The organism is Acinetobacter pragensis (assembly GCF_001605895.1).
Lineage (GTDB): Bacteria > Pseudomonadota > Gammaproteobacteria > Pseudomonadales > Moraxellaceae > Acinetobacter > Acinetobacter pragensis.
This window is the reverse complement of sequence record NZ_LUAW01000034.1, coordinates 57,672-103,348: the sequence shown is the minus strand read 5'-3', so window position 1 is coordinate 103,348 and position 45,677 is coordinate 57,672. Positions and strand designations below refer to the sequence as shown.

Here is a 45,677-nt window from a genome sequence, read left to right as displayed (position 1 = left end):
AAAGCTTTGCGATTAGTGCGCAGAATCAGCAGCCGCTTTGTTGATCTGATTCATATTGTTTACAGGCTTCTTTAGCAGTACAGAGACTGCCTGAAAAGAGAGGAATACTCACATCACAGCCGTACCAATAACTGCTTTACTCAAATCATGGCGCCGCGCGCATGTCATAGACGAGGCTGTATTGACCACGCATCAATTGCTTTTCAGCCACGAAATGCCGCTTCAATGACCGCAACATCAATTTTCTTCATGCTCATCATGGCGTCAAATGCCCGCTTGGCCGCGGCACGGTCAGCACTGGTGAATGCCTTGGTTAAAGCAACCGGAGTAATTTGCCATGAAATTCCCCACTTATCCTTACACCAGCCGCATTCGCTTTCCTGACCACCATGACCAACAATCGCATTCCAGTAGCGGTCTGTCTCGGCTTGGTCTTCAGTCGCCACCTGAAACGAAAAGGCTTCGCTATGCTTAAATTCAGGGCCGCCGTTCAGTCCGATGCATGCAACGCCCAGTACAGTAAATTCAACAGTCAATACATCTCCTTCTTTACCTGTCGGATAATCTCCAGGCGCACGGTGAACCGCACTGACGAAAGAATCTGGAAATGTCTCTGCGTAAAATTTTGCAGCATTTTCCGCATCGTCATCGTACCAAAGGCAGACTGTATTTTTTGCAATATCCTTCATTTCAACATCTCCTATTGAGACTAGGACTTTAACTATTCTGCGTCAGTTTAAAGACTGTGCATATCCATCTAACCAAATTAATACGGCATATTGCCTATACAGCACTAAAAACTGAATTGACTTTTTAAATCCCGCTATTTTGTTTAATTTCAGGGTATCAATCTGTGCTCAATTTTGGCATTGCACCACTTAAAAGCAGGCTGAGACTTGGCTGCAGACTTGTGCGTTTATACATCAGCTTAAACCCACCGCATGCTGCACACAGCCTTCTGGAACATATGACTGTCTCATCACTAAAAACTGCACCTTATCTGAGTACCAAACACGGGCATGCCAGTTCAAATATCAATCATCTGCTTTTCCATAAAAAGATTTTTTCTGCTAATTTATGGATTGATGATCAATCATCATTTTAAAAATAATCTTCAATAATCATTATATTAACTTTAAAAGTGAGTAAAGCTATGTCTCAGAATCAAACTTCGAATGAGTCGTTTAATCCTGCAACTTTTGATGATTATCCGGTTCTGTATGATGAAGCATTATCTTGGCCCTATCGCAAGGAATTAGAACTTCCAACTTTGAAAAAATTGCTGGGAGATCTTTCTGGACTGAATGTACTGGATTTTGGATGCGGCCCTGGTGTAATTACCCGATGGCTGCATGCTCAAGGCGCCAAAACAGTTATCGGTTATGATATTTCTGAGGGCATGCTGGCCTATGCGCGGCAATGTGAGGACAAAACTCAGCTGGGAATCCGTTACCTTTCGCACCTGGATGAAAAATATAATGGCTATTTTGATATCATTCTTGCCGTGTATGTGATGCCCTATGTCATGCATGAACACGACCTGCTGTCGATGTGTCAGGATATGTTTAAAATGCTGAAACCCGGCGGAAAATTGATTACTTTGCCGCTGCATCCCGATTTCAATGCTGACCCAGATTATTACAGCCCGTTCGGTTTTCAATTAATTGAAAATGAACCGCGCAGTGATGGCGGAAAACTTCAGCTAAAGCTGCGCATGCCGCCCCATAGCATTGATCTTGAAGCTTATTACTGGTCAAAGCCGACACTTGAGCGAACACTCACTCAGGCTGGATTCCAGCAGGTCACGTGGCAATCTTTAGATGCTCCAGAAAACCTGACACCGGAGCTTCGCCCTTATCTTAACTGCCCTCATGTCGCTATTATTGAGGCGCTTAAAAAGTAAATTTAAATATTTTATTTAATTTCAAAATCATTTTTATGTGAAAATTTTTATGTAAAAAATATCGGGGGCTGATCTGCATTCATCACTTAACACGACGCTTACAGCCGCCTAAAGTTTCTTCTTGATCTTCATCTGCGGATTTTGATTGCTGTATTCCGCAGATGATTCAAATTGCTAAACCATGTAAAAACAGCAGTCGAAATCCCACTTTGCCTACGTAGATAGCGATGAATTGATTTACGATTGATTTCGATGATCAATTAAAAGATCATTTATAAAAAATAGAACTTACACCAAATAATTTACAAGCTCAAAGCCTTCATAAAGAAGGCTTTTGAGCTTGTGCAATAGAATCAACAGCGTTCACAGCCCGATTTCCATCATGCTGAAAGCTATTTGTGCAGGCAATGGCCTTGGTTAATTCAGCTGTGGGACAGCAAGGATGCGCAGACGCTGATTTCTTATATTCAAATTCGCAGTTCTATGGTCATGAATTTATCCCTTTATTTCTTTGACTAAAAGATAAAGGGATAAACGCACCTGCGAATCAAGCAATATCATCAAGCAGATTCAGTTCATGGCGCATAAACTCCTGCAATTTAAATTTTTGCGCTTTGCCTGAAGCCGTCATTGGAAATTCACTAAAGAAGCGTACATAACGCGGCACTTTATTATGCGAAATGTGCTCCGCACAGTACTGACGGATTGTCTCTTCCGTGCATTGATGATGTTCATGCAAAATAATACATGCACATAATTCTTCTCCATAACGCGGATCAGGCAAGCCAATCACCTGCACATCACTGACATCCGGGTGAGTATATAAAAAGTCTTCAATTTCTTTAGGGAAAAGATTTTCGCCGCCGCGAATGACCACATCTTTAATTCGGCCTTTAATACGGACAAAGCCCTCATCATCCATTTCAGCGATATCACCGGTATGCATCCAGCGCGCTGTATCAATCACTTCTCTGGATTTTTCTTCATCTTCCCAATAACCCAGCATGACCGAATACCCGCGTACGCATAATTCACCCAGTTTGCCGCGCGGTACCACCTTGCCCTGCTCATCCACAATTTTAATTTCAAGATGCGGATGTACGCGCCCAACCGTACCTACACGGCGTTCAATTGAATCTGCAGTCGAACTTTGCGCACTCACCGGTGCAGTTTCCGTCATGCCATAACAGATGGTGATTTCAGACATATACATCCGGTCAATCACCCGCTGCATAATTTCTTTTGGACATGGACTGCCTGCCATGATCCCGGTGCGCAAACTGGATAGATCAAACTCATCAAACCGTTCAAGCTCCAACATGGCAATAAACATGGTCGGAACGCCATAAGCCGCAGTACATTTTTCCTGTTCAATGGCCTTGAGAGAATCTAATGGATTAAATACCGCAGAAGGATAAACCATAGTTGAACCATGGGTAATACAGGCTAAATTCCCCATCACCATGCCAAAACAATGGAACAATGGGACGGAAATACATACCCGATCTTGCGGACTTAAATGGATTGCTTCACCCACAAAATAGCCATTATTTAAAATATTATTATGGGTCAGCATGGTTCCTTTCGGATTACCCGTCGTGCCTGATGTGAACTGAATATTAATGGTTTCATCAAACTGAAGTTCAGCGGCTGTGGCTTGAAGTTGCGCCAACTGCTTGGCGCTTGGCTGGGGCAGTAAATCACTAAAACGGTGAATGCCGTTTTGTTCCTGTTCATCCATTTTAATAATGTGCTTCAAATGCGGTAAGCGAGCTGCATTTAAAATTTTATTTGCTGAATGGCATATTTCAGGTGCGATTTTGGTCAAAATGTCCTGATAACTGGTGGTTTTGAACTGTGAAGCAATGATTAAACCTTTGCAGGAAACTTTGTTCAGTACATATTCCAGTTCATTGCTTTTATAAGCTGGATTCAGATTGACCAAAACAATGCCGGCTTTGAACGCAGCAAATTGCGTAATTGTCCATTCCACACAATTAGGCGACCAGATTGCCAGCCGGTCACCCTTTTCCAGTCCTAATTTTTGCAAGCTGCAAGCAAAAGCATTCACCTTTTCCTGCAATTCTTGATAAGTGAACCGTATATTTTGATGCAGACTGACTACAGCATCCTGTGCGGCATACTGCTGACAGGCCTGATCAAATTTTTCACCAATGGTCATGCCTAAGAGCGGCTGATTACTTGGTCCATAAGCATAACTTAACCGTACTTGTGTCATTGAATCGTTCTCCTTGATTCTTTGTAATTCTGCTTTTCAAATCTTATTTTTTATGACTGCAACTACTTCGGTGAACTGCCTGGTTCTGTCTTGCTATTTGCTACTTTCCCTCCTGATACTGCACTGCGTTGACACAAAACTCGGCAACCTGCTTCACAAAGTAGTCTTTATAATTCTGATCAAACATCACATTACGAGATGGATTTAAAGGCTCAATCACCACAAATGTCATGGCGCCGACCACGCACAAGGCTGCGGTATCGAGGTCTTCAAAACTAAATTCGCCGCTAATTTTCCCTTCGGCAAGAACTCCTTTAATGCTCTGCTTAATCAGCTGCTTACTGCGGAAACGCTCATGCTCAAGCTCAGCATCTACCGGCTCAAACATCAATGAATAGGCCAATTGGGGGCTATTCATCGCACGCTTAACAAACGCTGTAACAGCCTTTTGCAATTTAACTGTTGGCGACGCATTTTCTTCAGCAATATGATTCAAAATCCTAATTTCATGCTGAATGGCATCAGACAATACTTCAATAAGCACTTGGCTTTTGTTCGCAAAATAGCGATAAACCAATCCGCTCGACACACCTGCACGTTCCGCAATGGCCTGTATCTGCGCATCTTTAAAGCCTCCTTGAGAAATCAATTCACGGGCAGCTTGCAGAATCATAAGCCGATTCTGCTCCATCCGCTCTTGCATCAAAGATGATCTTTTATAACTCATAATCTTATTCTCAACCAGATAAAATGAATTGTAAATCAATTTGTGAATTTAAGTTCACTTTTTAAAAAATTCAATGTATGGTAAAACCAAGCACAATAACAATGCTGTTTTTGGAATAACAAATACAATCATAGGATGAATGGCTCGATGAACTTACAAAGCTTAAATTTCGGTTTGGACGAAACTCTGGTCGCACTGCGTGATTCTGTGAAAGCTTTTTGTGCAAAAGAAATTGCACCGATTGCCCAACAGGTCGACCGCGACAACCTATTCCCTGCGCATCTCTGGAAAAAACTAGGAGAAATGGGCTTATTGGGCATGACTGTCAGCGAAGAATACGGCGGTACGAACTTAGGTTATTTAGCGCATATCATTGTTATGCAGGAAATTTCCCGTGCATCAGCATCCATCGGTCTATCCTACGGCGCACATTCTAACCTATGTGTAAACCAAATTAACCGAAATGGTACGGAAGAACAGAAACAGCGTTATTTACCAAAACTGATTTCTGGAGAATATGTCGGTGCTTTAGCCATGTCAGAACCCAATGCAGGCTCCGATGTGGTCAGCATGAAACTCAAAGCAGAAGACCAAGGCGATCATTACTTGCTGAATGGCTCAAAAATGTGGATCACCAATGGCGGCGATGCCGATGTTTTAGTGGTCTATGCCAAGACTGATTTGCAGGCCGGTGCGAAAGGCATGACCGCGTTCTTAATTGAAAAAACGATGCAAGGCTTTAGCCATGGGACACATCTAGATAAATTAGGCATGCGCGGCTCCAATACCTATCCGCTGTTTTTTGACAATGTCAAAGTACCGAAAGAAAACGTCATGGGCGGTGTCGGCAACGGTACAAAAGTCTTGATGAGCGGTCTGGACTATGAACGTGCAGTGCTCAGTGCCGGCCCGCTGGGCATTATGGATGCCTGCATGGATGCCGTCATTCCGTATATTCATGACCGTAAACAATTTGGTCAGGCGCTGGGTGAATTCCAGCTGATGCAGGGCAAAATTGCCGATATGTATTCTACTTGGCTGGCGTGTAAAGCCTTGGTTTATGCCGTAGGCGCCGAATGTGATAAAGCCGATCATAGCCGCGGTCTGCGTAAAGATGCAGCCAGCGCCATTTTATATGCCGCTGAAAAAGCCACTTGGATGGCTGGCGAGGCAATCCAAACTTTAGGCGGAAATGGCTATATCAACGAATTCGCAGTCGGCCGTTTATGGCGTGATGCAAAACTTTATGAAATTGGTGCAGGAACCTCAGAAATTCGACGCATGCTGATTGGCCGTGAACTGTTTAACGAAACAGCCTAGTTAAACTGGCCTAATCGCCTTACATCAGAAGAAGAACAGGAATGGATGCCATGAATCAATTACAAAGCAAAATTAATGTCCGCAGCGAAGAGTTTAAAACCAATCAAGCGGCCATGCAGTTATTGGTCGACGACTTAAGACAAAAAGCGCAGCAGATTGCACTGGGCGGCGGTGAAAGCGCTCGTCAAAAACATTTGGCCCGCGGCAAATTACTGGCACGTGACCGTATTGATCAGCTGGTGGATACTGGAACGGCTTTTTTGGAAATAGGTCAACTGGCTGCGCAAGGTGTATATCCCGATGATATTCCTGCGGCCGGTGTAGTGGCAGGCATTGGTCAGGTCAATGGCGTGAGCTGCATGATTGTGGCCAATGATGCCACGGTAAAAGGCGGTACATACTATCCGCTGACCGTCAAAAAGCATTTACGCGCTCAGGAAATTGCTGAACAAAACCATCTTCCATGTATTTACTTGGTTGATTCAGGCGGCGCTTACTTGCCTATGCAGGATGAAGTATTCCCTGACCGCGACCATTTTGGCCGAATTTTTTACAATCAAGCGCGCATGTCGAGTATGGGCATTGCGCAAATTGCAGTGGTAATGGGCAGCTGTACCGCAGGTGGTGCATACGTTCCGGCCATGTCTGATGAAACCATTATTGTCCGCAATCAAGGGACAATTTTCCTCGGTGGCCCGCCTTTGGTTAAAGCAGCCACAGGGGAAGTAGTGACAGCGGAAGATTTGGGCGGCGGTGATGTGCATACCCGTCTTTCTGGGGTTGCAGATCACCTTGCTGAAAATGATGAACATGCGATTGCAATTGCACGCAATATTGTCGCTAACCTAAACAAGGCAGCCAATCAAACTGCAGATAATATTGAAGCCCCATTATTTGATGCACAAGAACTGTATGGCGTTGTACCCAGCGACGCGCGCAAGCCTTTTGATATTCGTGAAGTGATTGCCCGCATCGTAGATGGTTCACGTTTGGATGAATTTAAGGCCCGTTTTGGTACAACTTTAATCACCGGTTTTGCCAAACTGTATGGCATGCCTGTCGGTATTATTGCCAACAACGGCATTCTGTTTTCAGAGTCGGCACAAAAAGGCGCGCATTTTATTGAGCTATGTACGCAGCGCAATATTCCCCTGCTTTTTCTGCAAAACATCACTGGCTTCATGGTAGGCCGCCAATATGAAAATGAAGGTATCGCCAAAAATGGCGCCAAATTGGTGATGGCCGTGGCAACGGCCAATGTCCCTAAACTCACGCTGGTGATTGGCGGCTCTTTCGGTGCAGGAAATTATGGTATGTGCGGCCGGGCCTATTCTCCACGCTTCTTATGGACTTGGCCAAACTCACGTATTTCAGTGATGGGCGGTGAACAAGCTGCCAGCGTACTCTCCACCTTAAAACGCGATCAGATTGAAGCCAAAGGCGAGTCTTGGTCAGCCGAGCAAGAAGATCAATTCAAGCAGCCGATTCGCCAACAGTATGACCGCCAAGGTCACCCTTATTATGCTTCTGCCCGTTTGTGGGATGACGGTGTGATTGATCCAGCCCAGTCTCGTCAAGTATTGGGATTGAGCCTTGCGGCAGCAATGAATGCACCTGTGAAAGAAACCAAATTCGGCGTGTTCCGTATGTAAGGAGTGATCAGTATGACCTATCAATTTTTACAAATCGAACAGGATGCACAAGTCGCAACGGTGTGGATTAATCGTGCGGAATTGCACAATGCCTTCAATACCCAAGTAATTGAAGAGCTGCATACCTGCTTTCAGGCAATCAATGCGCAGGATGATATTCGCGTGGTGATCCTCGCGGGCCGCGGCAAAAGTTTTTCAGCGGGCGCAGACCTCAACTGGATGAAAGCACAAGGTGAAGCCTCAGCAGAAGAAAACCAAGCTGATGCCTTGAAACTGGCCAAAATGCTGCAAAGTCTGGCGACACTGAAACAGCCAACGATTGCCCGTGTGCATGGCATTGCCTTTGGTGGCGGTATGGGCTTAGCTTCGGCATGCGACATTTGTGTTGCCAGTACCGATGCCAAATTTGCGACCTCAGAAGTTCGGCTGGGTTTAGCACCATCAACCATTAGCCCATATGTCATCCGCGCAATCAGTGCACGTCAGGCATCACGCTATTTTCTGACCGCAGAGCGGATTTCAGCCGAACAAGCTTTAACCCTTGGCCTTGTACATGAAGTGACTGCACCAGATCAGCTAGATGCCAAAATTGATGACATTGTTCAAGCTATTTTATTGGGTGGCCCAAATGCTCAAGCATCATCCAAGCAACTGATCCAACTGGTCGATCAACACGTGCTCAACGAAGAATTGCTGATTCAAACCGCACAGCACATTGCCCATATACGCCAAGGAATTGAGGCGAAAAGCGGCCTGACCGCCTTCTTAAACAAACAAAGCCCCTCTTGGATTAAGACCACGGCATAACAACAATAAGGACAATACTATGTTTGAAAAGATTCTGATTGCAAACCGCGGCGAAATTGCCTGCCGTGTAATTCGTACAGCCCAAAAACTGGGTATTGCCACTGTAGCCGTTTATTCAGATGCAGATGCACAATCGCAGCATGTCAAACAAGCAGATGAAGCCATTTATATTGGCGAATCCCCTGCTGCACAAAGTTACCTGCAAATTGACCGAATTATTCAGGCTGCCTTAGATACAGGCGCGCAAGCCATTCATCCAGGCTATGGCTTTCTTTCTGAAAATGACCAATTTGCATTGGCTTGCCAAAAAAACAATATTACCTTTATTGGTCCACCGGTTGATGCCATTTTGGCGATGGGCTTAAAGGCAACCTCTAAAGCATTGATGGAAAAGGCCGGCGTTCCGTTAACACCGGGCTATCATGGAACAAATCAGGATCCTGACTTTTTAAAACAGCAAGCCGATGGTATTGGCTATCCTGTGCTGATTAAAGCCAGTGCAGGTGGCGGCGGTAAAGGCATGCGGCTGGTCGAACGCAGTGAAGATTTTTTAAGTTCACTGTCCTCCTGTAAAAGTGAAGCCAAATCCAGTTTCGGTAATGATGATGTGCTGGTTGAACGTTATGTCTTACAGCCACGCCATATTGAAGTGCAAGTTTTTGGCGATACCCACGGCAATTATGTGCATTTATTTGAACGTGATTGCTCGGTACAGCGCCGCCATCAAAAAGTGCTGGAAGAAGCGCCTGCACCGAAAATGCCGGAGGTCAAACTTGAGGCGATGCGCCAAGCTGCAATTGATGCTGCCCGCGCAGTTGACTATGTCGGTGCGGGTACGGTCGAGTTCATTGTGGAACAAGATGGTACTGCCTACTTCATGGAAATGAACACCCGCCTGCAGGTTGAACACCCAGTGACAGAAATGATCACCGGTGAAGATTTAGTTGAATGGCAATTGCGAGTCGCCTTTGGTGAAGCATTACCCAAACAGCAGCACCAGCTCAGTATTCATGGTCATGCCATTGAAGCCCGGGTCTATGCCGAAGAGCCTGAAAAAGGCTTTTTACCAGCCATTGGTAAAATTAACTACTTGCATTACCCAGCACAAAACCAATTTGTCCGTGTAGACAGCGGTATTGTTGAAGGCGATGAAATCACCACCTACTATGACCCGATGATTGCAAAACTCATTGTGTGGGGCAAAAACCGCGAGGCGGCTTTGGTACAAATGCATCATGCGCTTGGTCAATTCCATGTAGAAGGGCTAGGGAACAATATTGCTTTCCTTGACCGAATTATTTTGTGTGAATCATTTAAAACCGCCAATCTCGATACCAGTCTGATTCAACGTGAAGAAAACGTGCTGCTCACGGTAAAAGAGCAAGCTCATCCAGAACTTATTGTTGCAGCTGCATTTACAGATTTACTCAGCCGTTTTTCCGTCAATAAAACAGCCAATAATCCTGTATGGCAATCTGATGCCTTATGGCGTTTAAACATCAGCCAAACGTATCCCGTGAAATTACTGCTGGATGATCAGCTAAAAACAGTGAAATTCACTGCGCAAGGGACAGGATACCGCGCAGAATATCTAGGGCAGACTTATCAGATTTCTGGGAAATTGGCGGATAAAAATACCCTCCATATCAATATGAATGGTCAGCAGGACAAAATTGCATTTAGCAAAAATGATGAAGGCCTAACCCTATTTAAGAATGGGCAAAGTTTTAAATTTGATCCAGTAAAAATACGTTTTAATCAAGATGACGGTGCAGATACTGAAGCGAACCTCAAAGCACCGATGCCGGGAGTCATTACTCAGGTCTTTGTCACAGCCAATGACCAAGTGAAAAAAGACGATGTGCTGCTGACCCTTGAAGCTATGAAAATTGAATATTCAATACGCGCACCGCATGACGGCATTGTGGCAAGTGCTTACTTCCAGCCCGGTGATCTGGTTAAAGCCGGTGATGAGCTGGTTGAATTTCAGGCATTAACGGAGGACGTTGCATGAATGAATTCGTCAAAATCGTTGAGGTCGGCCCGCGTGATGGACTTCAAAATGAAAAGATACTCTTAACCCTCAACGACCGTAAAAATCTGGTTTTAGACCTAATGAAAACGGGATTGCAACACATTGAAGTCGGTTCCTGCGTTTCGGCAAAATGGGTGCCGCAAATGGCAAATAGCGATGAGTTGTTTGCTCAACTGCCGCAATCCCCTGACATTCAATTTAGCCTGCTCACACCCAATATCAAAGGCTTTGAATCCGCTTTGGCTGTCGGCTGCAAGGAGGTTGCGGTATTTACCGCAGCTTCTGAAAGTTTCACCCGAAAAAATATCAATTGTTCGATCGATGAAAGTTTTGAAAAATTTGCTGATGTCATGGCAGCAGCAAAAGCCAATGATGTGAAAGTCCGCGGCTATGTTTCCTGCATTGTAGACTGTCCTTATGAAGGTGCAATTGACTCGCAGCAAGTCGCCTACGTGACTAAGCGCTTATTTGACATGGGTTGCTATGAAGTTTCCTTGGGGGAAACCATTGGTACAGCTACGCCTGACCGTGTTAAAAAAGTTTGGGATGCCTGTCTTGCAGAACTAGACCCGCAAATTTTAGCTGGCCATTTCCATAATACGTACGGCATGGCCATTGCCAATATCTATCAATCCTTACAACAAGGCATCAGAGTTTTCGATGCCTCTATAGCCGGACTGGGTGGCTGCCCTTATGCCAAAGGCGCTTCTGGCAATGTATCAACTGAAGACTTGTACTATTTACTGTCTAGAATGGGCTTTGAAACCGGTTTGCATCTGGATGCCTTGATGCAGGCCAGCCGCAATATCAGTCAGGTACTCAACCGTCAGAACCCATCGAATTATGCCAATGCGTATTGGCAAAGCCGCTGCGCTTAATGAGCTGGCTAGTTTGATGAATGCGCTAGTAATGAAAACCAAAAACGTTATTGCTAGGTTTTACACTGGCCTCTAAAGCACAGACGCAAAAGATTTATATCTAACAACTCGTCCACTGCATACACGTTTCCCCTAGACCTCTAGGGGGAAAACTCATTTCATAAAAATTCAATCTTCCCTCCAAGCAAAAATTTTCCACGTACCAAGCGCCACCATATGTGATTCATATGGTGAAATATCTTTGCCACTTCATACGTGGAAAGCAGACTGCTTGAAAATAATGAAAGGAGAAAAAGTAGGCGTTATGTAGAGCGAATTTCGCATCACCCATCGGACGATCAAACTAATGGACCATAAAAAAATAGGCCGCAAATTCCAATGGCCTAAAAATAGCAGTCATTAAAAAAACCTCATAACTCAAAGAGTTATGAGGTTGAATTTGGTGGGCCCACACAGACTTGAACTGTGGACCAACGGATTATGAGTCCGCTGCTCTAACCAACTGAGCTATAGGCCCTATATAGTGCTGAAATTGTTATATATCAACAAGTTTAAGCGAAAAGAATACTATCGGAGATTATTTCAAAACACAAGCACTTTTAAGACTGCTTGCACATTAACGCAACAATTCAAAAACAGGCATCAATGAATATTCAGTAACTGATGAGTATACTTGTTTAAAATGAATACAATTATGATGAAAAACACAGCAAATAATAAAAATATTAGCCCTAAACTCAGTGTCGCAATGGCGATAGATCAACTTTTTTAATACTTTTCACATATCATTCAGCATATAAATAAAAGTTTAAAAATCAATAATTATGAGGAATAAATAATGAGGTCTTAAACTTAATGGATTGAAATGCTTACTTATAGATCAAACTGTTCTTGCTTTTTGGACTCTGCATAAAGCTCAGCCAATGACCATAGAACCACTAAAGCAAAGATTATTGATGCAAATAAAAATGCAGTAATATAAATCATTCGTTACGGCCTCAGCAGAATATCCATTGCACAAAAACACACAGCTTAATTTTTAAGCCTACGACAAAAGTCTAATAAGATTTATGCTGTCTGAATAGCCATTAAATTGGTTTTTTTAATACTCTTTTTCTATTTATTGATATTAATTTTATATCAATAAAAGCTGAGTTATCGTTTTAAAGTCTTAGTCAACTTCAGCGCTTCTGCCCTATAAAGTCAATAAAAGCGCAAATGTATTTTATTTGTCTGCATTAGCAAATTGCCTATTGACTGTCCCCCTAAACAAGCAGAAATTAGCGAAGATTATTTTTGCAGAAACTATAATTTTGTATGTTGAAAAAATTCCTTGGTGAAACCTCATTTAAATTAGCTGGCTGGACTTATGAAGTTAAGCCGGATGTGCTTGAAAATAAACAAGTCATTGTCGGCTTTGAACATACATCGATGATGGATGCAGTACTCTCACTTGCCCTCTTCCAAATTTATGACCTTAAAATTCATACGCTCATTAAAAAAGAACTGTTTAAAGGGCCTTTAAAGCCAATTTTAAACGCCATCGGCGGTATTCCAGTTGACCGAAAATCAAGTAAAGATATCGTGTCTCAAATGGTTGAACACTTCGAGAACAATGAGAAGTTCAATCTGGTCATTGCGCCTGAGGCTACACGTGCAGAACGCGGAGAAGCGCGTAGACCGATTCGAACCGGATTTTGGCATATTGCGAAAGCGGCCGGTGTTCCTATAGTTTTAATGTACGCCAACTCAAAAACCAAGCAAGGCGGCATCTTTGGAAAAATTTATCCAACGTATCTCGATCACGACTTGGCATTGATGAAAAAGATGTATAAAGAAAACGTCGGACTGGATATTGTGATTCCAGAACCTAAAAATCAGCAATGATTGTCTAAAAACTCAAAAGCTAGCTCTTTATCAAAAAAAAGGGCTTATGGTAGAATTGTGACAATTTGATATGGCATACAGCCTATCTACAAGGAGCATATTTCGCATGGCGGGTCATTCCAAGTGGGCAAACACAAAGCATCGTAAAGCAAAACAAGATGCGAGCCGCGCTAAAGTATTCACAAAATTCATTCGTGAAATTGTTACAGCTGCCCGTTTAGGCGGCGGTGACGTTGCATCTAACCCGCGTTTACGTGCTGTGGTCGAGAAAGCGTTAGTTGCAAATATGACACGTGACACCATTAACCGTGCAATTCAGCGCGGTGTCGGCGGTGAAGAAAATGCTGATTTAAAAGAAGTGACTTACGAAGGTTATGGCGTTGGCGGTGTTGCAGTTATTATCGAAACAATGACTGATAACTTAAACCGTACTGTACCTGATGTCCGTCATTGTTTCTCGAAAACCGACGGCAATCTGGGCACTGCGGGTTCCGTGGCTTACATGTTTACTAAACGCGGTGAAATTACTTTTGAAGATGTTTCTTTAGAAGATAAAATCATGGACATCGCTTTAGAAGCCGGTGCTGAAGACATTGAAGTCGATGAAGAAGAAATTTTAGTCATCACCACACCAGAAAGCTTTGGTGATGTTCAGGATGCACTGACAGCTGCAGGTTTAAAATCTGATAATGCTGAAGTTGTGATGAACCCTTCAACGAAAGCTTTAATTTCAGATGTTGAACAAGCGAAGAAAATCGTGAAAATGATTGATATGTTTGAAGATCTGGACGATGTTCAAAACGTCTATACAAACGTAGAATTCACAGAAGAAGTGTTGGCTCAATTAGATGAGTAAATTGCTCTCTAAATAAAAAACGCGCCCAACGGCGCGTTTTTTATGCTTTAATTTTCATGCAAATTATATTTGCTTTACATCCTGTTAAAGCTCTGCCCTGAAAAAATTGAGCAGTTATCTATTTATTAAACTTTGCTCAGCAGCCCTCTGCAATTGAAAACCTGGTTATATTCCTTAATGACGAAGCTTGAATGCAGCGCAACGACATGTTCAATTTTACCAATGCGTTTGAGTAGAATTTCACTGTAATTTTCCATATCGCGGGCAACCACCTCCACTAAAAAGTCAGCAGATTGCCCCGTCACAAGGAACGCGTTAATAACTTCGGGTATATTTTCCAGCTCTTCTAAAAATTTAGCGAAGGTATCTGTATCATGTTTACTGAGGGATACCTGTAAAATAACATGCAGGCTAAAACCGAGTTTTTGATAATTTATATCGCGTTTCAAGCCCGTGATAATAGCGTGGTCAATTAAGTGTTTAATTCGTCTATGCACAGAACTGACTGAAAGATTAATTCGCTCTGACAGCTCATTCAGATTCAAATCTTCATGAGTCAAAATCTCCAATATTTGCTTATCAAAACGGTCCAGTTCCATTTTCACTTCATCTCCTGCTTTGAGCTGTTATTTTACTGATTCAGCATGATTTTATGACGTGCAGTATCATCCGGTGCTGTACATTTTGCGCTTTCATTCAACATTGTACAGTTCGACTCAGCCTGCGAAATTTAAAAAATATTTTTCACATATTCATCATATATAAAAAATATATGCAATATTTGCAATCATTTTTGAAATATTTTTTCTTTTACCCTGCCTTAAACAGTGTACAGGCTGCGCCCTCAATCTAATTCATTGTCAAAAGGATTTATGCTCAAACACCGCGCCAATCCACCCGTGAATTGCGCTCTGTTTGGTAAATCCGCAGCACATATTGCCCTAAGGGCAGCTCCATCAAATACGCTTTATAGGCTTTAAAATCCTCTGATAAATTTTCTGAATGTTCTTTTTCCCATGGCGTTCCTGCAATTTCCAAAATAGGCGCCAGCATAGAACACACAGCAATATCGGCCAATCCTAAACGGTCACCGACAAAATAACGGCAGCCGTGCTGAATTAACCGTCTATTCAATTCTTCGATAATTTCCTGCATGGCTATTTTAGATTGCTCTACTTTTTCTGACTCTAATTGATAGCCCTTTGAAACCAGCGCCTTGATGATCGGCTTTGAATATTTCTCGAATTGGCGCAAATAGCCTTTTTCACCAATCAAAATATCTAAGAATTCTTCACTTTCTGCCAGCACATGCGAAAGCGCCCAGCGTCTGACATGACGTCCGAGTTCTACCGACAGCTGATCTATTTCCAGCGCCTGCTGGCGAAGGTCTGCGTCTGCGCGCAGCAGCGAATGCTCTGGATATTGATCATCTAAATACAAAGCGATTTGCGTAGAATCTGCAATCCATTGTTCTTGATCGCGCAGTATCGGCAATTTATTCTGCCCAGTTTTCAATTGCGCAAATGCTCGATGCACGCCAGGCATCAAATTATGAGCGGTATATTCCAGTTCTTTGTGATCCAGCATCCAGCGAGCCTTTTCACAAAAATGTGATAACGGAAACTGGTATAACGTACGCATAAATGCTCCGAATTTATTGTTTTACTCAACTCGGCAATGCCAAGTATTTTAGTTGGATACTTTAGACACACCGATCTATAAAAACAATGAACTTTTTACCCAAAATTAAATCTTTGCACATCTTTATCCAATGCACATTTATATATATTTCACGCATTCATATCTTATTTATAGATATATGGGCAGTTGATCCATTCGTAAAATTTCAAAAAAATAATGCTGATTCATAGTGTTAACTTATAAAAATACAAGACATATAAATCAGTAATTGTTTAAAAGATAATTTTGCATATTGAAATCTGAATCTGTCATTTAATTTTTTCACGCTCAGCGGTTAGCGTTTTGATATCAAGTACAGGTGTCATTATGTCTCGTTTAACTGCTGAAAATATTCATATTATCGAAAGCGACCAAGATGCTGTCACTGCAGCGTACCATGTTGCAGATTTTGCATTGGAAGGCCGCAATCAGCGTGATCAACACCGCCAGCTGCCTTTTGCTGAAATTGAACTGTTCAGCGCCAAGGGCTTAGGCGGTATGCGTATTCCAAAAAAATTTGGCGGCGCGTTTATTTCAAATAAAACCCTTGCACACGTATTCCGCATTTTAAATAAAGCTGATTCCAGTGTAGGTCAAATTCCGCAAAACCAAATTGCCCTGCTTAATATGATTAACATCATGGGTACGCATGAACAAAAAACGTTTATTTTTAATGAGATTTTAAACGGGAAACGCCTTGCTAATGGCGGGCCTGAACGCAATACCAAAGATACAAAAACGCTTTCGACTACACTAAAAGTAGAAAATGGCCGTTATTTCATTGATGGTGAAAAATTCTATTCAACCGGCAGCAGCTTTGCGCATTGGCTGGCTATCAAAGCGGTTCATCCGGAAGGCCATGTCGTTTTAGCTGTGATTGACAGCCAAACGCAAGGCATTGAAATCATCGATAACTGGGACGGCTTTGGCCAGCGCACAACATCCAGCGGCACAGTAAAGTTAAATCACGTAGAAATTGATCCATTTCTAATTTTTGATGAACGCATATTAACCGCACAGCCCAGCTACCGTGGCGCTTACTCTCAATTGCTGCAGGTTGCAATTGATGTCGGCATTGCCGAAGCCGCTTTTGCCGACACCCTCACAGCTGTCCAAAAAGCCCGTCCAATTGCAGATGCTCAGGTAGAAAAAGCCAGCGAAGAACCATATACCCTGCAGGAAGTCGGAAAATCTGCTGTGCTGCTGGATGCTGCCATCTTACTTCTTGATGAGGCGGCCGAATATTTAGATGAATTAGATCAGCTGGATACAGTGACAGAACAGCAAGCGGCTCAAGCGTCTATTTTAGTGGCCGAAGCCAAAGTCTATGCCAATGATGCCGCCCTGCATATTTCTGAAAAACTGCTGGAACTGGGCGGCAGCCGCTCCAGTTTAAGCGTGCACAATTTTGACCAGCATTGGCGCAATGCCCGCGTACATACGCTGCATGACCCAATCCGCTGGAAACTGCATGCTCTTGGCGACTATTACCTCAACAATACCCTGCCTGCCCGCCACGCTTGGATTTAAGGAGAACATCATGACATCTTATCAAAATATTGCGCCTTTTAAATCCGATGCGCATCTGGCGCATGCGCATATCATCCAGTCCGATGCTGAAGCTTTAGAAATTGCCCTGAATTTAGCAGAACAATTCAAGCAGACGGCTGTTGCCCGTGATGCGCAGCGTGTATTGCCGTTTGAAGAAATTGAAGCCTACAGCCAGTCTGGGCTATGGGCTATTACCGTGCCCAAAGAATATGGCGGAGCGGATGTTTCCAGCTATACCGTGGCTCAAATCATTGCCCTCATGAGCGGTGCAGACGGTTCGATTGGTCAAATTCCGCAAAACCATTTTTATGCGCTGGAAGTCTTGCGCAATACAGGTACACAGCAGCAAAAACAAAAGCTTTATACAGAAGTGCTGCAAGGCGCGCGTTTTGGCAATGCTTTGGCTGAATTCAAAACCAAAAGCGCATCTCTGAAACAAACCGCTATTGCGCCAAAAGCAGATGGCTTTGAAGTGAATGGCGAAAAATTTTATTGCACAGGCAGCTTATTTGCACACCGCATTCCAACCTTGGTGAAGGATGCTGAGGGCCATGAATTCTTAGCTTTCATCCCGCGCAGCAGCCAAGGTTTGGAACTGACAGATGACTGGTCTGGTTTTGGTCAGCGCACTACAGGCAGCGGCACGGTGAAATTTAAAAATGTTGCTGTTTCAACTGAAGATGTCATTCCATTTGATGCCGCTTTTTCACAACCGACTTTGGTTGGGCCATTTGCGCAAATTATGCATGCTGCGATTGAAACCGGTATCGCGAGAGCCGCTTTTGAAGAAACGCTAGTCCGTGTCCGTCAAGCGCGCCCATGGATTGACTCAGGTGCAGAACGCGCAAGCGATGACCCGCTGACCAAATTTGAATTGGGGCGCATCATTGCCGATGTCCGCGCCAGTGAAGTTCTGCTGAAACAGGCAGCACGCTCTATTGATGCGGCGCGTCCGCTGCCGACAGCAGCGAACATTGCCAAAGCGTCTTTAGATGTTGCCAAAGTCCGCGCGCACAGCACAGAAACCGCACTCAAAGCATCATCCAAACTGATTGAATTGGCTGGCAGCCGCGGCAGCCAGCGCGCAGACGGCCTAGACCGCTTTTGGCGCAATGCCCGCGTGCATACCCTGCACGATGCTTCACGCTGGAAATACTATTTCATTGCCAATTACCTGCTGAATGGTGTTCTGCCTCCACGCCGAGGGACATTGTAATGACAAATATAAAAACAGACACGCAGAACCCGCCTAAACAAATTATTCTGAATGCTTTTGACATGAACTGTGCGGGCCATATCAACCATGGCCTATGGACACATCCGCGAGATCAGTCGCACCGTTTCAATGAACTCAGCTACTGGACAGATTTAGCCAAAACTTTAGAACAAGGCTTGTTTGACGGTTTATTCATTGCCGACATTACCGGCGTATATGACGTTTATCAGGGCAATATTGACTTAACGTTAAAAGAATCCATTCAGCTGCCCAGCCATGATCCAAGCACCCTGGTTTCTGCAATGGCGGCAGTTACAGAACATTTGGGCTTTGGCATAACTGTAAATTTGAGCTATGAACCGCCTTATCAGTTTGCCCGGCGCTTTGCCAGCTTAGATCACTTAACCCAAGGCCGCATAGGCTGGAATATTGTCACGGGCTACTTAGACAGCGCTGAGCGGCTGATTGGACAAACTGGCTTAAAAGATCATGACTTGCGTTACAGTCAGGCCGAAGAATTTTTAGAACTTTGCTATAAATTCTGGGAAGGGTCTTGGGAAGATGATGCTGTACTGAAAGATAAAGCCAACCGCATTTTTTCAGATCCTGCAAAAGTGCATGCCATCCATCATCAAGGTCAGTTTTACCAAAGCCAAGGCGTTTTCCAAGTCTCGCCATCTATTCAGCGCACGCCTGTGCTGTATCAGGCAGGAGCATCCAAACGCGGCCTCACTTTTGCCACGCAGCATGCTGAAGGCATGTTTATTGGCGCGGACAAGCCTGAAAAAATTAAGCAGCAGGTAGATAAAATCCGCGCTCAAGCGCGGGAACAAGGCCGTGACCCGCATGCCATCAAACTGTTTGTCGGCATCAGTGTAGTCACGGCAGAAACTGACGAGCTGGCACAAGAAAAATTAGCGGAATATGCCCGCTATGCCAGCCCTGAAGCCGGTTTGGCGCATTTCTCCAGTTCAGTAGGCATGGATCTCAGCAAATTTGCCGATGATGAAGCCATCCCTTATCAAAAAACCAACAGCATCGCCTCCGTCAATAGCAAGTTCAAAGAACAGCAAATCACACCTAATGATTTAAAAGCGCAGCTGCAGCTGGGCGGACGCTATCCGCTGATCATCGGCAGCGGCGCGTCTGTCGCTGAACAGCTTATTTCGCTATTAGATGAAACCGGTGTAGACGGCTTTAATTTAACCCGCACAGTTGCGCCAGAATCTCATCAGGATTTTATCCGCTTGGTCATTCCTGAGCTGCAGCAGCGCGGGCGCTATAAAACAGCGTACACAGCAGGGAGCCTACGCAACAAGCTGTTCCAGACTGGAGACCGCTTGACGGCACAGCACCCCGCCGCTCAATACCGTTTGGACCATACCGAGCCCCATTCAGGCCAGCAGCAGCAATCGGCTTAAATTGCGCAGACTGTCCGCTATTCAATCCATCAAAATGATTTAAATTTTAAAGAGAAATATATGGCGCTTAGCTCAAAATCAAAATTAACCCTGATCGGTGCAATCGCCGCAGTTTTTATTATTGGACTGGTCCTTTGGAATCAGCAGAAAAAAACAGCGGGCGATGAACTGGTCATTGGCATCAGCCCATCCTTTGCCAAACCTTTACAAGTGGCAGCAGAAGAAGCCAAGGCGCAAGGCGTTAATGTAAAGCTGGTGGAATTCTCTGACTGGAACACTCCAAACATTACCTTAAATCATGGCGATATAGATGCGAATTTTTTCCAGCATCAGCCATTTTTAGACAATGCCAAAAAACAGACGGATTTCAAAATTAAAGCCTTTGATGTCGGTGCAGCCACACATGTCGGCCTGTATTCTAAAAAAATCAAAAGTTTTGATGAATTAAAAGACCATGCCAAAGTGGTGGTTCCAAATGATCCGGTCAACCAAGGCCGCGCCTTGCAGCTGCTGCAGCAAGCCAAACTGATTACCTTAAAACAGCCGGATAATTTTTTATCCGCGCTCAATGATATTGCTGAAAACCCGAAAAAATTGCAGTTTATTGAAGTTGAGGGCCCTCAAACTGCCCGCGCCATCGACGATGCCGACCTAGCTTTTGGCTATCCGCATTATTTACGTTTGGCCAAAACAGCTGACCCAGAAAGCGCTTTGCTGTTTGACTCGAATACCGACAAGCGTTTCGCGATTTTATTTGCCGTCCGTGACGACTACCAAGACCCCAATGGCAAGCTCAGAAAATTTGTAGAGATCTACCAGAACTCACCAAAAGTAAAACAGGCTTTAGACACAGATTTTGGCGCGAAGCTTTGGTTCCCAGGCTGGAAATAAGGAATCATCATGCCAAACAGCTTTAGCAAAAACCGTAAAATTTGGATCATCGCCCTCACGGCGGCGGTCCTTGTGATTAGCTTGAGCGTATACCGCTGGTCAACTCAAAACACAGCACATCAAACCCTGAAAATCGGCATCAGCCCGCCTTATGCTGAACTGCTGCAAAGCGTGGCGGATGATTTGAAACAGCAAGGCATTCATGTCCAGCTTGTGGAGTTTTCGGACTGGCAAGCGCCGAATGTTGCTGTGCAAAATGGAGATATTGATGCCAACTTTTTCCAGCAAAGTGTCTTTTTAGCCAATGCAGTGAAACAGACCGATTATGACCTGCATGCTTTTGCAGCCGGCAGCGGAAGCCATGTTGGCCTGTATTCTAAGCAATACAAATCACTGAATGACTTACCGCAAAAAGCGCGTGCGGTCATTCCCAGCGATCCTGTCAATTCTGCCCGGGCATTGATTCTAATGCAGCGCGCAGGGCTGATTCAGCTTAAAGACATCAACAATGAACTGTCTACGCTTGCAGATATTGTCTCAAACCCGAAACAGCTGCAGTTCATTGAAGTCGAAGGCCCGCAGACTGCTTTGGCATATGACGATGCCGATCTGATTTTCGGCTTTCCGCACTACCTGAACATGGCAAAAAAAGCAGATCCGCACAGCGCGCTGTTTTTAGACCCGATTGATAAAAAATACGCCATCCTTTTTGTCACCCGTAAAGACTATGCAGATGAAAATCAAAAACTGGCTGCATTCGTCAGCACCTTCCAAAACTCAGCAAAAGTAAAAGAGATTTTGGACCGTGACTTCGGCAAAGGCATGTGGTTTGAAGGCTGGAAATAAGGAGCATTATGATGGTCAGTTTTGGTTCCAGCATCGATTTTTCTGTGCCGCACATCAAAATCCGTGAGCTGAATAAATATTATGAAGTGCAAGGCACACAGGTGCATGCGCTGAAAAATATCAATTTGGATATTCCCCAAGGCAAAATTTTCGGCATTATCGGCAAAAGCGGCGCAGGCAAATCCTCCCTAATCCGCACATTAAATGGTCTGGAAAGTGTCAGTGACGGCAGTATTCACATTTATCAGCAGAATTTAGCCAAACTGAATCATGCTGAATTAATTCAGCTGCGTCAAAAAACCGGCATGATCTTTCAGCACTTCAATTTAATGTCCGCAAAAACAGTCTATGAAAATGTCGCGCTGCCGTTAAAAGTTGCCTCCTACCCGAAGGATCAAATTGATGCGCGGGTAACAGAAGTCTTGCAGCTGGTTGGCCTAAGCAATAAAGCCGAGAACTACCCTTCTCAGCTGTCCGGCGGTCAGAAACAGCGTGTCGGCATTGCCCGTGCGCTGGTGCATCACCCCGAAGTTCTGCTCTGTGATGAAGCCACTTCTGCGCTTGATCCAGAGAGTACCTCAGTGGTGCTGTCTCTGCTCAAAGAGATCAACCAAAAGCTCGGAATCACCATTGTTTTAATTACGCATGAAATGCAGGTGATCCGCGAAATCTGCGATCAAGTCGTAGTCATTGACCGCGGGGAAATTGTAGAATCCGGTCAAGTCTGGTCTGTTTTTTCTTCACCGCAGCAAAAAATCACGCAGGAACTGCTGAATCTGGAACAGCTTGAGCTGCCTATACAGTATACGGCGCAACCGCAAACGGACAGTGCATACAGCATTATCAAACTGCGTTATGAATCTGCACTGAACCATGCGCCGGATCTGAAAGCCGTTTTTGATCAGTTTGATGCGCCGGCCTATCTGCTGCAAAGTCATGTCGATACCATTCAGCATCATCTCATCGGTTCATTCATCATTGCCTTTGCGAAAACAGAATTCGACTGCACACAATTATCTTCAAAACTTAAACCCTATATCGCGCAGCTGGAGGTGCTAGGCTATGCAAAATCAGCTCATTGACTTGCTCCTGACCGGAACCATAGATACCTTACTGATGGTGGGTTCCTCTGCCCTGCTGGCTTTTTTAATCGGCTTGCCCATGGCGGTCATACTCGTCAGCACATCCGCGCAAGGCATTTACCCAGCGAAAAGTATTCATCAAACTCTAGGCTGGGCGGTGAATGTGACCCGCTCTGTGCCGTTTTTAATTTTAATGGTCGCGCTGATTCCGCTCACGCGCTGGATTGTCGGCACCAGTTATGGTGTTTGGGCAGCTGTGGTGCCGCTGACTTTAGCAGCCACTCCATTTTTCGCTCGTATTGCGGAAGTGAGCCTGCGTGAAGTTGATCATGGCCTGATAGAAGCGGCGCAAGCCATTGGATGCAACCGCAAGCAGATTATTTGGCACGTACTGCTGCCGGAAGCGCTGCCCGGTATTGTCGCAGGATTTACCGTCACTCTGGTCACCATGATCAACTCATCCGCAATTGCAGGCGCAATTGGCGCAGGCGGTTTGGGCGATATTGCTTACCGTTACGGCTACCAGCGCTTTGATATGCAGATCATGCTGGCAGTCATTGCAGTCTTAGTTGTTTTAGTGATGCTGATACAGGCCGCAGGCGACACAATTTCTGCACACTTCGATAAACGCAAAATTTAGCTCCGCTTAAACCATCGGCTTTTTGCCACAGCACATCCAAGCCATGACTTTGTCATGGCTTTCATGTAAAATCATCGGCAATTTTCATATATAACACTGTGTGAGTCATTTCATGGGTTTTAATTGCGGTATTGTCGGCTTGCCGAACGTTGGTAAATCTACACTTTTCAATGCTTTAACTAAAGCTGCTATTGCTGCTGAAAACTTCCCGTTCTGTACGATTGAACCAAACACAGGCATTGTTCCTGTGCCGGATCAGCGTTTAGACAAACTCACTGAAATTGTTAAACCGCAACGCGTGATTCCAACCGCCATGGAATTCGTAGACATCGCAGGCCTTGTCGCTGGCGCATCTAAAGGCGAAGGCCTAGGCAACCAATTCCTTGCCAACATCCGTGAAACTGACGCAATTGCTCACGTTGTACGCTGCTTTGAAGATGAAAACGTCATTCACGTTAACGGTAAAATTGACCCGCTGGATGATATTGCAACCATCAACACTGAACTTGCTTTGGCTGACTTAGATACCATCACTAAAGCAATCACACGTTTAGCTAAATCTGCAAAAGGCGGCGACAAAGACGCCATTGCCACTAAAGCAGTTTTAGACAAAATTCTACCTTTTCTTGAAGAAGGCAAACCTGCCCGCGCTGCGGATTTAGATGATGATGAGCGCAAGCTGGTACGCGGTTTTGGCCTAATGACTTTAAAGCCGACCATGTACATCGCCAACGTGGCAGAAGACGGTTTTGAAAACAACCCGCACCTAGAAGCAGTTCAAAAACTGGCTGCAGAAGAAAATGCGATTGTCGTGCCGCTATGCAACCAAATTGAAGCCGAAATTTCATTGCTTGAAGATGAAGACCGTGCCGAATTCCTAGAAGCGCTAGGCATGGAAGAGCCAGGCTTAAACGTGGTGATCCGTGCAGGCTATGGCTTACTTGGCCTGCAAACGTATTTCACGGCCGGCGTACAGGAAGTCCGCGCTTGGACAGTTAAAATTGGCGCGACTGCACCGCAAGCCGCTGGTGTGATTCATACTGACTTTGAAAAAGGCTTCATCCGCGCTGAATGCGTAGCTTATGATGACTTTGTTCAATACAACGGTGAAGCTGGCGCGAAAGAAGCTGGAAAATGGCGTTTAGAAGGTAAAACTTACATCGTTCAAGACGGTGACGTACTGCACTTCCGCTTTAACGTATAAGTTTTAAGCTGTCAGCCTGCAGCGCTAGACATCGCCAGCTATTCATTAAGCCCCGAAAATTCGGGGCTTAATGCTTTTTGAGCAGATTCGGCAGATCTCTGCACATTAAATATAAAAATAATGAAGCCAGCCTTAAGCGCAATAACATAAAACAAAGCCATAAAACTCCACAGCTTTTTACCTACACAGCTGCAGCTTAATGTCTTAAGCAACAGGTTTAATTTAATAATCAGGCACTCAAGCCAGCTCATACTTTCCATATCCGGAGATAGAATAATGAAAAAAATCAGCACAATGCTAGCAGCAGGCATTTTCAGCATGTTAAGCGCCACCGCATTTGCCTGCCCCCAAGGCACGGCATTGACTGGCGGCACAGGCTCCAATCATAAAGGCGGAAAATGTGTAGCCGCTGCAACAGTTAAACATCAAGCACAAGCAACGAAACATGAAGCAAGCCAAGCTCAGCAGCATGCAACAAAGGCAAAACATGAAGCAGGAAAAGCTGAACAGCACCGCACTGCTGCAATGCACAAAGACGTGAAAAAAGCATCACAGGAAAATGCAAAAGCAGCCGCAGAAACCAAAGCGGCAAAAATGGAAGCCAATAAGGCCAAAACCTCAGCCAGCAAAGCCAAAGTAGATGCTCAGCATATGCAGAAGGATATGAAACCCGTTAAATCTTAATAATTTCTAGCCTAAAAAGCCGGTCATTGACTGGCTTTTTAATATGTGATTTCCAGCAATAAATTTTAGTAAGTCATCTCATTCATCGTTAGCGCGATATTTTAATGCGCAGAAATATGCTGCCCCGCTTTTGCATCCATCGCTTCCCGCTGCTTTCTCGCTTCCTGCAGCATGCGCTGCTCTATATCTTTTCTAAAGCCCAGCATAAACACCATTTCCGCCAAAACAAATAACGGCCCTATAGCCAAACCAATCACATCATCCATAAACGCAGGTTTTTTCTTTTCATAAAAATGCCCGACAAACTGAATAATCCAGCCGACAACAAAAAATCCAATGCTGGCAAGCAGCCATGCCGCCAGTGTCCATTGCGCAATTGAATACGCCAGCGGATAAGCCAAGGCAAAAACAGCCAGCATAATCAGTCCGAAAATTTTATCCAAACTTAAATAATAAATAATGGTGATGGCCATAATCACCAAGGCCAGCGTTAATTCAAAGCCAGACAGCATCACACCCGCCCGAGCCGTTAAACACATGATAGAAAAAACGATGAGGGGAATCCCAATAAAATGGCTCAGAATATTTTTATGGTCCAAATGATAAGCCGCATACTGGCTCAGCAGCTGTTCGAGTTTAGTCATGATGATGCATCCTTGTACCGAATATGCTTTCACTATATAAGAATAGTGATGAGCAAGATGTCGCTCAGCCGACAACTGCATCTAAAATATAAATGGAATAACCGCAATGCTCGACCCGCAATATTTACCGCATTTAAAGAACAATTTTTGGTATGCACAGCTCAGTCCGGCTTATCAGCACTATATTTTAGAACATGCCCGCCTGCAGCACGTGCAAAAAGACCAAAGCATCTTCTTGTCCGGCGACAGCTTTAACGGGATTTATGCGGTTTTAGAAGGTGCTGTACGCTTAGGCTATATTGATATTCATGGCAAAGAAGCCTTGGCCGCAATTGCAGAGCCGATTATGTGGTTTGGGGAAATCTCACTGGTTGATCAGCAGCCCCGCTCGCATGATGCGATTGCCATGCAAAAGTCCGCAATCCTGCATTTACCCAGCAGCAGCATTCAACAGCTGGTGAGCGCGTATCCGCAATTTTGGTTTCATATCGCGCAGCTGACCAGCCAAAAACTGCGTTTTGCATTTTTGGAATTAATTTCCATTCAAACGCAAAATATCACACAGCGTTTAGCGCAGCGCCTGCTGTTTATTTTAAACGGCTATGGCAACCATATCGAGATCGAACAGCACTGCATTCATTTGTCTCAAGAACAGCTGGCGCAGCTGCTGGTGTGTTCAAGACAAACCGTCAATCAAGAATTGCAGGAACTGGAAAGGCTTGGCGTACTGAAAGTCGCTTTTCGCAAGATAGAGATTTTGGATACTGTACTGCTGCATCGAATTGCGCATGCATTTCCTCAAACAGAAATTTGATCAATGCCTCAGCGGGCAATTGCGGTGCAGTTTATTGCGCTATTTCAGGTCGTTTTATTTTTATGATTCAAATCAGTGCTTTTGTTGTCAATATTTTACATGAAGCGTTTAAGACAATAATTTGCACACATCCACACTATCAAAACCATTTGTGCATGCCGCAACTTCTTGAGCGCTGGAATCCGCTTGAACTTTTGTATTTGCTTGTACGTTTACAGCTGCAGTCATTACGGCACATACAGATAACATCATTAATGCTTTTTTCATCTTAATCACCTATTCATCTTCTTTAAATTTACGGATACAACTTATCTTTCAATGAGGCTATTTTCACACAATTTATCAAATAGAGATAATTCTCATTTTTTATAATGTTATTGTATTTTTATATTATTCAGCGTTTTTAAATATTAAAAAAATAACAATCAAACCATGATTAATATTTTTATCAAATTAAATCAATATGTTAATTAATAACAAAAAGATAAAGAAACTGTAGACAAACAAGTCGGCCACCGCCATTAAGATGCAAGACTTATTAAATAAAAATAAAAGAATCTTTTGAAATGAGATTTTTGATTTAATTATTACCTGTTTCTATGGATTTAATTTTTCACTATTATGCAAAAAAGGCCGCAATGCAACTGCCTTTGCGGCCTGAAAAACAACTCAAACGCCTACTTTTTTCGGATCAGTATTGCCTAAGTCCGGGTTTTCAATTGCACCCTGACACTGCTTTTTATCCCGTTCATAATCCGCCTGCTTTTGTGCCGCCGTATCAGACTGGCTGATCGTTTCACGCGCCCAAATCTCCAAACTGGTCAGCGCTTTACGGCAAAGCGCATATTTGCCTTCAGTCACCGAATCCGTCATTTTGACATTAATGCGCCAATCTGTGCTCAGCTTGCGGGCCGGCTTACGGACTTGCTCTTCCAGCTGATCAATCTTCTTGCTGTAAACCAGCCCGTCGACTTGGTTAATGAATTTCCACGCCTCATTTGCATAAGTCGTTGCATCGTTGCTGAGCTTTGGCGCAGGCTTAATCACGACCTTTTCTTCAGCCTGATCTGACGGCTTGCCGCAGGCTTGCAATAACAGCGCACTGCTGGCCAAAATGACTGCTTTCAAAGCATTCGAAGTAAAGCTGAACATCTTAAGTTCACTCATACAAACATTTCGGCACTATGCTAGTAAATTCAGCTACAATACACAATCTTATTTGACCTATTGATCAACTCTCCCGCTAAGGTGTGTCGTGTCAGAGTACAACCCCTCTCCAGTACAGCCCGCTGGATTTTGGCAAGGCGCTAAAGACAGCCAAGCCATTATTTTTACCTATCTTCCTGTTTCTTTTGCCTTTGGCGTATCTGCAACGCAATTCGGCTTCAGCGCATGGGAAGCGCTATTCCTGTCCTGCTCCATGTATGCAGGCGCCAGCCAGTTTTTAGTGGTTGCGCTGCTCGGCAGCGGCATATCTATTTGGATGACCGCCTTGACTGTCATTGCATTGGATATCCGCCATCTGCTGTATGGCCCCGCCTTGCAAAACCTTATTCAAGACCGCTTAAACCTAAAAAAAACCGCGGTCTGGGCTTGGGGCTTAACCGATGAAGTCTTTGCTTCCGGCATGATTAAATTGTCTCAGCGCCGTCAGGAATGGTCTGAGTCATGGATGCTGGGACTCAGCCTATTCAGCTGGATGTCTTGGGCATTGGGTTCATTTTTAGGCGGCTTATTTGCCGATCAGGTCAGCAACCTGCCGCAGTTTCTTCAAGCTGCATTGGACTTCTTATTGCCTGCGCTGTTCCTCAGTTTCTTATTGGCCGCCTTTGAGAAAAAGCACAGCTTTATCGTAGCCATTACCATTCTGGTTTCAGCCATTGCCTGTTACTTTATCGACCTGTCTGCGGCTATTTTTATTGGCATTTCCTCAGGCATTCTTGCCGGCCTGTTCAAGCATTACGTCTTAAAACAGCCAGACCCTGAGCATATTGGAGGCTAAGATGAGCTGGGAAATTATTTTAGTCGGCATCGTGGTCGGCATTGCCAATTTCGCTTCGCGCTTTGGCCCGTTTTATTTCATTCAAAAGTTTCAGCAAGGTTCTCAAAACCGCGGCGCGCTGTGGATTAAAATCGCGCTAGGCGCTATCGGTATTGCCGCCATCAGTTCTATGCTGGTTGTCGCCACTTTGCCGCCGTTGCTGGAAACTCCAAACAAAAGCTTTGCCATGCTGATGGGGTTCATTGTGCTGACTGGGCTGTATTTCAAATTTAAGAAAATTGTACCCGCTACACTGACAGCAGCCCTGACTTATGGCTTGGTGTATACCTACGTGCCTTTTCATTTTTAAGTCTAAGTCCCATTTCCCCGAATATTTTTATCTCTGAAATTATTCATTCGCAGACTTCATCAGCCTGCACTATTTTATTTTTTGCAAATATGAGATAGTCAGCACATGAAAAAACTCAGATAAAGCAGATAGATGCCGAAATACCACTTTATTCAAGGTAAAATTTTTATACATTCTAGACGCTCATCTACACTGAGCTGGGGACTGCAAAAGCCTGTAAACAGCATTTATTTTGAGTGTTTAATACAAAATCAAATGTTCAATGGAAATTTCTGTGGACTGCATTGCCGTCCAGCAGATCAAATTCGCGCTATTTATATCGAAAATAATCAGAAAAAGAACATTATTGGTTTGTATAACAGCACACAGCATATCTTGCATTTACATCCAAAACGGCAGTTATACCCTCAAATTTCTTGGCGCAAGCTATGGATAAATCTCATACAGCTAATGGGCTTCATACTCATTTTTCTTTTTTGTGTTTTCAGTTTCAGCGCATGGCAAAATACTTCATTTCATTTTATCAGCGTGATGGCCGATACGCTTTATTTTTCTACGATATTAGTTTCAATCATATTGATCTTAAGCTTATGTGCCGCCCCATTGGTTTGGTTGTTATACTGGCCGAACTTCCGCAAAACAGCTGAACAGCTCTGTGCACTTCAATGTTCAAATTTAGACATTGAAGGCTTGCCTGCATCTGTACAAAATGCAGGAATTTTTAGAATTAATTTAAACAAAAACAATTAAATACTGCTAATTTCTTGTACTTCCCACTCATCAATAGCGGCATCAGCACTTGCACTTAAAGATATAAATAAAATTGTTGGACAATATCACTTATTTATATGAACCAGCCCTTATCTCTTCAGCAAGTTCTGCTATGCTAAAAGGCCATAAAATCAAGCATGGATGACTCACATGAGCGTGACTATTGGTACCCCACTTCAATCTTCTGCTTTTAAGGTTCTACTTTTAGGCTCTGGCGAACTGGGTAAAGAAGTCGTGATTTCTTTGCAGCGTTTAGGTGTAGAAGTTCATGCTGCCGACCGTTATGATCACGCGCCTGCGATGCAAGTTGCACATTTTTCCCACACTTTGAACATGGCCGATGCCGAAGAATTAAAACAGCTGATTAAGCAAATTCAGCCGAATCTCATTGTTCCTGAAATTGAAGCGATTGCAACGCAAGTTCTGGTGGAAATTGAAGAGCAGAATATCGCCACGGTTATTCCTTCCGCTAAAGCCGTTAATTTGACTATGAACCGTGAAGGCATCCGCCGTTTAGCCGCAGAAGAACTGGGGCTGCCGACCTCTGCTTACCGCTTTGCAGACTCTTTAGAATCTTTCCGTGCGGCCTGCGATGACATTGGCTATCCAAACTTTGTCAAACCCGTCATGTCCTCTTCTGGCAAAGGCCAGTCCCGTGTAAAAAGTTTTGCCGAGGTCGATGCCGCATGGGACTATGCGCAAACAGGCGGCCGCGTCAATCAAGGCAAAGTCATTGTAGAGTCGAAAATTGATTTTGATTTTGAAATTACGCTGCTGACAGTCCGTGCAAAAAATTCGGAAACAGGTGTAATCGAAACCTCATTCTGTGACCCGATTGGCCACAGACAGGACTCCGGCGACTATGTCGAAAGCTGGCAGCCTCAAGCCATGACGCCTGCCGCTTTAGAAGAATCCAAACGCATTGCCAATAAAGTCACCGTGGCATTGGGCGGATGCGGAATTTTCGGCGTTGAACTATTTGTCAAAGGCGACAAAGTATGGTTTAGTGAAGTATCTCCTCGCCCGCACGATACAGGCCTTGTCACGCTTGCGTCTCAATTCCAAAGTGAATTTGAATTGCATGCGCGTGCAATCTTAGGCTTACCTGTGAATACTGCGCGCCACAGCACTGCAGCCAGCGCAGTGATTTATGCGGGTGTAGATGACACGAATTTATCGTTTTCTGGCTTAAATCTTGCTTTGGCAAACCCAAATACTGATTTACGCCTCTTCGGCAAGCCCGAAGGTTTTAAACGCCGCCGTATGGGGGTTGCAACAGCACGTGCAGAAACCACAGATCAAGCGCGCGAACTTGCAGAGCAAACCGTACAGCACATCAGTGTTCATCAAAACTAAGCTTGCCACACCATAACGGACTACTGTTTATGATCAATACCTTACCGCTGCTGAATTACATTAAAAGTAATCACGACATTCAAGCAATCAATCAATGGCGCACAGATGTTGAAAATCAGCTGCAGGAGTATTTTGAAAATGGACAGTCCATCCGTGATGTGATTTTAGCGCGCTCCAATTTAATTGACGAAGCGCTGAAATTTTTATGGACGCATGCCGGTCTGGATCAAACCAGTCTGGCCCTATTTGCAGTCGGCGGTTACGGCCGCCGTGAAATGCTGCCCTATTCTGATGTTGATATCATGATCCTGTCCGATGACAAGATATCTGAAGAACATGAAAAATTGATCTCAACTTTCATTTCTTCATTATGGGATGTCGGCAATTTCAAACCGGGCATCAGCGTGCGCACCATTGCAGACTGCGTAGCGCAAGCCACCAATGATCTCACCGTGGCAACCGCTTTAATTGAAGCGCGCTTAATTACCGGCAATCAAAAATTGGCGAAATGGCCGCGCCGCATTGTGTCGCAAACATGGACGGATAAAACCTTCTATGATGCCAAAATGCAGGAACAGGCCAAGCGCCATGCGCAATACAATAATACCGAAAGCAACTTAGAGCCTGACATTAAAAATGCCCCTGGCGGCATCCGCGACATCAACCAAATTGGCTGGATTGCAAAACGGCATTTCCGTGTCAACCGCATATACGACCTTGTTCATTTAGGTTTTATATCTGAATTTGAACTGGGTGTTTTAGAAGAAGCGGAAAGCTTTTTATGGGAAATCCGCCATCATTTGCACCGCCTGACCAAACGTGACGAAAACCGCTTATTGTTTGATTATCAGCGGGATATAGCCGCGAAGTTTGGCTATATGCGTGAAGAGGATAAGTCTCCGAATTATCCGATTGAACAATTCATGAAGCGCTATTACCGCAGCGCCCAGCAAGTATCCACCCTCAATGAAATGCTGCTGGCCTACTTCAATGAATCAGTGATTACACCGCGCCTGCCCAACTACAAGCGCAGCATTGAAGAAATTAATGCCAACTTCAAACTGGTTGACGGCAAATTGGCGGTTCAGCACCACAAGATTTTTTCTGAAAATCCCAGCGCAATTTTAGAAATTTTTTATCTGCTGGCAAACCGCCCTGAAATTATCGGCATCCGTGCACGCACTTTGCGCCTGCTGACTTTGGCTGCAAAACGCATTGATCAGAGTTTCAGAAATAATCCTGAACATCAGGCCATGTTTATGGCCATCATCCGTTCGCCTTACCGGCTGTATGACACCATGGTCGCAATGAAGCGCTATGGCGTCCTAGGCAATTACATTCCGGCTTTTGGGCAAATTATGGGCCTGATGCAGTATGACCTGTTCCATATCTATACTGTGGATGCGCATACCTTATTGCTGATCCGTAATTTAAACCGCTTTAAAGAACCGGAGTTCGCCAAAGACTTTCCTGTAGTCAGCTCGGTCTTCCAGCGTCTTGCCCGCAGAGATATCGTTTACCTTGCCGCAATTTTCCATGATATTGCCAAAGGCCGCGGCGGCGATCACAGTGAGCTGGGCGCTGCAGATGCCATTAAATTCTGCATGGCGCATGGCTTTAGCGAGCGCGAAGCGAATCTTGTAGCATGGCTGGTCAACAATCACCTGCAAATGTCGGTGACTGCGCAGAAAAAAGATATTTCCGACCCTGATGTGGTACGCGCATTTGCAGAAAAAATGGGCGATATGGAGCATTTGGACTATCTATACGCGCTGACTGTTGCTGATATCAATGCGACCAATCCAACTTTGTGGAATACATGGCGCGCTTCCTTGATGCGCCAGCTCTATACCCAAGCGCGTGATGTGATCCGCTCAGGCCTTGGCCGTCCAGTTGACTATCAAATGCTGATCGAAGACACCAAATTTGCGGCCAGCGAACAGCTGGTTGAAGAGTTCTCTTTAGATGAAGTTGAAAAAGTCTGGCAAGAACTGGGCGATGAATACTTCATTAAAGAATCTGCTGATGAAATAGCATGGCATACCCGCGCCATCTTAAAACATGGCGACAACCCTGAACCGCTGGTACTGATGCGCGCGCACCGCAAATATGCGCAGGATGCCGTACAAATCTTTATTTATACACAGGATCAGCCGAATTTATTTGCCACCACGGTTGCCATTTTGGACCGCATGAATCTGGACGTGCAGGATGCCCGCATTATTACTGCGCTGAAAGCATTCAGTCTGGACACCTATGTTGTCCTAGACCGTTTCGGGACATTGCTGACTGACCCTGAACGTGAAGCCACGGTGATTCAAGCGCTCGTCAAAGCGCTGAGCCAATCGGATAAATACCCCGGCCTCATGCAGCGCCGCATCCCACGTCAGCTGCGCCATTTTGACATCGAGAACACCGTCGATATCACTCTGAATGAAGCGCTGCAGCAAAATATGGTTGAAATTGCAACACTTGACCACCCCGGCCTACTTGCCAAAGTTGGCGGTTTATTTATGATGCAGGGGCTGGATATTCACTCCGCAAGAATTGCCACTTTAGGCGAACGCGCTGAAGATATTTTCTTTGTGACCAAAAAAGATGGCACACCCATGAACAGCACTGAAGCCGAAGTTTTTGCGGCTCAGCTGAAATCAGCTCTGGATGAAGCATCCCATTTAGTGTGCAGCCATCATTAATTTAATTGAACCGGTAACCATTCCATGAACTCTAGTTTGTCATTATTGCACCCGTATCCATTTGAAAAGCTGAATAAGCTTTTTCAGGATATAACCCCTGCAGATTTGCCTCTCATTCCATTGTCTATCGGTGAACCAAAGCATCCTGCGCCTGAATTTGTGAAGCAGGCAATTATTGACAACTTCCAGCATTTATCCACTTATCCAAACAGCAAAGGCCTGCCTGAACTGCGCAGCAGCATTGCCAGCTGGCTGACCCGCCGCTTCAAGCTGAACAGCATCAGCGCAGAAAGCAGCATTCTGCCTGTTTCAGGCACGCGTGAGGCAATCTTCTCTTTTGTTCAAGCGCTAGTGAACCGTGAAGATGCGCCATACATCGTTATGCCGAATCCGTTTTACCAAATTTATGAAGGTGCAGCGCTGCTTGCAGGCGCAACACCTTATTTCATTAACTGCACTGAAGAAAACAACTATTTAGGCGATTTTGATGCGGTTCCTGCTGAGGTTTGGGAAAAAACAGCTTTGCTTTTTGTCTGCACACCGGGCAACCCAACAGGCGCCGTTCTGTCTAAAGAACAGTTTAAAAAATTAATTGCCCTATCAGACCAGTATGGCTTCGTCATTGCCTCGGATGAGTGCTATTCAGAACTGTGGTTTGATCAAGCGCCAGCCGGTTTGCTTGAAGTCTGCGCCGAAATAGGCCGTGATGACTATAAAAACTGTGTGGTGTTCCACTCATTATCTAAGCGCTCAAATTTACCAGGCATGCGCTCCGGCTTTGTCGCTGGTGATGCCGAGCTATTAAAACCTTATTTGAAATACCGCACCTATCATGGCGCGGCTATGCCGGTACAGCATCAGATTGCATCAATTGCGGCATGGGATGATGAAACACATGTAGAAGAAAACCGTACACTGTACCGCGCCAAATTCGAATTGTTCCAAAATGAATTAGGCAGCCTGCTTCCATTGCAAAAACCGGATGCTGGCTTTTACTACTGGCTGAAAGTAGATAATGATGAAGCCTTTGCCAAAATGCTGATGGAAAAAGCGCATATTAAAGTACTTCCGGGCCGTTATCTGTCACGTGAAACAGCCCAAGGCAACCCGGGTGAAAATCATGTGCGTATGGCCTTGGTCGCTGATATTGCGCAATGCGAACAGGTGATTCAGCGCCTGAAAGCCATTTTATAATTGAACAGCAGCTTTAAAAAATGAAAAACCGCTATTTCGATAGCGGTTTTTTGTATGGCCGATCATATTGAACGTTGAACAAAATATGCGGAGGCTTAATCATATTTCATGGCTTATTATGCCTTTAGGGCTTTTTCAATATCTTCATGCAGTGTTTCAGGCTTGGTTGTTGGCGCATAACGGTTTAAAACATGACCGTCTTTGCCAATTAAGAATTTAGTAAAATTCCATTTAATGCCATTCCCCAGAACCCCTTTTGAGTTATTGGTTAGATAGCGGAATATTGCATGCGCTTCTGGGCCTTTAACATCGACTTTGGCAAACATGGGAAAATCCACCCCATAGTTTTTCTGGCAAAAAGCGCCGATCTGATCATTGCTGCCCGGGTCTTGTCCGCCAAATTGATTGCATGGAAAACCCAGCACCAAAAATCCTTGATCTTTATACTGCTGATATAATTTTTCTAATCCAGCAAATTGCGGAGTAAATCCGCATTTGCTTGCGGTATTAACGACCAGTAAAACTTTTCCTTCATAATCTGCGAAAGATTTATTTTTACCATCCAACAATTCAGCTTCAAACTGATAAATGTTTGTCATGGATATGTTTCCTCGTCATTTTTTTCTTGTGTTTTTAGGTCTAAGGAAGCCGAATTCACGCAATAGCGCAATCCTGTCGGCTGCGGGCCATCTGGAAAAACATGCCCTAAATGTGCGTCACAATGATGACAAACAATTTCTGTTCTGACCATGCCGTGCGATGTATCTTGATGTTCCTCAATCACGGTCCCATTTACAGGGCGGAAAAAACTTGGCCAGCCGCAACCGCTGTCAAACTTGGACTCTGAAGTAAACAAAGGCTCTCCGCAGCAGCGGCAAACATATGTGCCATCTTGCTTGGTATTCCAGTATTTTCCTGTAAAAGCAGCTTCAGTGCCCTTTTGACGTGTAATGCGAAACTCTTCTGGCGATAATTCTCTTTGCCATTCTCGTTCTGTTTTATTGAGTTTTCCCATGATGACGTCCCTTTATATCGTACTATTTAAAATAGGATAATCCTATATTTACGTCATTCAACCTTAAATTTCTAGTCTTTATTCAACAATTTACAAAATCAATATAATGCCTAAAAAAGCAAAAAGGAAGCAACTATAAAAATAAGGTGAGCAATTTTAAAAATTAAATGCTTTTTTGTCGGAAAATTTAGTGGTAGGCTTAGATGTACTCTTGCTCAGGATTAAAAAATGTCGCAGAAAAAGAGCGTAATTTTTAAAAATCTGCTGCCGGTGATTAAACAATATCAACAGGCAGGGTTTACGCATGAAAAAATTGTTGCTTTACTCAGAGATGAACACCATCTCGATTTGGTAACAACAGAGACATTTAAAAGCTATTTATACCGTTATGCAAAAGTGACCTCCACTCTTTCCGAGAACATAAAAATGCCGAACACTTTCAACACCCCACGCGAAATAAAAAAATCGTCTAAGCTCGAGCATGTATGCTACGACATTCGCGGGCCAGTGTTGCGAGCGGCCAACGAAATGGAAGAAGCTGGACACAAAATCATTAAGCTGAATATCGGCAACCCCGCCCCCTTCGGTTTCGAAGCCCCGCAAGAAATCATCAATGATGTTGCATTGAACCTGCCGAATGCGATTGGCTATACAGATTCAAAAGGCATCTTCCCTGCGCGTAAAGCCATCTGCCAGTACTATCAGCAAAAAGGCATTCTGAATATGCACGTGAATGACGTGTATGTCGGCAACGGCGTATCTGAATTGATCGTGATGGCGATGCAGGGCCTGCTGGATGACGGCGATGAAATGCTGGTGCCAATGCCGGATTACCCGCTTTGGACGGCTGCAGTCAACTTGTCCGGCGGTACAGCCATTCACTATAAATGCGATGAAGAAAATTTCTGGTATCCAGACATTGCGGATATGGAAAGCAAAATTACGCCAAATACCCGCGGCATAGTCGTCATTAACCCGAATAACCCGACTGGTGCTGTTTATCCGCGCCATGTGCTGGAACAAATTGTTGCCTTAGCAAAAAAATATGACTTAATTTTATTTGCTGATGAAATTTACGACAAAATTGTATATGACGGCATTGAGCATGTCGCTGTAGCTGCTTTAGCTGGCGACCAGCTGTGCATTTCTTTTAATGGCTTATCCAAAGCTTACCGTATTGCCGGCTACCGTTCAGGCTGGATGGCCATTACTGGCGATAAATCGCGTGCAATGGACTACATTGAAGGTTTAGACATGCTGGCGTCTATGCGCCTATGCGCCAACCATCAAGCGCAATATGCCATTCAGACAGCATTAGGCGGTTATCAATCGATTAATGATCTGATCCGCCCAGGCGGACGTTTATACGAACAGCGCAACATTGCATGGGAAATGCTGAATGATATTCCCGGTGTCTCCTGTGTTAAACCTGAAGGCGCAATGTACTGCTTCCCTAAATTGGACCCTGAAGTTTATCCAATTCAGGATGATGAGAAATTCATGCTGGATTTCTTAAAAGCAGAGAAAGTATTGTTAGTGCAAGGCACAGGCTTTAACTGGCCGACACCGGATCATTTCCGTGTCGTGTTCTTGCCTGCAGAAAATGAACTGCGTGAAGCCCTAACCCGTTTAAGCCGGTTCTTGGCAAAAATGCGTTAAGCTGCAGTAGGAATAAAAAAACCGCACATCAGTGCGGTTTTTTTATTCCTTAAAATCTGGAAAAGCTGCACATACGTTCAAATACTGCTTTATCTATACTCAAATGCATGCTTTGACTTTCTAATACTTAAGTCAAAACTGTGCCTTGAAATTAGACACTTTTCATTCTCTTCAATAGTATACATCTCTAATGATTGCCAATAGCTGAAAAATCATAGGAACAGGATGTCCTCAAATAGAATCAAGTTAAGCATTTTTTTATGCCTGTGCATGTGCTTAGGCATTGGCATTCTGCGCTTCTCTTATACGGCGCTGTTACCCTCAACACGTGAGGCTTTTGGCTGGACAGCGCAATTTTCCAGCATTCTTGGCAGTGCAAATCTGCTGGGATATTTAATCGGCGCTTTTTGGGCGATGCGCCTGCCGCAAACTCGGGTCATGACAGCCTATATTCAGATTGCTGCATTGGCAGGCATATTAAGCCTAATGAGCTGCGCCTTTTCAGGCTTTGCTGAGCCATGGTATGTATTCTGGCGAGTAATTTCCGGCATCAGCGGCGGTCTCATTATGATTCTTTCACCCAGTATTGTTGCCCAATGCTGCGAATTAAAAGACCGTTTTAAAATCAACTTTATCGGCTTTAGCGGTATAGGCCTTGGTGTTTTGCTGGCCACCCTGTTTCTGCCCTATTTAAACCAAATAGACATTCGCAGCGCCTGGCTGATCTTAACTGCATTTGCACTGATCATCAGCGCCATCCTCAGTTTACTGCTGAAAGACCTCAAACCGTTACTCAGCGAAAACGCCGCAAAACATAGCGAAGATGTACCGCTTAATACTGTTTTTTTCAGCTTGATTGCCGTCTACGGCTGCAGCGCTTTCGCTTATGTGCCGCATTCACTATTTTGGATTGACTACCTGACGCAAGTTTTAAAGCTGGATTTATTTTGGATGAATTTCAACTGGATACTGTACGGCCTTGGCAGCGCCTTAGGCGCATTCACATCCTATCTATGCGCTAAGAAATTAGGAAATTTCACCGCATTAAAAATTCTTTACTGCACCTATGTGGCTGCTATTGCTGCCGCAATATTCAGCTTCAATCCTTTTTTGACTTTTATTTCTTCATTTTTGACAGGCTTGCTCAACCCTGCTGTGGTGTTTTTGACTTCCTATACCATCTTGCAGCTATACGGCACCGCCTATAAAAAGCTGTGGAGCATTGCCACCTTAACCTTTGCCGCAATACAGCTGATAGGCGGCCTCAGCTTTAGCGCATTGCAGCATTTTGGCATCAGCTATCATCAGCAATTTATGATTGCTTCAGCCGTGCTGCTGCTTGGCACTTTGCAATTATTCTGGGTCACCCGCCGGCATTTACATACCGCAGCTCAGTAGTTTTAATGCATGCGTTCATTGCCCAGCAGAATAATCTATGCTGCCGATATATGGCATACGGCAAAAAATAAACAGGCGTCAAATCCCTTGGCGCCTGTTTATTTTATAGCTTTTGCTATGGGTTTTATCCTTAGCCAAAACACATATTCTTTCCTGTGCAACGTTTTGGCTATTGAGCTTAAATCTTTAGAAATTCATATAAGCCCGATCATTTCAACTCAGCTGAAACCTTAACGCTGTTGCTGATTGCGTTGATTTTTCTGGTTATGCTGCTGTTTATCCGACTTCTGATTTTGCTGATTCTGATCTTGCTGTTGCTGCTGTTGTTGCTGTTGCTCTTGCTGGTTCTGCTGCTGTTGATTTTTCTGCTGTTGGTTTTGCTGTTGGTTTTGCTGTTGCTGCTGATGGCGGGACATTTCATGCAACTCCTGTTCAGTGATATTAAATCAATGCATACACCTAAATGCACACATCCAACGATGTAACAATACCTGTTGGTTCGAGCTTCCTTATTCAACATCTGGGCAATAACCACTTTAGCCTAGAAATCCATCTTTCCAAGCCCTGAGCTGTTTCAAATTGCTTCAATGTAATTACACTTTAAATAAAGTGAATAAATTCAGCGGGGGCAATAATTGAACATTTACTGAATTAACGCTTCTGCTAAATATACAAACTTAATTAAACGAAACATTCAGCTGGCTGAAACACTTTACGCATGCAGGGCTTCTGTACAAATAATTTATGCTTCTGGCTGTGCATATAGACAGCATTTTCTTCGTTTTCAGTCTCAAGAACGCCCTGTCCCTCAACCCAAATTTAAAACAATATAAAACCCGCTATAAAGCGGGCTCGTCTATAAGCTAAAGCACTTTTTGAATGATCAGACAGCATCATATTATGCTGTTCATACTTTTAGTTTTGAAAAACCATTTAGCATGACTATTGCGCTGGACGCTCTTTCGCTGATTGATAAGCTTCTTGTGCAATTGCTAAACTTTTCTTTTTACCTTCTTCGGTATCTGGAATTTCATTGCTTGTGCCGTTTTTGGCTTTTGGCGGGCTTGAAGCAGCGGTACGGCTATAAAGACGCTGTTCTTGCTGAAAACGCGCATCAGCAGTAGCGCCTGAGCAAGGCTTAGACTGATAAATCACAGATCCTTTTATATTGCACTTATACACTGCGCCAGCTTGCGCCAATACAGGCATTGCCAGCAATAATAAAATTGTCCCGCTGCTTTTCATTGTATTCCCCTTATAATTTTCGTACAAAATATCATCAAGTTATTTAAAGTTCTAGTTTTTACAAATAAATACCCCGCAAAGGCTGCGGGGTATTTCACATTCTCTTGATCTTACTCAGGCTATTCCATGTTGTCGATGATAGCCTGCCCAAATTCAGAACAGCGCAGCAGGGTTGCATCCGGCATTAAGCGCTCAAAATCATAGGTCACGGTTTTAGCCGCTATTGCCCCTGAGATCCCTTTAATGATTAAGTCAGCCGCTTCAATCCAGCCCATATCACGCAGCATCATTTCCGCAGAAAGAATGATTGAGCCCGGATTGACTTTATCTTGTCCTGCATATTTTGGCGCAGTGCCATGTGTCGCTTCATAGACTTGAACAGCGCCGCCAATATTGGCGCCTGGGGCAATCCCGATGCCGCCGACTTCAGCCGCCAGTGCATCAGAAATATAGTCGCCATTTAAATTCAGCGTCGCAATGACGGAATAATCTGCTGGGCGCATTAAAATCTGCTGCAGGAATGCGTCTGCAATCACATCTTTAATAATAATATCCTTGCCGGTTTTCGGGTTCTTAATTTTGACCCAAGGGCCGCCGTCAATCAATTCACCGCAGAAACGCTCCATTGCAAGCTCATAGCCCCACTCTTTAAACGCGCCTTCGGTATATTTCATAATGTTGCCTTTATGAACTAAGGTCACTGAAGGCTTGTTATTATCTATAGCAAATTGAATCGCTTTACGCACCAAACGCTGCGTGCCTTCTTTAGAGACCGGTTTAATGCCAATGCCGCAGTTCTCTTCAAATCGGATCTTGGTTACACCCATTTCTTCTTTTAAAAATTTAATGACTTTTTTCGCTTCAGCAGAATCGGCTTTCCATTCAATTCCAGCATAAATATCTTCTGAGTTTTCACGGAAAATAACCATGTCGGTCTGTTCAGGATGCTGCACCGGCGATGGCACACCTTTAAACCAGCGCACAGGGCGCACACAAACGTACAAATCCAATTCTTGGCGCAGCGCCACATTCAGGGAACGAATACCTCCACCCACTGGCGTTGTAAGCGGCCCTTTAATCGATACGACATATTCACGCAACGCTTCTAAGGTTTCATCCGGCATATACGTACCGTAAATTTTATTGGCTTTTTCACCGCAATACACTTCCATCCATTCAATAGAACGCTTGCCGCTATAGGCTTTTTGCACCGCGGCATCAACCACGGTTTTCATTGCTGGTGTAATATCAATGCCGATGCCGTCGCCTTCAATAAAAGGAATAATCGGCTGATTAGGCACATTTAAAGATAAATCTGAATTTACGGTAATTTTACTGCCATCCACTGGCACCACAATTTTTTGATAACCCATTCGGTCTATTCTCCTTATTATTCATCCGGCAATTTAAAAATAATTGCCAATTTGCAATACTTTCAATCTATCTTCACGCATAATAGATTAATCGAATTCAAACATCTTTGAGATTTATAAGGGAAATAACTCTATTTTCCGCTTAAATAAAACTCGATGTTTCTTTTATTTATATTAGTGAAGAAGCCATTTCATATGAAAATCGTCATTCTCAATAAGCCTTATGACGTGCTCTCCCAATTCCGTAAAGATGAAGCGCACATGACCATGTCCGACTTCGTAGACGACCCGACTTTGCGTTTGGCTGGCCGTTTAGATATGGACTCTGAAGGTTTAGTTTTTCTGACCGACCACGGCGGCCTGAACCAGTACATTACCAACCCTGAAAATAAGAAATTTAAAACTTACTTGGTTCAGGTTGAAGGTGATGTCACTGAAGAAGCGCTTGAGCAGCTCCGCCAAGGTGTTGAGCTGAAAGACGGCATGACATTGCCCGCAAAAGCAGCCAAAGTTGAACAGCCAGCATGGTTATGGGAACGAGATCCTCCTGTTCGTTTCCGCGCCTCTGTTCCTACTTCTTGGATTGAAATTTCAATCTGTGAAGGCCGCAACCGTCAAGTTCGCCGCATGACAGCAGCCATCGGTTTTCCGACATTGCGCTTAATCCGCACAAAAATCGGTGCTATTGATTTGGTTCAAATGGCCTTACAGCCGGGCGAAACCAAGGAAATTGAACCGCTTCTTTATCCGGATTTCCAAAATATTCCTGCCGAAGAACCATATCGTTCACGTTCTTACGTGAAAAAACCAGGCGGTACAGGCGGTAAGCCAATGGTACGTAAAAACAAAGATGGTTCTGTGAAGAAAACGTCGGGCACGAAGCGTATTTGGCAAATGGATGACAGCGAAAAGCCAAAACGCCGCACCAATGGTACAACACGCCCAAATACCAAAGCGCCGCGCGGCCGCGGGCGTAATGGGCGTTAAGCTGGAATCTTAAAAATTTGTTTAAAATTAAAGCTCACGTAAGTGGGCTTTATTTATTATTCATACTTATCTTTAATATTATTCATACTTATCTTTAATATTATTCATACTTATCTTTAATATATTGTAATCAATCATAATATTATGAATTAGATAAAAATATACAATACCCTTAAAGCCACTTATATCCTTACCTGCTATAAGGCCAGATGTTAAATGTCAAATAATTATCACAGAAGATTAAGAATACTTTAAGCAAAAAATCTTAGCCTATCTTTAATGAATAAATTGATTAAAGAAAGGTTCATCAAATGAATCAAAATATTTTAGTTATCCATGATGGGCGTAATGGACATCACAATCCGTCATTAGCCATTGCTGAAATATTGCAAACTCAATATGCATTTTCCATTCAAAACTATAAGCAAAATAGTATGACGTCCAAGCGGCTGACCAGCCTATTAAAAAAAGCATCTCATTTCCCTTGGCTGTTCAAACTTCTGTCGCCTTTATTATTCAAGTCTATTCCTCCCAATTTAAAAAATACTAAAGTCATTGTCTGCTCGGGCATGCCTAATCTTATCTACGCGGCATACTTGTCACAGCGCTTCAATATCCCTTTAATCTATGCAGGAAATGTTCGAAATTTTAACGCCCATTTTATAGATTGGAGCATCAGCGCAATGCATCAGGAGTGCAGCTGCAAACAAATCATTCTCCCAACCCCTCCAGTGCTGCAAAAATTCAGCCAGCTTCAAAATCTTCCGTTTAGTGAGCATGCGGTGTTAATGCTGGGCGGCAGCACGACTGAATATCCCTTTCAAGACAAAGATTTTGAATTAATGATTATGAACTTCATTCAGTTCACTCAAGGGCGGCACTTGACTGGCACAATTATCTGTTCAAGAAGAACTCCCAATTTATCGCAGCAAAGCTTGGACTTAATGCAGCAGCATGCAGTGGAATTCAAAGCATTCAGCAAGGACATACCTATTATGGACAGCCTGACTAAAAGCCATTACATCTTTGTGACTGAAGACAGCGTGACCATGCTGGCGGAAGCTATTCATACAGGCCGTGTTGTTACATCAATTTGCTTCAATGAACAGGTAATTTCTAGTTTAATCGGCAAATATTTAGACCAGCATTTAATTCAGCGTAAAACAGCAGCGCAAATAAAGTCTACTGCAAATATATTTAGCCAAATTGAAAAGCAAGATATGAATAATAGAATTATCCATGAAGTTGACCTCGCTTCACCTCCATCTCAAAAGGCTGAATATGCGCTGCTTGCAAAGCATTAACCAATTCAAATGTAATCTCGATTTTTAGCGCATGATTAAATATCTTGCGCTAAATACCCGCAAAAAAGCCTCTCTGATCTGCTTGCTCACCAATCGCTTCATATGTAGCTATACATCATAAAATGTAATTACAGCCCAATATCCCTTCAAATAAAATATTAATCACTTTCACTAAAAAATAAAAAAACCGACGCTAAAGCATCGGTTTTACATGACAGTTACATTCTTAAGAACTTAAGCTGTCAGCCACTTCTCCGCTTTAACTTGATCTTCAATCTTTAATTCCACTTCTGCCAATTCAGAACCTGCGGACTGAACCTCAAACTGCATAAACTCATCACGGCGGAACGCATAAACAGAATATGTGCCCTCCAGCTTCGCATATTGCTCAACAAGTTTCACAGTCGCTTTTAAACCGTCAATGGCAACAATCACATCATTGGCGGAAAGCCCTGCGTTTGTTCCAGCACCATCACGGCGGGCAGATTGAACCAGCACACCTTCAGGCTTATCTGCCAGCTTTAAACCCAATGGCAATGACTTGTCATTTTTCAAGGTAAAACTGACACCAAACTCAGGAAACAGCTGATCCAGCGGCAATTCATCAGTGGTATTAATCAAGTGATTGATTTGCTCTAACCAATCATCACCCGTCAATTCATTGCATAAATTGAAAATGGTACGCTCATTCACTTGAATGCCATTTTGCGCATTTTCATACAGCTTACGCATTAAGGCATCTAGACTAGAACCGCGAAGACGCAGACCTAAGTCCAAACACAACGCAACTAAACAGCCTTTGTTGTAATAGCTGGTACCGGCATTGTTGGAGTTTTCATCCTGACGGTAGAACTTCACCCACGCATCAAAACTTGATTCAGATACAGACTGAACCAAACGGCCAGGGTTTTGCAAATAGCGGTCAATTTGCGCTTTTAACAAGCTTAAATAAGCATCCTGATTAATCACGCCGCTGCGCAATAAAATCAGGTCATCGTAATACGATGTGAAGCCTTCAAAAATCCACAATAAAGAGGTATAGCCTTCTTTGTTCAGATCATAATTCACGAAATTTTCCGGACGGATAAACTTCACCAGCCAAGAATGGAAATATTCATGGCTGCAAAGACCTAAGAAACGCTGATAGTCTTTTGACGGCTGTTCTGGCTCATTGGCTTTCGGCAGGTCATCACGCGGCGTAATCAGACTGGTGCTGTTTGGATGTTCCAATCCGCCATAGCTGTTGCCTGTTGCCATGGTCATAAACGTATAGTCTTTGAATGGCGCAGAACCAAACATTGAAATTTCTGTGCTGCAGATTTTTTCAATATCCTGCTGCATACGCTGCGCA

42 protein-coding genes and 1 tRNA gene (1 of these 43 only partly in view) are annotated in these 45,677 nt (G+C 44.0%); 28 read left to right on the top strand and 15 right to left on the bottom strand.

Annotated features, from left to right (window positions below; genetic code table 11):
* Window positions 1-203: 203 nt before the first annotated feature.
* Window positions 204-689, bottom strand: coding sequence for a VOC family protein (locus tag AZH43_RS14200; protein ID WP_067670814.1), 486 nt, complete (start codon window positions 687-689; stop codon window positions 204-206).
* Between the two features lie 464 nt (window positions 690-1,153).
* Here AZH43_RS14200 and AZH43_RS14190 point away from each other — a divergent pair, with 464 nt between their 5' ends.
* On the top strand, window positions 1,154-1,903 hold the full coding sequence (locus AZH43_RS14190) for a class I SAM-dependent methyltransferase (RefSeq protein WP_067670810.1): 750 nt from the start codon (window positions 1,154-1,156) through the stop codon (window positions 1,901-1,903).
* 547 nt (window positions 1,904-2,450) lie between these two features.
* On the opposite strand, the gene AZH43_RS14185 is transcribed toward AZH43_RS14190, so the two are convergent.
* Together AZH43_RS14185 and AZH43_RS14180 are read right to left on the bottom strand one after the other, a co-directional pair.
* A complete protein-coding gene (locus tag AZH43_RS14185) occupies window positions 2,451-4,142 on the bottom strand; it encodes an AMP-binding protein (RefSeq protein ID WP_067670808.1) in 1,692 nt (563 codons plus the stop codon).
* Window positions 4,143-4,242: 100 nt separating this feature from the next.
* Window positions 4,243-4,869: a TetR/AcrR family transcriptional regulator gene (locus AZH43_RS14180; protein ID WP_067670806.1), complete on the bottom strand. Its 627-nt coding sequence runs from the start codon at window positions 4,867-4,869 to the stop codon at window positions 4,243-4,245.
* 147 nt (window positions 4,870-5,016) lie between these two features.
* On the opposite strand from AZH43_RS14180, the gene AZH43_RS14175 reads away from it, so the two are divergent.
* Genes AZH43_RS14175 through AZH43_RS14155 form a run of 5 tightly spaced genes read left to right on the top strand, consistent with a single transcriptional unit; the run spans window position 5,017 to window position 11,561 of the window.
* On the top strand, window positions 5,017-6,189 hold the full coding sequence (locus AZH43_RS14175) for an isovaleryl-CoA dehydrogenase (protein ID WP_067670804.1): 1,173 nt from the start codon (window positions 5,017-5,019) through the stop codon (window positions 6,187-6,189).
* Window positions 6,190-6,239: 50 nt separating this feature from the next.
* A complete protein-coding gene (locus AZH43_RS14170; protein ID WP_067670822.1) occupies window positions 6,240-7,841 on the top strand; it encodes a carboxyl transferase domain-containing protein in 1,602 nt (533 codons plus the stop codon).
* 12 nt (window positions 7,842-7,853) lie between these two features.
* Window positions 7,854-8,648, top strand: coding sequence for an enoyl-CoA hydratase/isomerase family protein (locus tag AZH43_RS14165; RefSeq protein ID WP_067670802.1), 795 nt, complete (start codon window positions 7,854-7,856; stop codon window positions 8,646-8,648).
* Window positions 8,649-8,667: 19 nt separating this feature from the next.
* Window positions 8,668-10,662, top strand: coding sequence for an acetyl/propionyl/methylcrotonyl-CoA carboxylase subunit alpha (locus tag AZH43_RS14160; protein WP_067670800.1), 1,995 nt, complete (start codon window positions 8,668-8,670; stop codon window positions 10,660-10,662).
* Window positions 10,659-11,561 carry a hydroxymethylglutaryl-CoA lyase gene (locus tag AZH43_RS14155; RefSeq protein ID WP_067670798.1) on the top strand — a complete coding sequence of 301 codons (903 nt, stop codon included), beginning with the start codon at window positions 10,659-10,661 and terminating at the stop codon, window positions 11,559-11,561. The genes AZH43_RS14160 and AZH43_RS14155 overlap by 4 nt, the downstream gene beginning before the upstream one ends.
* Before the next feature lie 440 nt (window positions 11,562-12,001).
* On the opposite strand, the gene AZH43_RS14150 is transcribed toward AZH43_RS14155, so the two are convergent.
* Window positions 12,002-12,078, bottom strand: a tRNA-Ile gene (locus AZH43_RS14150).
* An 800-nt stretch (window positions 12,079-12,878) separates the two neighbouring features.
* Here AZH43_RS14150 and AZH43_RS14145 point away from each other — a divergent pair.
* On the top strand, window positions 12,879-13,448 hold the full coding sequence (locus tag AZH43_RS14145) for a 1-acyl-sn-glycerol-3-phosphate acyltransferase (protein WP_067670796.1): 570 nt from the start codon (window positions 12,879-12,881) through the stop codon (window positions 13,446-13,448).
* A 106-nt stretch (window positions 13,449-13,554) separates the two neighbouring features.
* Window positions 13,555-14,304 carry a YebC/PmpR family DNA-binding transcriptional regulator gene (locus AZH43_RS14140; protein WP_067670794.1) on the top strand — a complete coding sequence of 250 codons (750 nt, stop codon included), beginning with the start codon at window positions 13,555-13,557 and terminating at the stop codon, window positions 14,302-14,304.
* Window positions 14,305-14,429: 125 nt separating this feature from the next.
* Here the strand turns inward: AZH43_RS14140 and AZH43_RS14135 are convergent, their stop codons facing one another.
* Together AZH43_RS14135 and AZH43_RS14130 are read right to left on the bottom strand one after the other, a co-directional pair.
* Entirely contained in the window at window positions 14,430-14,903 is a 474-nt protein-coding gene (locus AZH43_RS14135) for an Lrp/AsnC family transcriptional regulator (RefSeq protein ID WP_067670792.1), read from the bottom strand.
* A 277-nt stretch (window positions 14,904-15,180) separates the two neighbouring features.
* Window positions 15,181-15,945 carry a glutathione S-transferase family protein gene (locus tag AZH43_RS14130; protein ID WP_067670790.1) on the bottom strand — a complete coding sequence of 255 codons (765 nt, stop codon included), beginning with the start codon at window positions 15,943-15,945 and terminating at the stop codon, window positions 15,181-15,183.
* Between the two features lie 366 nt (window positions 15,946-16,311).
* Between AZH43_RS14130 and AZH43_RS14125 the strand changes: the two genes are divergently transcribed.
* From AZH43_RS14125 to AZH43_RS14080, 9 genes are all read left to right on the top strand, one after another.
* A complete protein-coding gene (locus tag AZH43_RS14125; protein ID WP_067670788.1) occupies window positions 16,312-17,514 on the top strand; it encodes an SfnB family sulfur acquisition oxidoreductase in 1,203 nt (400 codons plus the stop codon).
* 10 nt (window positions 17,515-17,524) lie between these two features.
* The gene (locus AZH43_RS14120) at window positions 17,525-18,751 is read left to right on the top strand and encodes an SfnB family sulfur acquisition oxidoreductase (RefSeq protein ID WP_067670786.1); all 1,227 of its coding nucleotides are present in this window, start codon (window positions 17,525-17,527) and stop codon (window positions 18,749-18,751) included.
* Complete coding sequence (locus tag AZH43_RS14115) at window positions 18,751-20,172, top strand: LLM class flavin-dependent oxidoreductase (protein ID WP_067670784.1); 1,422 nt, start codon at window positions 18,751-18,753, stop codon at window positions 20,170-20,172. The genes AZH43_RS14120 and AZH43_RS14115 overlap by 1 nt, the downstream gene beginning before the upstream one ends.
* A 60-nt stretch (window positions 20,173-20,232) precedes the next feature.
* On the top strand, window positions 20,233-21,063 hold the full coding sequence (locus AZH43_RS14110) for a MetQ/NlpA family ABC transporter substrate-binding protein (RefSeq protein ID WP_067670782.1): 831 nt from the start codon (window positions 20,233-20,235) through the stop codon (window positions 21,061-21,063).
* Between the two features lie 9 nt (window positions 21,064-21,072).
* On the top strand, window positions 21,073-21,909 hold the full coding sequence (locus AZH43_RS14105) for a MetQ/NlpA family ABC transporter substrate-binding protein (protein WP_067670780.1): 837 nt from the start codon (window positions 21,073-21,075) through the stop codon (window positions 21,907-21,909).
* A gap of 11 nt (window positions 21,910-21,920) precedes the next feature.
* Window positions 21,921-22,991 (top strand): methionine ABC transporter ATP-binding protein, encoded by a 1,071-nt coding sequence (locus tag AZH43_RS14100; protein WP_067670778.1) that lies wholly within the window; start codon window positions 21,921-21,923, stop codon window positions 22,989-22,991.
* The gene (locus AZH43_RS14095; protein ID WP_067670776.1) at window positions 22,972-23,631 is read left to right on the top strand and encodes a methionine ABC transporter permease; all 660 of its coding nucleotides are present in this window, start codon (window positions 22,972-22,974) and stop codon (window positions 23,629-23,631) included. Before AZH43_RS14100 ends, AZH43_RS14095 begins: the two co-directional genes overlap by 20 nt.
* A gap of 112 nt (window positions 23,632-23,743) precedes the next feature.
* Window positions 23,744-24,835: a redox-regulated ATPase YchF gene (gene ychF / locus AZH43_RS14090; protein ID WP_067670774.1), complete on the top strand. Its 1,092-nt coding sequence runs from the start codon at window positions 23,744-23,746 to the stop codon at window positions 24,833-24,835.
* 276 nt (window positions 24,836-25,111) lie between these two features.
* Window positions 25,112-25,519, top strand: a complete 408-nt coding sequence (locus AZH43_RS14080) for a hypothetical protein (RefSeq protein ID WP_067670770.1) — start codon at window positions 25,112-25,114, stop codon at window positions 25,517-25,519.
* 101 nt (window positions 25,520-25,620) lie between these two features.
* On the opposite strand, the gene AZH43_RS14075 is transcribed toward AZH43_RS14080, so the two are convergent.
* Window positions 25,621-26,163: an Mpo1 family 2-hydroxy fatty acid dioxygenase gene (locus AZH43_RS14075; RefSeq protein ID WP_067670768.1), complete on the bottom strand. Its 543-nt coding sequence runs from the start codon at window positions 26,161-26,163 to the stop codon at window positions 25,621-25,623.
* A gap of 106 nt (window positions 26,164-26,269) precedes the next feature.
* Here AZH43_RS14075 and AZH43_RS14070 point away from each other — a divergent pair, with 106 nt between their 5' ends.
* Complete coding sequence (locus tag AZH43_RS14070) at window positions 26,270-26,977, top strand: Crp/Fnr family transcriptional regulator (RefSeq protein ID WP_067670766.1); 708 nt, start codon at window positions 26,270-26,272, stop codon at window positions 26,975-26,977.
* Between the two features lie 108 nt (window positions 26,978-27,085).
* Here the strand turns inward: AZH43_RS14070 and AZH43_RS14065 are convergent, their stop codons facing one another.
* Window positions 27,086-27,244 (bottom strand): hypothetical protein, encoded by a 159-nt coding sequence (locus AZH43_RS14065; protein WP_227509822.1) that lies wholly within the window; start codon window positions 27,242-27,244, stop codon window positions 27,086-27,088.
* A 402-nt stretch (window positions 27,245-27,646) separates the two neighbouring features.
* A complete protein-coding gene (locus AZH43_RS14060; RefSeq protein WP_067670764.1) occupies window positions 27,647-28,129 on the bottom strand; it encodes a hypothetical protein in 483 nt (160 codons plus the stop codon).
* A gap of 103 nt (window positions 28,130-28,232) precedes the next feature.
* On the opposite strand from AZH43_RS14060, the gene AZH43_RS14055 reads away from it, so the two are divergent.
* The 6 genes from AZH43_RS14055 to dapC all read left to right on the top strand — a co-directional run bounded on the left by AZH43_RS14055 (window position 28,233) and on the right by dapC (window position 35,345).
* Window positions 28,233-28,979, top strand: a complete 747-nt coding sequence (locus AZH43_RS14055) for an AzlC family ABC transporter permease (protein ID WP_067670762.1) — start codon at window positions 28,233-28,235, stop codon at window positions 28,977-28,979.
* A gap of 1 nt (window position 28,980) precedes the next feature.
* On the top strand, window positions 28,981-29,328 hold the full coding sequence (ygaH, locus tag AZH43_RS14050; RefSeq protein ID WP_067670760.1) for an L-valine transporter subunit YgaH: 348 nt from the start codon (window positions 28,981-28,983) through the stop codon (window positions 29,326-29,328).
* A gap of 428 nt (window positions 29,329-29,756) precedes the next feature.
* Entirely contained in the window at window positions 29,757-29,975 is a 219-nt protein-coding gene (locus AZH43_RS18470) for a hypothetical protein (protein ID WP_131796937.1), read from the top strand.
* Window positions 29,976-30,240: 265 nt separating this feature from the next.
* Complete coding sequence (purT, locus tag AZH43_RS14040) at window positions 30,241-31,455, top strand: formate-dependent phosphoribosylglycinamide formyltransferase (protein ID WP_171254476.1); 1,215 nt, start codon at window positions 30,241-30,243, stop codon at window positions 31,453-31,455.
* Between the two features lie 29 nt (window positions 31,456-31,484).
* Window positions 31,485-34,151, top strand: a complete 2,667-nt coding sequence (gene glnD, locus AZH43_RS14035; RefSeq protein WP_067670754.1) for a [protein-PII] uridylyltransferase — start codon at window positions 31,485-31,487, stop codon at window positions 34,149-34,151.
* Window positions 34,152-34,175: 24 nt separating this feature from the next.
* The gene (dapC, locus tag AZH43_RS14030; protein WP_067670752.1) at window positions 34,176-35,345 is read left to right on the top strand and encodes a succinyldiaminopimelate transaminase; all 1,170 of its coding nucleotides are present in this window, start codon (window positions 34,176-34,178) and stop codon (window positions 35,343-35,345) included.
* A 116-nt stretch (window positions 35,346-35,461) separates the two neighbouring features.
* Here dapC and AZH43_RS14025 read toward each other — a convergent pair whose 3' ends face one another.
* Window positions 35,462-35,944, bottom strand: coding sequence for a glutathione peroxidase (locus AZH43_RS14025; protein WP_067670750.1), 483 nt, complete (start codon window positions 35,942-35,944; stop codon window positions 35,462-35,464).
* The gene (gene msrB, locus AZH43_RS14020) at window positions 35,941-36,360 is read right to left on the bottom strand and encodes a peptide-methionine (R)-S-oxide reductase MsrB (protein WP_067670748.1); all 420 of its coding nucleotides are present in this window, start codon (window positions 36,358-36,360) and stop codon (window positions 35,941-35,943) included. The genes AZH43_RS14025 and msrB overlap by 4 nt, the downstream gene beginning before the upstream one ends.
* 228 nt (window positions 36,361-36,588) lie before the next feature.
* Between msrB and AZH43_RS14015 the strand changes: the two genes are divergently transcribed.
* Window positions 36,589-38,019 carry a pyridoxal phosphate-dependent aminotransferase gene (locus tag AZH43_RS14015; RefSeq protein ID WP_067670746.1) on the top strand — a complete coding sequence of 477 codons (1,431 nt, stop codon included), beginning with the start codon at window positions 36,589-36,591 and terminating at the stop codon, window positions 38,017-38,019.
* Between the two features lie 225 nt (window positions 38,020-38,244).
* A complete protein-coding gene (locus tag AZH43_RS14010; RefSeq protein ID WP_067670745.1) occupies window positions 38,245-39,417 on the top strand; it encodes a YbfB/YjiJ family MFS transporter in 1,173 nt (390 codons plus the stop codon).
* Between the two features lie 230 nt (window positions 39,418-39,647).
* Here the strand turns inward: AZH43_RS14010 and AZH43_RS14000 are convergent, their stop codons facing one another.
* From AZH43_RS14000 to icd, 3 genes are all read right to left on the bottom strand, one after another.
* Window positions 39,648-39,833 carry a hypothetical protein gene (locus tag AZH43_RS14000; RefSeq protein WP_067670741.1) on the bottom strand — a complete coding sequence of 62 codons (186 nt, stop codon included), beginning with the start codon at window positions 39,831-39,833 and terminating at the stop codon, window positions 39,648-39,650.
* A 526-nt stretch (window positions 39,834-40,359) separates the two neighbouring features.
* Window positions 40,360-40,662 carry a hypothetical protein gene (locus AZH43_RS13995; protein WP_067670739.1) on the bottom strand — a complete coding sequence of 101 codons (303 nt, stop codon included), beginning with the start codon at window positions 40,660-40,662 and terminating at the stop codon, window positions 40,360-40,362.
* 119 nt (window positions 40,663-40,781) lie between these two features.
* A complete protein-coding gene (gene icd, locus AZH43_RS13990) occupies window positions 40,782-42,035 on the bottom strand; it encodes an NADP-dependent isocitrate dehydrogenase (protein ID WP_067670737.1) in 1,254 nt (417 codons plus the stop codon).
* Between the two features lie 195 nt (window positions 42,036-42,230).
* Here icd and AZH43_RS13985 point away from each other — a divergent pair, with 195 nt between their 5' ends.
* Together AZH43_RS13985 and AZH43_RS13980 are read left to right on the top strand one after the other, a co-directional pair.
* Complete coding sequence (locus tag AZH43_RS13985; RefSeq protein ID WP_067670735.1) at window positions 42,231-43,022, top strand: rRNA large subunit pseudouridine synthase E; 792 nt, start codon at window positions 42,231-42,233, stop codon at window positions 43,020-43,022.
* Between the two features lie 311 nt (window positions 43,023-43,333).
* A complete protein-coding gene (locus AZH43_RS13980; RefSeq protein ID WP_067670733.1) occupies window positions 43,334-44,326 on the top strand; it encodes an ELM1/GtrOC1 family putative glycosyltransferase in 993 nt (330 codons plus the stop codon).
* A gap of 234 nt (window positions 44,327-44,560) precedes the next feature.
* On the opposite strand, the gene AZH43_RS13975 is transcribed toward AZH43_RS13980, so the two are convergent.
* Window positions 44,561-45,677, bottom strand: the 3' portion of a protein-coding gene (locus AZH43_RS13975) for a M61 family metallopeptidase (RefSeq protein WP_067670731.1). It continues 587 nt past the right edge of the window; 1,117 of the gene's 1,704 nt are visible here — the last part of the coding sequence; its start codon lies off the right edge, out of view — the gene reads right to left on this strand; the stop codon is at window positions 44,561-44,563.

What these genes read in the sequence shown, in the direction of transcription:
- AZH43_RS14200 (WP_067670814.1), bottom strand. Translation starts at nt 689, where the DNA reads ATGAAGGATATTGCAAAAAATACAGTCTGCCTTTGGTACGATGACGAT.
- AZH43_RS14190 (WP_067670810.1), top strand. Translation starts at nt 1,154, where the DNA reads ATGTCTCAGAATCAAACTTCGAATGAGTCGTTTAATCCTGCAACTTTT.
- AZH43_RS14185 (WP_067670808.1), bottom strand. Translation starts at nt 4,142, where the DNA reads ATGACACAAGTACGGTTAAGTTATGCTTATGGACCAAGTAATCAGCCG.
- AZH43_RS14180 (WP_067670806.1), bottom strand. Translation starts at nt 4,869, where the DNA reads ATGAGTTATAAAAGATCATCTTTGATGCAAGAGCGGATGGAGCAGAAT.
- AZH43_RS14175 (WP_067670804.1), top strand. Translation starts at nt 5,017, where the DNA reads ATGAACTTACAAAGCTTAAATTTCGGTTTGGACGAAACTCTGGTCGCA.
- AZH43_RS14170 (WP_067670822.1), top strand. Translation starts at nt 6,240, where the DNA reads ATGAATCAATTACAAAGCAAAATTAATGTCCGCAGCGAAGAGTTTAAA.
- AZH43_RS14165 (WP_067670802.1), top strand. Translation starts at nt 7,854, where the DNA reads ATGACCTATCAATTTTTACAAATCGAACAGGATGCACAAGTCGCAACG.
- AZH43_RS14160 (WP_067670800.1), top strand. Translation starts at nt 8,668, where the DNA reads ATGTTTGAAAAGATTCTGATTGCAAACCGCGGCGAAATTGCCTGCCGT.
- AZH43_RS14155 (WP_067670798.1), top strand. Translation starts at nt 10,659, where the DNA reads ATGAATGAATTCGTCAAAATCGTTGAGGTCGGCCCGCGTGATGGACTT.
- AZH43_RS14145 (WP_067670796.1), top strand. Translation starts at nt 12,879, where the DNA reads ATGTTGAAAAAATTCCTTGGTGAAACCTCATTTAAATTAGCTGGCTGG.
- AZH43_RS14140 (WP_067670794.1), top strand. Translation starts at nt 13,555, where the DNA reads ATGGCGGGTCATTCCAAGTGGGCAAACACAAAGCATCGTAAAGCAAAA.
- AZH43_RS14135 (WP_067670792.1), bottom strand. Translation starts at nt 14,903, where the DNA reads ATGGAACTGGACCGTTTTGATAAGCAAATATTGGAGATTTTGACTCAT.
- AZH43_RS14130 (WP_067670790.1), bottom strand. Translation starts at nt 15,945, where the DNA reads ATGCGTACGTTATACCAGTTTCCGTTATCACATTTTTGTGAAAAGGCT.
- AZH43_RS14125 (WP_067670788.1), top strand. Translation starts at nt 16,312, where the DNA reads ATGTCTCGTTTAACTGCTGAAAATATTCATATTATCGAAAGCGACCAA.
- AZH43_RS14120 (WP_067670786.1), top strand. Translation starts at nt 17,525, where the DNA reads ATGACATCTTATCAAAATATTGCGCCTTTTAAATCCGATGCGCATCTG.
- AZH43_RS14115 (WP_067670784.1), top strand. Translation starts at nt 18,751, where the DNA reads ATGACAAATATAAAAACAGACACGCAGAACCCGCCTAAACAAATTATT.
- AZH43_RS14110 (WP_067670782.1), top strand. Translation starts at nt 20,233, where the DNA reads ATGGCGCTTAGCTCAAAATCAAAATTAACCCTGATCGGTGCAATCGCC.
- AZH43_RS14105 (WP_067670780.1), top strand. Translation starts at nt 21,073, where the DNA reads ATGCCAAACAGCTTTAGCAAAAACCGTAAAATTTGGATCATCGCCCTC.
- AZH43_RS14100 (WP_067670778.1), top strand. Translation starts at nt 21,921, where the DNA reads ATGGTCAGTTTTGGTTCCAGCATCGATTTTTCTGTGCCGCACATCAAA.
- AZH43_RS14095 (WP_067670776.1), top strand. Translation starts at nt 22,972, where the DNA reads ATGCAAAATCAGCTCATTGACTTGCTCCTGACCGGAACCATAGATACC.
- ychF (WP_067670774.1), top strand. Translation starts at nt 23,744, where the DNA reads ATGGGTTTTAATTGCGGTATTGTCGGCTTGCCGAACGTTGGTAAATCT.
- AZH43_RS14080 (WP_067670770.1), top strand. Translation starts at nt 25,112, where the DNA reads ATGAAAAAAATCAGCACAATGCTAGCAGCAGGCATTTTCAGCATGTTA.
- AZH43_RS14075 (WP_067670768.1), bottom strand. Translation starts at nt 26,163, where the DNA reads ATGACTAAACTCGAACAGCTGCTGAGCCAGTATGCGGCTTATCATTTG.
- AZH43_RS14070 (WP_067670766.1), top strand. Translation starts at nt 26,270, where the DNA reads ATGCTCGACCCGCAATATTTACCGCATTTAAAGAACAATTTTTGGTAT.
- AZH43_RS14065 (WP_227509822.1), bottom strand. Translation starts at nt 27,244, where the DNA reads ATGAAAAAAGCATTAATGATGTTATCTGTATGTGCCGTAATGACTGCA.
- AZH43_RS14060 (WP_067670764.1), bottom strand. Translation starts at nt 28,129, where the DNA reads ATGTTCAGCTTTACTTCGAATGCTTTGAAAGCAGTCATTTTGGCCAGC.
- ygaH (WP_067670760.1), top strand. Translation starts at nt 28,981, where the DNA reads ATGAGCTGGGAAATTATTTTAGTCGGCATCGTGGTCGGCATTGCCAAT.
- AZH43_RS18470 (WP_131796937.1), top strand. Translation starts at nt 29,757, where the DNA reads ATGGATAAATCTCATACAGCTAATGGGCTTCATACTCATTTTTCTTTT.
- purT (WP_171254476.1), top strand. Translation starts at nt 30,241, where the DNA reads ATGACTCACATGAGCGTGACTATTGGTACCCCACTTCAATCTTCTGCT.
- glnD (WP_067670754.1), top strand. Translation starts at nt 31,485, where the DNA reads ATGATCAATACCTTACCGCTGCTGAATTACATTAAAAGTAATCACGAC.
- dapC (WP_067670752.1), top strand. Translation starts at nt 34,176, where the DNA reads ATGAACTCTAGTTTGTCATTATTGCACCCGTATCCATTTGAAAAGCTG.
- AZH43_RS14025 (WP_067670750.1), bottom strand. Translation starts at nt 35,944, where the DNA reads ATGACAAACATTTATCAGTTTGAAGCTGAATTGTTGGATGGTAAAAAT.
- msrB (WP_067670748.1), bottom strand. Translation starts at nt 36,360, where the DNA reads ATGGGAAAACTCAATAAAACAGAACGAGAATGGCAAAGAGAATTATCG.
- AZH43_RS14015 (WP_067670746.1), top strand. Translation starts at nt 36,589, where the DNA reads ATGTCGCAGAAAAAGAGCGTAATTTTTAAAAATCTGCTGCCGGTGATT.
- AZH43_RS14010 (WP_067670745.1), top strand. Translation starts at nt 38,245, where the DNA reads ATGTCCTCAAATAGAATCAAGTTAAGCATTTTTTTATGCCTGTGCATG.
- AZH43_RS14000 (WP_067670741.1), bottom strand. Translation starts at nt 39,833, where the DNA reads ATGTCCCGCCATCAGCAGCAACAGCAAAACCAACAGCAAAACCAACAG.
- AZH43_RS13995 (WP_067670739.1), bottom strand. Translation starts at nt 40,662, where the DNA reads ATGAAAAGCAGCGGGACAATTTTATTATTGCTGGCAATGCCTGTATTG.
- icd (WP_067670737.1), bottom strand. Translation starts at nt 42,035, where the DNA reads ATGGGTTATCAAAAAATTGTGGTGCCAGTGGATGGCAGTAAAATTACC.
- AZH43_RS13985 (WP_067670735.1), top strand. Translation starts at nt 42,231, where the DNA reads ATGAAAATCGTCATTCTCAATAAGCCTTATGACGTGCTCTCCCAATTC.
- AZH43_RS13980 (WP_067670733.1), top strand. Translation starts at nt 43,334, where the DNA reads ATGAATCAAAATATTTTAGTTATCCATGATGGGCGTAATGGACATCAC.